The 41681-nt window shown below is 61.8% G+C and carries 35 protein-coding genes, 1 tRNA gene and 1 pseudogene; 23 read left to right on the top strand and 14 right to left on the bottom strand.

Annotation, left to right across the window (positions count from 1 at the left end; translation table 11 throughout):
- The 3 genes and pseudogenes from ABJF10_RS04035 to ABJF10_RS04025 all read right to left on the bottom strand — a co-directional run.
- Nucleotides 1-500, bottom strand: a pseudogene (locus tag ABJF10_RS04035) (Fe-S cluster assembly protein SufB); the annotation flags it as partial.
- Nucleotides 501-512: 12 nt separating this feature from the next.
- Nucleotides 513-1277 (bottom strand): Fe-S cluster assembly ATPase SufC, encoded by a 765-nt coding sequence (sufC, locus tag ABJF10_RS04030; protein WP_348543234.1) that lies wholly within the window; start codon nucleotides 1275-1277, stop codon nucleotides 513-515.
- Between the two features lie 18 nt (nucleotides 1278-1295).
- Complete coding sequence (locus ABJF10_RS04025; RefSeq protein WP_348543233.1) at nucleotides 1296-1775, bottom strand: transcriptional repressor; 480 nt, start codon at nucleotides 1773-1775, stop codon at nucleotides 1296-1298.
- Between the two features lie 64 nt (nucleotides 1776-1839).
- Here ABJF10_RS04025 and ABJF10_RS04020 point away from each other — a divergent pair, with 64 nt between their 5' ends.
- Both ABJF10_RS04020 and ABJF10_RS04015 read left to right on the top strand, forming a co-directional pair.
- Nucleotides 1840-2304, top strand: a complete 465-nt coding sequence (locus ABJF10_RS04020; protein WP_348543232.1) for a hypothetical protein — start codon at nucleotides 1840-1842, stop codon at nucleotides 2302-2304.
- Nucleotides 2305-2538: 234 nt separating this feature from the next.
- Nucleotides 2539-3063, top strand: a complete 525-nt coding sequence (locus ABJF10_RS04015; protein ID WP_348543231.1) for a hypothetical protein — start codon at nucleotides 2539-2541, stop codon at nucleotides 3061-3063.
- Between the two features lie 347 nt (nucleotides 3064-3410).
- Here the strand turns inward: ABJF10_RS04015 and ABJF10_RS04010 are convergent, their stop codons facing one another.
- The 3 genes from ABJF10_RS04010 to ABJF10_RS04000 are packed head-to-tail and all read right to left on the bottom strand — an operon-like array spanning nucleotide 3411 to nucleotide 6188.
- Complete coding sequence (locus tag ABJF10_RS04010) at nucleotides 3411-3785, bottom strand: hypothetical protein (RefSeq protein ID WP_348543230.1); 375 nt, start codon at nucleotides 3783-3785, stop codon at nucleotides 3411-3413.
- Between the two features lie 9 nt (nucleotides 3786-3794).
- A complete protein-coding gene (locus ABJF10_RS04005; RefSeq protein ID WP_348543229.1) occupies nucleotides 3795-4982 on the bottom strand; it encodes a DUF3592 domain-containing protein in 1188 nt (395 codons plus the stop codon).
- A gap of 54 nt (nucleotides 4983-5036) precedes the next feature.
- Entirely contained in the window at nucleotides 5037-6188 is a 1152-nt protein-coding gene (locus ABJF10_RS04000; RefSeq protein WP_348543228.1) for a DUF3592 domain-containing protein, read from the bottom strand.
- Between the two features lie 131 nt (nucleotides 6189-6319).
- Here ABJF10_RS04000 and ABJF10_RS03995 point away from each other — a divergent pair, with 131 nt between their 5' ends.
- Genes ABJF10_RS03995 through ABJF10_RS03985 form a run of 3 tightly spaced genes read left to right on the top strand, consistent with a single transcriptional unit; the run spans nucleotide 6320 to nucleotide 11664 of the window.
- A complete protein-coding gene (locus ABJF10_RS03995) occupies nucleotides 6320-9733 on the top strand; it encodes a PDZ domain-containing protein (RefSeq protein ID WP_348543227.1) in 3414 nt (1137 codons plus the stop codon).
- A gap of 42 nt (nucleotides 9734-9775) precedes the next feature.
- A complete protein-coding gene (locus ABJF10_RS03990; protein WP_348543226.1) occupies nucleotides 9776-10234 on the top strand; it encodes a GAF domain-containing protein in 459 nt (152 codons plus the stop codon).
- 47 nt (nucleotides 10235-10281) lie between these two features.
- Nucleotides 10282-11664, top strand: coding sequence for a hypothetical protein (locus tag ABJF10_RS03985; RefSeq protein ID WP_348543225.1), 1383 nt, complete (start codon nucleotides 10282-10284; stop codon nucleotides 11662-11664).
- Nucleotides 11665-11673: 9 nt separating this feature from the next.
- Here ABJF10_RS03985 and rfbA read toward each other — a convergent pair whose 3' ends face one another.
- Genes rfbA through ABJF10_RS03970 form a run of 3 tightly spaced genes read right to left on the bottom strand, consistent with a single transcriptional unit; the run spans nucleotide 11674 to nucleotide 14488 of the window.
- On the bottom strand, nucleotides 11674-12546 hold the full coding sequence (gene rfbA / locus ABJF10_RS03980; protein ID WP_348543224.1) for a glucose-1-phosphate thymidylyltransferase RfbA: 873 nt from the start codon (nucleotides 12544-12546) through the stop codon (nucleotides 11674-11676).
- Complete coding sequence (rfbB, locus tag ABJF10_RS03975) at nucleotides 12543-13607, bottom strand: dTDP-glucose 4,6-dehydratase (protein ID WP_348543223.1); 1065 nt, start codon at nucleotides 13605-13607, stop codon at nucleotides 12543-12545. The genes rfbA and rfbB overlap by 4 nt, the downstream gene beginning before the upstream one ends.
- Nucleotides 13608-13609: 2 nt before the next feature.
- Nucleotides 13610-14488, bottom strand: a complete 879-nt coding sequence (locus ABJF10_RS03970; protein WP_348543222.1) for a sugar nucleotide-binding protein — start codon at nucleotides 14486-14488, stop codon at nucleotides 13610-13612.
- A 489-nt stretch (nucleotides 14489-14977) separates the two neighbouring features.
- Between ABJF10_RS03970 and ABJF10_RS03965 the strand changes: the two genes are divergently transcribed.
- The 15 genes from ABJF10_RS03965 (at nucleotide 14978) to ABJF10_RS03895 (ending at nucleotide 32981) form a co-directional block, all read left to right on the top strand.
- Nucleotides 14978-15601: a polysaccharide biosynthesis/export family protein gene (locus ABJF10_RS03965; RefSeq protein WP_348543221.1), complete on the top strand. Its 624-nt coding sequence runs from the start codon at nucleotides 14978-14980 to the stop codon at nucleotides 15599-15601.
- A gap of 12 nt (nucleotides 15602-15613) precedes the next feature.
- Entirely contained in the window at nucleotides 15614-17737 is a 2124-nt protein-coding gene (locus tag ABJF10_RS03960; protein ID WP_348543220.1) for a polysaccharide biosynthesis tyrosine autokinase, read from the top strand.
- 91 nt (nucleotides 17738-17828) lie between these two features.
- A complete protein-coding gene (locus ABJF10_RS03955) occupies nucleotides 17829-19265 on the top strand; it encodes an oligosaccharide flippase family protein (RefSeq protein ID WP_348543219.1) in 1437 nt (478 codons plus the stop codon).
- 164 nt (nucleotides 19266-19429) lie between these two features.
- Nucleotides 19430-20455 carry a glycosyltransferase gene (locus ABJF10_RS03950; protein WP_348543218.1) on the top strand — a complete coding sequence of 342 codons (1026 nt, stop codon included), beginning with the start codon at nucleotides 19430-19432 and terminating at the stop codon, nucleotides 20453-20455.
- A 337-nt stretch (nucleotides 20456-20792) separates the two neighbouring features.
- Entirely contained in the window at nucleotides 20793-21725 is a 933-nt protein-coding gene (locus tag ABJF10_RS03945) for a glycosyltransferase family 4 protein (protein WP_348543235.1), read from the top strand.
- Nucleotides 21709-23055 (top strand): hypothetical protein, encoded by a 1347-nt coding sequence (locus ABJF10_RS03940; protein WP_348543217.1) that lies wholly within the window; start codon nucleotides 21709-21711, stop codon nucleotides 23053-23055. Before ABJF10_RS03945 ends, ABJF10_RS03940 begins: the two co-directional genes overlap by 17 nt.
- Nucleotides 23052-23597: an acyltransferase gene (locus tag ABJF10_RS03935; RefSeq protein WP_348543216.1), complete on the top strand. Its 546-nt coding sequence runs from the start codon at nucleotides 23052-23054 to the stop codon at nucleotides 23595-23597. The genes ABJF10_RS03940 and ABJF10_RS03935 overlap by 4 nt, the downstream gene beginning before the upstream one ends.
- Complete coding sequence (locus ABJF10_RS03930) at nucleotides 23594-24709, top strand: acyltransferase (protein ID WP_348543215.1); 1116 nt, start codon at nucleotides 23594-23596, stop codon at nucleotides 24707-24709. The genes ABJF10_RS03935 and ABJF10_RS03930 overlap by 4 nt, the downstream gene beginning before the upstream one ends.
- Nucleotides 24706-26205: a lipopolysaccharide biosynthesis protein gene (locus tag ABJF10_RS03925; RefSeq protein WP_348543214.1), complete on the top strand. Its 1500-nt coding sequence runs from the start codon at nucleotides 24706-24708 to the stop codon at nucleotides 26203-26205. The genes ABJF10_RS03930 and ABJF10_RS03925 overlap by 4 nt, the downstream gene beginning before the upstream one ends.
- Nucleotides 26202-27365 (top strand): glycosyltransferase, encoded by a 1164-nt coding sequence (locus ABJF10_RS03920; protein ID WP_348543213.1) that lies wholly within the window; start codon nucleotides 26202-26204, stop codon nucleotides 27363-27365. Before ABJF10_RS03925 ends, ABJF10_RS03920 begins: the two co-directional genes overlap by 4 nt.
- A 5-nt stretch (nucleotides 27366-27370) precedes the next feature.
- On the top strand, nucleotides 27371-28363 hold the full coding sequence (locus ABJF10_RS03915; RefSeq protein WP_348543212.1) for a glycosyltransferase family 2 protein: 993 nt from the start codon (nucleotides 27371-27373) through the stop codon (nucleotides 28361-28363).
- A complete protein-coding gene (locus tag ABJF10_RS03910) occupies nucleotides 28360-29589 on the top strand; it encodes a glycosyltransferase family 4 protein (protein ID WP_348543211.1) in 1230 nt (409 codons plus the stop codon). Before ABJF10_RS03915 ends, ABJF10_RS03910 begins: the two co-directional genes overlap by 4 nt.
- Nucleotides 29586-30929: a hypothetical protein gene (locus tag ABJF10_RS03905; RefSeq protein WP_348543210.1), complete on the top strand. Its 1344-nt coding sequence runs from the start codon at nucleotides 29586-29588 to the stop codon at nucleotides 30927-30929. The genes ABJF10_RS03910 and ABJF10_RS03905 overlap by 4 nt, the downstream gene beginning before the upstream one ends.
- Nucleotides 30926-32047: a glycosyltransferase gene (locus tag ABJF10_RS03900; RefSeq protein ID WP_348543209.1), complete on the top strand. Its 1122-nt coding sequence runs from the start codon at nucleotides 30926-30928 to the stop codon at nucleotides 32045-32047. The genes ABJF10_RS03905 and ABJF10_RS03900 overlap by 4 nt, the downstream gene beginning before the upstream one ends.
- Nucleotides 32048-32051: 4 nt before the next feature.
- Nucleotides 32052-32981: a glycosyltransferase family 2 protein gene (locus ABJF10_RS03895; RefSeq protein WP_348543208.1), complete on the top strand. Its 930-nt coding sequence runs from the start codon at nucleotides 32052-32054 to the stop codon at nucleotides 32979-32981.
- 98 nt (nucleotides 32982-33079) lie between these two features.
- Here ABJF10_RS03895 and ABJF10_RS03890 read toward each other — a convergent pair whose 3' ends face one another.
- From ABJF10_RS03890 to ABJF10_RS03880, 3 genes are all read right to left on the bottom strand, one after another.
- On the bottom strand, nucleotides 33080-35992 hold the full coding sequence (locus tag ABJF10_RS03890) for a protein kinase (RefSeq protein WP_348543207.1): 2913 nt from the start codon (nucleotides 35990-35992) through the stop codon (nucleotides 33080-33082).
- Between the two features lie 676 nt (nucleotides 35993-36668).
- On the bottom strand, nucleotides 36669-38135 hold the full coding sequence (locus ABJF10_RS03885; RefSeq protein ID WP_348543206.1) for an exopolysaccharide biosynthesis polyprenyl glycosylphosphotransferase: 1467 nt from the start codon (nucleotides 38133-38135) through the stop codon (nucleotides 36669-36671).
- A gap of 185 nt (nucleotides 38136-38320) precedes the next feature.
- Nucleotides 38321-39193 (bottom strand): phytanoyl-CoA dioxygenase family protein, encoded by an 873-nt coding sequence (locus ABJF10_RS03880; RefSeq protein WP_348543205.1) that lies wholly within the window; start codon nucleotides 39191-39193, stop codon nucleotides 38321-38323.
- A gap of 118 nt (nucleotides 39194-39311) precedes the next feature.
- On the opposite strand from ABJF10_RS03880, the gene ABJF10_RS03875 reads away from it, so the two are divergent.
- Nucleotides 39312-39387: transfer RNA gene (locus ABJF10_RS03875), tRNA-Gly, on the top strand.
- Nucleotides 39388-39450: 63 nt separating this feature from the next.
- On the opposite strand, the gene ABJF10_RS03870 is transcribed toward ABJF10_RS03875, so the two are convergent.
- Nucleotides 39451-39705 (bottom strand): hypothetical protein, encoded by a 255-nt coding sequence (locus tag ABJF10_RS03870; protein WP_348543204.1) that lies wholly within the window; start codon nucleotides 39703-39705, stop codon nucleotides 39451-39453.
- Between the two features lie 178 nt (nucleotides 39706-39883).
- Between ABJF10_RS03870 and ABJF10_RS03865 the strand changes: the two genes are divergently transcribed.
- Nucleotides 39884-40156: a hypothetical protein gene (locus tag ABJF10_RS03865; protein WP_348543203.1), complete on the top strand. Its 273-nt coding sequence runs from the start codon at nucleotides 39884-39886 to the stop codon at nucleotides 40154-40156.
- A 2-nt stretch (nucleotides 40157-40158) separates the two neighbouring features.
- Nucleotides 40159-40464: a hypothetical protein gene (locus ABJF10_RS03860; protein ID WP_348543202.1), complete on the top strand. Its 306-nt coding sequence runs from the start codon at nucleotides 40159-40161 to the stop codon at nucleotides 40462-40464.
- A gap of 389 nt (nucleotides 40465-40853) precedes the next feature.
- On the opposite strand, the gene ABJF10_RS03855 is transcribed toward ABJF10_RS03860, so the two are convergent.
- Nucleotides 40854-41615, bottom strand: a complete 762-nt coding sequence (locus ABJF10_RS03855) for a glucose 1-dehydrogenase (RefSeq protein WP_348543201.1) — start codon at nucleotides 41613-41615, stop codon at nucleotides 40854-40856.
- Nucleotides 41616-41681 lie beyond the last annotated feature (66 nt).

The following is a 41681-nucleotide window of genomic DNA, read 5'->3' as shown; positions in this document are numbered from 1 at the left end:
CCGAACCACTTGCGGAAAATCTCCGGGTGTTCCTTCAGCCCATCGGTCGAGCCCATGAAGATCACGCCCTGCTCGCCCACGGCCTTCTTGATATTGGAATAGACCGCCTCGGAGTCGAACTGCGCCTCGACGCCGGCGAGGAACTTGCGCTCCTGCTCCGGGATGCCGAGCCGCTCGAATGTGCGCTTCATGTCTTCCGGCACATCTTCCCACGAGCGCGAGGCCTTCTGGCCGCCCGACAGGTAGTAGCGGATGTCCTTGAAAACGATGTTCTCCAGGTCTTTCGAAGCCCAATGCGTTGGCATCGGCTTGGAGAGAAAGACGTCGAGGGCCTTGTGGCGCCATTCCCGGATCCAGTCCGGCTCGTTCTTGACGTTGGCGATGTAGTCGACCGTGTCGTGGGACAGGCCGGTGCCGGCGTCGAACGCGTGTTTGACGTCGTATCGGAAATCGCCGCGCGTGCGGTCGATGTCGAGATCAGTAATTTCTTCCGTAGGCATATGGTTCCTCGGTTAAGCGGACACGGGCTCCGCGATTTCGTCCCGGATAAAGTCGTAGCCCTTTTCCTCGAGCTCGTAGGCGAGTTCTTTTGGGCCGGTGCGCACGATGCGGCCTTCGACCATCACGTGCACCACGTCCGGCACGATGTAATCGAGCAGGCGCTGGTAATGGGTGATGACGAGGAAGCCGGTCTCCGGTCCGCGCTGGGCATTCACGCCCGCGCTGACGATGCGCAGCGCATCGATGTCGAGGCCGGAATCCGTCTCGTCGAGCACCGCATACTTCGGCCGGAGCATCGCCATTTGCAGGATCTCGTTCCGCTTCTTCTCGCCGCCGGACAAGCCTTCGTTCACCGCGCGCGCCGTGAATTCACGGCGCATCTCCAGCTTGTCCATCTCCTCGTACATGTGCTCGTAAAATTCGGTCGCCTCGATCTCCTCGCCTTCCGGTTGGCGCGCATTGAGCGCCGCGCGCAGGAAGTTGGCGTTCGACACCCCGGGAATTTCCATCGGGTATTGGAACGCGAGGAACAACCCTGTGCGGGCCCGTTCGTCGGGCGCCAGCCCCAGGATGCTTTTTCCATCCAGCAGCACGTCACCGCTCGTCACCGTGTAATCCGGATGGCCGCCGATGGCCTTGCTGAGGGTGCTCTTGCCGGAGCCATTCGGCCCCATCACCGCGTGGACTTCGCCCTTCGGGATCTCGAGGGTCAGGCCGCGGATGATTTCCTTGTCGCCGATGCGAACGTGCAGGTCTTGGATTTTCAGTGAACTCATGGTGATTAAAAAGGCCGATTATTTGCTTCGGTTCTGGGGGGCCTTTTGCGGGTCCGCAGTCGCGCATTTCGGGCACAGCCCGCGGAACGAAACTTCGTGCTGCAAAATGGAAACATTTTCCGGCAATTCCCAGATGTCCTGGGGGCGCCGGCGCGAGCGCAGCGGGATATCCATCACCCCGCCGCAACCGTCACAAAAAAGGTGGGCATGCTCCGCCAGGTTCGGGCAGTAGCGCGACGGCTCGCGGTCGTGGTTCACCGCCTTCACCAGCCCGCAGTCCGTGAGCGTTTCGAGGCAGTTGTAGACCGTGGCCAGCGAGACCTTGGGCATCTTCGCCTTCACCCGTATGAAGACCTCCACCGCCGTCGGATGATCGCGTTCCCCCATCAGCGCGTCATAAACCGCCCGCCGCTGGTCGGTCATGCGCAGACCACGCCCATGGATATGGTCATCGGGTGTCGGCGAACCGTCACCGCTGTGTGCATCACGCAGTTTCATGGGCACATTCTGCATCGCACCGCCGGCTAACCTTATCAAGAATTATTCTAAATAAACTAAAAGCGTGAGTTTCAAACCCTTGATCTTGTGTGGCCTGCCCAGGCGGGCGATTTTGCAGCCAATGAGACCGTGGATCAAGTTGGTCGTCTGCCTGCCTGTCGCCGTGGGCTTGATCGCCTTGCCGTGGATTGCCGCCCACGTTGAAGCCCGCCATGGCGAAGAATACTTCCGCAAATTGTATACGGGCGGTCCGCCTGAATTCTTTCCTGTCTTATCGGATTACGAGTGGGCGGTTATTTTCGGCGGACATGCTGGTTTACGCCGGCTCAAGGCACTTTCTGAGGATCAATCTCTGAAGCCTATGGCGCGTTGGACGGCAGGCCAGGCCTTTGCCTATATTGGAACCGGCCGGTTCCAAAAAGAGATGGCGACGACGGAGGAGGTGGTCCCATTCTTCCAAAGTCCGCTTTTTCGAATGGAACTTTTCGGTCTTCGTTTCCGGGAAGCGCTTCTCAGTCTCACGGAGTGATGCCGTCTTGAAACTCACCATACTCCGAGCAGACAGACTGCGAATTGAGGCCACTGAATGAGAAGCTGGGGCCAGCGAATCACACAGATCACACGAATGAAAACCTCCTCATTCGTGTGATCTGTGTGATTCGCTGGCGCACCTCTTCTTTCCACGACTGAGTTTCACAGTCTCTAAAGCAGGGCAGCTTGCACGACTTTTGCTATTTTTAGTCCGCAAACCCTTTTCCCTCTTATGAAGATCCGCCAGTTCCTTCTCTTCATCGCCGCTTTCTTGCTGATTTCCGGGTCAGTGCAGGCGGCCCAAGCCCCGAAACTCGACACCCTGCTGGGCGAATACAAGAAGGCCCGCGCCGATGTCCTCGGCAAGCTGAACGAATCGTATGCTGCTCAGGCGGATGCCCTTACGCAGAAATATCAGGCGATTTCCAACCTGGACGGGGCAGATCGCTCCCGCACTTTTGCCAAGCGCCTGCGCGACCCTGCGGAGGTGAACGAAATCCAGGTGACCGGCGACAACCCGAACGATCCTCTCGCCATGCTTCAGGCCCGCTATGCCAGTTCCCGGGCGGAGAATTTAAACAATGTTTATGGCTTCTACTCGTCGACCGCGCAAAACCTGCGCGCCGAGCTGTTGAAGAGCAACGATCAGGCGGGAGCCGATGTCCTCACCACCTTTCTGGAGAAGATCAAGCCGGCCAAGGTCACTGCGGCTGCCCCGGCGACTCCCGCCAAGAAGCGCAAGGTGCCGGCCAAGTAAGGTGATTTGGTGCCGCCCAAATCTTGTCCAAAGGTCATTTTTATATTGACTTTTTGGTCACGCTGTGCTAGCCTGCGCGCTGGAAATGGGATTTGAGGTTCTTTGATACGTGGATCGGGAAGGTCTCTGATGCAAATGAGATGCAATAAGGCGGCTGGATACGCTCGGGGATTGGCTGGCAGGCAGCCTTGATTGGCTTATAGCCGGATCAGAGTAGGCCATAGTCCGGTCAAGCCGGGTCAAGGCCAGTCAAGGCTGGTAAAGGCGGTTTTTTCTCCGAGCCGAAATCCAGGCGCACGCGTCGGAAGGGATGGTTAATGCCATTCAATGGCATTAAAGTTTGCCCGCTATTTGGGCGTCACCCTCGGGAGTGAGACGGCCTTCCCGCCGGGTGCGATCACGATGTCGACGCCGGCGGTGTGGTTCCCGGGATCGACGGCCACCTCCAGCGTCCAGGTGAGTGTGATGAGCGCGCCGGAAAAGCTGTAGGGCCCGTCCGGCAGCGTCAGCGAGAAGGGTCGTGTCTCGACGGCCTGTGGATTGGGAAAGGGGATGGCTTCGACAAGGCCGTCGTCTTCGATGCCGCGTCCTTCGGTGCGCCAGAGAAGTCGCAATTCCGCGTTCTTGGGCGCGGCGCCCAATTGCCATGAGACCTGGCCGGTCACACGATCACCGGGGGAGAATGCCGATTGACGGTCTTGGATCTGGATGACGACGGACATGGCGATAGGTCAGGTAGTTTTCCCGCGCGGCAGAACATTGATCGGGTAATCCTCCTCGACCTTGGGGAAGCGCGGGACGTCGCCGCTCACCCGGATGCGCCACACGATCTTGTTGTGCGGGCCGTTGAAGCTGTGCATGAGGCCGGCGGGAATCGAGACGCGGCCCTGGCCCTGGTTGAGTGCTTCGTCCGCCATCGCTTGGAAGATCGGGATCTCCGCAAAGGTCTGGGTGTGCGTCTGCAAACTGTCGCCACTGCGGGAGACGGTCTGTTCCCGCCCTTCCAGCAAGATGCGGATATTGTGCAGCCGCCCCGCGCGGCCGGTGACGTTCCACTGGAACTGGAATTCGCCCCCGAGGGGGACGGCATTCGTGCGGGCGCTGAGTCGCACGCGGGGATTGAAGAGCGCCGTGAAAGCGCCGATCGCTCCCAACGCGATGACCAGGCCGATGAGGCAAAAAAAGCCGACGAAGATCTTCGCGAAGATGGGCACGCTGTGGCTGTGGCTGGGCGAAAAGGTCAGATAGACGAAGATACTCATGAAGCCGTTCCAGAAGAGGGCGAAGAAGAGGACCAGGAAAAACTTCCCGAGCGGGGTCGTCTCCGGCTTGAGCGGCACTGGTTCTGCGGTCGCCGGCGCAAAGGTCGGCACCGCCTTCTTTTGCAACCGCTTCTTGCGGCCGGCCGGGCGCAGCGAGAAGTACAGGCCGACCCCGCCGACGAGGGCAAACGGCAGGGCGATGAAGCCGAAGAGCATCTCCACATTGAGGCCGCGGTGGATGACCGCCTCGGCGGGGTTGGACGGATTGACGTAACACACCGTCTGCCGGCCTGGTGGATATTGGTCCACCACGCGCTGCTTGCGATCCTTCCCGCTGGTCGAGCCGGTGGCAAATTGGTAGCGCTTCGAGGTAAAGGTGCCCGCCTCGCAGCGATAGTGATAGACGACCTCGATGTTGTAGGTGGGGCTGCCTCGGCTGGAGGTGCTGTGGTGCACGACCACGCGGCTCGAATCCACGGTGCAGGGCGTCTCCTGCCAGCGCAGGCCGGCGACCACCTGGAGCGCGGGGTAAATCGTTCCCAGGGAAAAGGCCCCGATCCCGATGAGAAGGAAGGCCCCGCAGAAAAGGCGCACGCATCCGGTGCTGGCGGCGCTTGGTTTGCGCACGGTGACGGACTTGCTGAAGAGCGAGCTCACGATGGGGGTTTCCTTTGGCGGAAGCGGGCGGTTTTGGCAATGCGCATCGCCGGATTAGCGGGCGACGATGTTGATCGGATATTCGTCGTCGATATCGGGGAGGCCGCGGGTCTTGCCGCGGACGCGCAGGCTCCAGAACTGCTCGTCGGCGACGCTGGGCCTGGACTCGAGCGGGACGACCACGTGCGCCGCGCCTTGGGCGGGGAACTCGCGATTGGAGGCGTCGAAAACATTGATCTTCGCGAAGACCTGCTTTTTCGTGCGCACCTTGCGGCCACCGCGAGTTTCCTCGGCGTTGCGGCCTTCGAGCGTGAGATGCACCTTTTGCAGACGAGAGACTTTTCCGGTGACCGTCCACGAGAGGCGCAATTCACCGCCGACGGGAATGGAGGTATTCTGCACGGTGACCATGACGCGCGGACGAAAGAGAGAGCAGAACTGCTCGACCACGTTGCAGAGGAAGAGGAAGCCGGCGAAGAGGAAGAGGCAGAGGATGATGCGCGGGCCGAGCTCGACGTCCCGCCGGTCCTCCACGAAGAAGAGCAAATAGGCGATGAAGCCGATGACGCTGTTGAACGCCAGGGTGGCAATGAGCCTGGTGAGGAACTTGCCGGTCGGCGGACGCTGCGGCGTGAGGAGGATCGGGCCGCCCGTGCCGGTTGCGACGGTTCGCGCCGCCTCCGTCTCGGACTTCCAACGCGCAAGGGCGGGGGAGAAAATCAGGCCGAGCCCGCCGGCCAGCGCGAGAAAGAATGCGAAAATGCCGCGTCCCATTTCGGGCTGCCAGCCGCGATTGAGGACCGCTTGGTCCGGGGAGCGGGGATTGACGAAGCAAGTGGTTTCGAGCCCCGCGGGATGACGATTCACGATCGCCTGCTTGGTCCGCAATCCGTTGGGAAAGCCAGCCCCGAAACAGTAGCGCCCGGAGGTATGGGACTGCCCGCCGAAGGTGTAGTGGTAGTGGATGTCGACGCGATAGCTCGTGCTGTCGTCACCCTGTTCACAGAAGACCTGGCTGGAGTCCACGGTGCACGGGGTGGCCGGCCATGGCCGGGCGTTCAGGATCTGGAATCCGGGCCACGCGGTGAGCGCCAGGAAAAAGCCCGCGCCGATCAAGAAAAGAACCGTCAAGCCGACGCGGAAGAATGCGGTCTGGCTGGCGTTCGACTCACGCGCGGCGGCGGGTTGTTGAAAGAGCGAACTCAAGGCGTTGGCTTCGTTTGCCGGATGCGCGCCGCTTTGGCAATGTCCAACGCCGAATGACACCCTCGAAACCCGCCCTTTCCTGACTCGCCAAAACACCCCCGTCCCCGCATCCTCCCGCTTCTTTCCGCCCCATGAAACTCCCCCTTTGTCTTGGTTTCGCCGTCCTTGCCGTCTCGATTCTGCATGCCGATGACGAACCGCTGCCCGCGCAAATCGATGCCCGCATGCTCCAGATGCCGGCGGTTTCGAAATCCCAGATCGCCTTCGTTTATGCGGGCAATATCTGGATTGCGCCCAAGTCGGGCGGCACGGCGTTGCGGCTGAGTTCGCCGCGCGGTTTGCAGCAGTTCCCGCGTTTCTCGCCCGATGGCACAAAGCTGGCCTTCAGCGGCAACTACGATGGCAACGTCGACATTTACGTGATGCCGGTCGGGGGCGGGGAGCCCCGGCGCATCACGCACCACGGCGACAGCGAACGGCTGCTCGGCTGGTATCCGGATGGTCAGTCCCTGCTCTTTTCCTCGCACATGACGAGTTTCACCGAGCGCGTCGGCCAGCTCTTCAAGGTCTCCGCCCAAGGTGGATTGCCGGAAAAGCTACCGGTCGCCTACGGCGAATTCGGCGCGATTTCACCGGATGGTCGCACGCTGGCCTTCACGCCGATCTCCACGGACTTCGCCACTTGGAAACGGTACCGCGGTGGGATGGCGCCGGACATCTGGCTCTTCGATCTCGAACAGAAAACCGCCGAGAACGTGACGCACAACGACGCGAACGACTCGCAGCCCATGTGGCACGGCGAGACGATGTATTTCCTCTCCGACCGCGACGGGCACGAGCGCGACAACATCTGGGCCTACAACACGCGCACCAAGGAGACACGCGAGGTTACGCACTTCACGGATTCCGACGTGCACTTCCCGAGTGTCGGGCCGAGTGATCTCGTTTTTGAAAACGATGGCCGGCTCTACCTGCTGGACCTCGCCACGGAACAGGCGCACGAGGTGAACCTCAAGGTGGCCACGGACCGCGCCACGCTCCGCCCGCGGTCGCAGAATGTCGCGTCGTACGTGCGCAGCGCGACCGTTTCGCCGACGGGCAAGCGCGCCCTTTTCGAGGCGCGCGGCGAGATCTTCAGCGTGCCCGCGGAGCACGGCATCGTGCGCAATTTGACCGAGACGAGCGGCATTGCGGAGCGCTTTCCCGCGTGGTCGCCGGATGGCAAATGGATCGCCTATTTCAGCGACCGCACCGGCGAGTACGAGCTGACCATCCGCCCGGCCGACAAGCCGTTCGGTGAGCAGACGCTCACGCATTTCGGTCCAGGTTTTCGTTATCAACCGCAGTGGTCGCCGGACGCGAAGAAGATCGTCTTCATCGACCAGGCGATGCGCATTCACCTTTTCGACCTGGAGACAAAACAGACGAGCGAGGTGGGCCGCCAATTGTGGGCTTACGAAGGCGACCTCGCACGCTTTGCCGTGAGTTGGTCGTCGGACAGCCGCTGGTTTGCCTACGCCGCCGACCGGCCCAACCGGCAATCCGCCATCGTCGTTTTCGATGCGCGCGAGAAGCGCGAGCTGGCGGCCACGAGCGGCTTTTACGACGACGACATGCCGACCTTCGATCCGGACGGGCGCTATCTCTACTACCGCTCGAAACGCGTCTTCGAGCCGATCTACAGCGAGTCGGACAACACGTGGATCTACACCAATGGAGAGAGCCTCGTGGCGCTGCCCTTGCGCAAGGATGTGCCTTCGCCACTGGGACCGCGCGACGATGAAGAGCCGGTGCGCAAGGACCCGCCCGTGCCGGAAAAGCCCGACGAGAAAAAGGAGGAGCCCGCGAAGGACAAGAAGGACGAGGAGCCCAAGCAGAGCGAGCCGAAGAAGGACAAACCGCAGGGCGATGCGGCGCTGAACGAGCAGAAGTCGCCCATCGAAAATCCGCCTCCCGGCGAGGCGCGTCCCGGCATGCGACTGGCCCGGCAATATCCGCTCAAGCCCAAGCCGTTGACGATCGATTTCGACAACATCGAAGCGCGCGGCGTGGTGCTCCCCGTCGGTGGTGGACACTTCGACAATCTCCTTGCTGTGCCGGGCAAGGTGATCTTCCGCTGGCCGCCCCGGGTCGGAGCGCGCAAAGGCACCGCGCCACTGTCTTTCTGGGATCTTGAGAAGCGCGAGGAGAAGATGATCCTCGACGATTGCGGCAGCGTGGACCTGTCCGCCGACGGCCATAAGCTGCTCGTCAGGCGCGCCGAGCAGTGGGGCATCGTCAACGTGCTGGAGGGGCAGAAAATCGACAAGCCGCTGGCGTTGGGCAGTCTCGAAACGCAGGTCGATCCGGCCGCGGAATGGCGGCAGATCTTCAATGACGCCTGGCGCATCGAGCGCGACTTTTTCTACGATCCCGGCATGCACGGCGTGGATTGGCAGAAGATGCGCGTGCGCTATGGCAAGCTGCTGGTGGATGCGGTCACGCGCAGCGACGTGAACCATCTTCTCGGCGAATTGCTCGGCGAATTGAGCTGCTCGCACACCTACCGGAGCGGAGGCGACCTGGAGGAAGCGCCGACGCGTGGCGTGGGCTATCTCGGTTGCGATTTTGCGCTCGAGCAAGGGGCGTATCGTATCGCGCACATCGTTACTGCGGCGCCGTGGGACAATGTGCGCTCGCCCTTGCAGCAGCCGGGGGTGGATGTCCACGAGGGTGAATGGCTCCTGGCCGTCAATGGCCGCCCGATCGACACCCGGCAGGATCCGTGGGCGGCCTTTCAGGGGCTCGCGGACAAGGCGGTGATGTTGACGGTGACCGACAGCATGAACCCCGTGCACCAGCGCAATGTGCTCGTGCAAACCATCGGCAGTGAAGCGGCCCTGCGACACAAGGCGTGGGTGGAGGCGAACCGCCGCCGGGTCGACGCCGCGAGCGGCGGCAAGATCGGCTATATTTACGTGAAGAACACCGGTGTGGATGGACAGAGCGAACTCTATCAGCAATTCCGCGGACAGGTCGCCAAACAGGGGCTGGTCATCGATGAGCGCTGGAATTCCGGCGGGCAGATTCCCGACCGTTTCATCGAGCTGCTCGGCCGGCGCGTGACGAACTACTGGGGCGTGCGCGACGGGCGCGACTGGCAGACCCCCTACATCGCGCAGGTCGGGCCGAAAGTGATGCTCACCAACGGCTGGAGCGGTTCGGGCGGCGATTGTTTCCCGTGGCTCTTCCGCGAGAACAAGCTCGGGCCGATCATCGGCACGCGGACGTGGGGCGGCTTGATCGGCATGACCGGCGCTCCCAGCCTCATCGACGGCGGACGCGTGACCGTGCCGACGTTCAGCATCTACGATACTGCCGGGAAATGGATCATCGAGGGCCATGGCGTCGATCCCGATATCGCGGTGCTGGACGATCCCGCCGCGCTCGCGCAAGGCCGCGACCCGCAGCTCGAGCGGGCGATCGAGGAAGTGCAAAAGGAAATGCAGACCAGCCCGCCCGGCGCACCGCACAAGCCGCCGTATCCCAATCGCGCGCCGAAGTAATTGAATGTTGGATGTTGGACGTTCGGTGTTGGATGTTCCGCCATGACCTCGCCCCTTCCTTCTGATCTCGAATCCGCCGTCGCCACCAGCGACATCGCCACCGTGCTCGGTGCCACGCTCACGCACTTTGGCTGCCAGGCTGGGACCGTGCATCTGCTTCGCGAGGGTGTGTTGAAGCTCGCCGCCCACAAAAATATCCCGCCTCCCGTGGTGCAAATTGTGGAGACCGTGCCGATCGGAAAAGGCATCGCGGGCCTGGCGGCGCAGCGGCTCGAGCCCATCACGATTTGTAATTTGCAGACCGATACTTCCGGCCAGGCCAAGCCCGGCGCAAAGGCCACGGGCATGGAAGGTTCCGTGGCCGTGCCCATGCTGGTCGATGGAAAATTACGCGGCGTTTTAGGCATCGCCAAAGCCGACGCGTACGATTGGCCGGCGGCCGAAACCGACCTGCTCACGCGCGTCGCCGGCGCGCTCGCCGCGCGTTTGCCGCAGGAATAAATAGGATTGACGTCATGACGGGCGGCGACTAACAGCATCGCCCCTGAATGAGGGTAACTCGAATCCTAGGGACTGCGATTCAGGGGGTGATGACGCTGGGGCTAACGCTCGGCGTGCTCTCGCGACCCTTGCTGGCGCAGGATGCAGAACCAGCCGCCGCGGCGGATCCACCAGCGCTCGAACCTGCATCACCAGCGCCCGGGCAAGTGCTACCGCCGGCCGCGGAGCCGGTCATGGACCTTCCCACGACACCGGCGCCATCGATCGAATCGATCACGCTCTTCCCGCATCAAGGCGAGCTCACCTCGGGTAACAGCTTCAACGATCAGCGCTTCGGTTACGTGCTGCACGGCCAGGTGCGCGCTTCGTACGACAGCAACATCTTCATTAAGGAACACGGTGCGGAACACGACTTCATCTTCACGATCCAGCCGGGCCTCGCGGTGGGCTGGGGCGAGTTCAAAAGCGAACTCTACGGGCCGGACAGCTTTCGCCATCGCTTCGAGCGGTACGTGGAGAAGAACTATATCTTTGCGGACTATTCGCCGAGTTACACCTGGTTCGCCAGCCATGGGAGCGAGGACACCTTCGATCACGACGCCAAGCTCGAAGGGGAATGGACGATCCGGCGGCTGACGTTCGGGGTGCGAGCCCGCTACGTGACGGAGAACGTGGCGGAGGCGGATATCGGCGAGCGCATCGAGGAGCGGCATCCCAGTGCGGCGCTCACCTCGCGCTACCAATACAGCGGCAAGACTTCCTTCGAGGTAAACGGATTTTACCAAGGCACCGATTACGCGGGCAACAACGTCGACACGAAAGAATGGCGCAACGAGGATTGGCTCAATTACCAAATTTCGCCCAAGATCAAGCTCGGGCTCGGCGGCGCGTTCGCCTATATCGATCGCAGCAGCGAGCCTTCGCAAACGTACCAGCAAGGGCTGGCGCGCGTGAAGTACGAGGCCACGGCAAAGTTCACCGTGAGCCTGACCGCAGGCGGCGATTGGCGGCAGACAGAGAACGCGGGCAGTCGCACCGACGGTGTCTTTCAGCTCGATCTCGCCTGGACGCCTTTCGCGGGTTCTTACCTCTACTTGCAAGGCTACCGGCGGGCCTACAATTCCGGCATTGAGGGCAGCGAATACTTCCAGGCGACGGGAATATCGCTCGAATATCGCCAGCGGCTTTTCCAGCGCTTCTACTTCGATCTCACCGGGGGCTACCAGAATGCGGACTACAAGGATGAACTCGGCTCTCCGAATTTTGGCCGCAATGACGATCTCTATTTCATCCGGCCCAGTATCGGGTTCGACCTTGCGCAGTGGCTGAACTGCGAGATTTCCGGCGAGTACCAGAAGAACGATTCCAACAGCGTGGGCCACAGCTTCGACACGACGATCGTCATGTTAAAGTTCAACTTGCTGTTCTGAACGGCAGAGTCAGCTGACGAGCAGTGCGCGGAGATAATCAGCGTAGGAGGTCTTGCCGAGGTCGTCGATGAGGGTGCGCAGTTGGTCGGGAGTGATCCAACCCTTGACCAGCGCAATCTCCTCGATACACGCGATTTTCAAGCCCTGGCGGTTCTGGATGGCGCGGACGAAATCGGCGGCTTCGAGCAGCGAATCGTGCGTGCCGGTATCGAGCCAGGCGAGGCCGCGGCCCAATGTCTCGACATGGAGCTGGCCGCGCTCGAGGTAGACACGGTTGAGATCGGTGATCTCAAGCTCACCGCGCGGCGAGGGCTTGAGGCTGCGGGCGAGATCCACGACTTGCGAATCGTAGAAATAGAGCCCCGGCACAGCGTATTTCGACTTCGGCACCTTCGGCTTTTCCTCGAGCGAGATGGCTTTCCCGGCGGCGTCAAATTCCACCACGCCATAAGCCTCGGGATTGGACACGTAATAGCCGAAGATCGTCGCGCCAGCGGTGCGATTCGACGCGGTGCGGACGGTCTTTTGAAAATCGTGGCCGTAGAAAAGATTGTCGCCGAGGACCAGGCACGCCGGGCTGCCGGCCAGAAACTCCGCGCCGATGAGGAAGGCCTGCGCCAGGCCGTCGGGCTTGGGCTGTTCGGCGTAGGAAATCTCGAGGCCAAATTGTTTTCCGTCGCCGAAGAGCCGCTGGAATTGCGGCAGATCGTGCGGCGTGGAGATGATGAGGATCTCGCGGATGTCGGCCATCATGAGCACCGACAGCGGATAGTAGATCATCGGCTTGTCGTAGACCGGCATGAGCTGTTTGCTCACCGCGCGGGTGACGGGATAAAGCCGCGTGCCGGAGCCGCCAGCGAGGATGATGCCTTTGCGTTTCATGAGAGGACTCCGAGACGTTCCTGACGGTAATTGCCGCTGGAGATGTTGGCGCACCAGGGCTGATTGCCCAGATACCATTCGACCGTCTTGCGCAGCCCGGTGGCGAAGGATTCCGCCGGCTGCCAGCCGAGTTCGCGCGTGATCTTCGCGCAGTCGATGGCGTAGCGGCGATCGTGACCCGGCCGGTCTTTGACGAAGGTCTTGAGCGTGGTGTACGACTTCCCATCAGCGCGGGCGCGCAACTCATCGAGCAGTGCGCAGAGCGTGTCCACCACGGCGAGATTCGGCTGCTCGTTGAGGCCGCCGACGTTGTAGGTCTCGCCGAGTTGGCCGCGGTCGAGCACGAGGCGGATGGCGGTGCAATGGTCGCGCACGTAGAGCCAGTCGCGCACATTCAGGCCATCGCCGTAGATCGGCAGCGCGCCGCCCTCGAGCGCCTTCTGGATCATGAGGGGGATCAGCTTCTCGGGAAACTGCAGCGGGCCATAATTGTTCGAGCAATTCGTGGTCAGCACCGGCAGGCCGTAGGTGTGATGGAAGGCGCGCACGAGATGGTCGCTGCCCGCCTTGCTCGCGGCGTAAGGGCTGTTCGGGGCGAACGGCGTTTCCTCGGTAAAGGCCGGGTCCTGCGGACGCAGCGAGCCGTACACTTCATCGGTCGAGACGTGCAGGAAGCGGAACGCGCTCTTCTTTTCCGGTGGGAGTTGGCCCCAATAGGCGCGCGCGGCCTGGAGCAGGCGCAAGGTGCCCACGACGTTGGTCTGGACGAAGGCTTCGGGGCCGTCGATCGAGCGATCCACGTGCGACTCCGCGGCGAAGTTCACCACCGCATCGATGGCGTGCTCGGCGAACAACTTCGCGATCAGATCGCCATCGCCGATGTCGCCCTTCACGAAAACGTGGCGGTTGTCTTTTTCCACCGGCGCGAGATTGGCCAGGTTGCCCGCGTAGGTGAGCTTGTCGAGGTTCACAAGCCGCTCGACATCCTGGCGCTCCCCGAGTTGCTGCAGGACGAAATTGGAACCGATGAAGCCGGCGCCGCCGGTGACGAGCAAACGCATGATCAGGCGGCTTTCCAGTTCTTGAGCGCCTTGGCGATGGCGTCGTGCACTTCGCTCATCACGATGCCCGAGGCGAGGAGCTTCGAGCTATCGAGCACGCAATTCGAGCGCGGTGTCTTGGCTGCTTTCTGCATGAAGTCTGCCTCGTCGCTGAAGAACGCGAAGTGCTTCTTCGAGACGCCGCTCTGCTGGATGAGGACGACCACCTCGCGCGTCGTCACCGCGCCGGGGTTGGTGACATTGTAAGTGCCGAAGGGGACGTGCTTTTCCCAGCATTCCCACGTGGCGCGGACGAACTCGTCGAGCTGCGAGAGCGAATTCTCCGCCTCGAGCAGGCGGTCGTAGCGCATGAGCTTGGTGAGATAGTTGCGCGGCGAATCGACTTCGTTGAAGGGGATGCGCAGCCGCCAGATGAAGCAATTGTCGGCTCCGGCGAGCACTTCCTCGCCGAGCGCCTTGGTGCCGCTGTAGAAGGAGCAGTTGTTCGTACGGAAGGAGAAATTGGGAGCGTCGGTTTCGCGCAGACCGCCACCATCCCGGCGCCGACCGGTGAAAATGCAACCCGAGGAGACGTGTCCCCAGGGTGTGCCGGTCGCTTCGCAGGCCTGGCGCAGCACGCCGGGCAGGATGGCATTGCCGAGCAAACACTCGGTCTTGTGCAGTTCACACGCGTCCACGTTGGGCTTGCCGGTGTATCCCGCGCAGTTGACGAGAAAGGCGGGCTTCGCCTCCTTCAGCGCGGCCGTGAGTGTGGACACGTTGTAGTAATCGAGCGCGGTGCGCGGCAGCACACGAAATGGGATGCCACGCGACTCCAGGAGGCGCTGGTATGCGCCGCCGACGTAGCCGCTGGCACCGAGGATCCAAATGGGTTGAGACATAAATCGAATTGAAGGCTGGGCCGGGCTCGAAGCTCCGCGGAGCGTCGAAAAGGAAGGTAGCCGCAGGGCGCCAAGATTGATGATGAAGCCGGAAAAGTCCACCCCGCCATGGTGTGAATATTGATGGGCGATGTAACACATGGCGCGGGATGTGACGGTTGTGGATTTTCCAGTCGCGCGCCGTTTTTTGGCCACGTTGCAGCGATTTGCCCACATTGTTGTGGCGGTCCTCAGTGTTTCTCCTCTTTAGGGGGTGAGTGGTCCTAATCCTGCTTTCGTGCGCTGCGTGAAAACCCGAACCCTGTCCGCCCTCCGGCTCCCCCCCAAGATTGGGGCAGGTCGCGACCCCGGCGAGACATGTCGAATCTGAGCGTCTCTTCATTCCACGGCTCGACGCAATCGCCGCGGATCTCTCCGCTCCATCAAGCGTCCCTGAGGGCGGACGCAGCGCAGCATCGTCGCTTCACCAACCATTTGAAACTCAAAGCTATGGAACTAATGACCCTGCAATTTCCGTCTTGTTACCGGCTGAGCCGGCGACTCATTTGCGTGCTGGCGCTAGGGATCGGTCTGCTCTCGTGCCTGCCGCGAGCGGGCGCCGTGGAGGATGCAGATACCTACGTGCTCGCGCCCAATGATGTCCTCGACATCAAAGTCTTCCAGGAGGACGACTTGCATTCAAACCCGCGTGTTTCCACCAAGGGCACGATCACGTTTCCGCTCATCGGTGTGGTGACGGTTGCCGGGCGGACGCCGCAGGAAGCGGCCACCGCTATCCGTGCGGCGCTCGCCAGGGAGTATCTCGTCAATCCACAAGTGACGGTCGTGGTGCAGGAGTACGGCAAGCGGCGCGTGACGGTCCTGGGCGAAGTGCAGAAGCCCGGTGCGTATGACATGCCGGATCGGGACAGGGTCACGCTGCTGGATGCGATCGCCATGGCGGGAGGATACACGCGCATCGCCGATCCCGCGAAGATCGCCCTCAAGCGCAAGATTGATGGCAAGGAAACCGTCATGAAATTTAACGCCAAGGACATGGCGAAGAATGTGCGCACCGCCACCTTTGAAGTGATGCCCAACGACATCGTCACCGTCGGCGAGAGCCTCTTTTGATCACACGAAACTATGGATTCCACCCAACACGATAACGTACCGGCGGGCGACACCCTTGATTTGCTCGGGTTCATTAATACTTTGCGCGAGCGCCTGTGGATCATTGCGGCGTGCGTCGCCGTGACTTGTAGCATCGGGCTGATCTATATCATTCGCACGCCCAAGACGTACGAAGCGGAAAGCGTGATCCAGGTCGATGCCGGGGTGCGCAAGGTCATGGACACGGTCGCGGAAGTGACCAACGAAGATCTCAAGGACACCGAGCAACTGAAGACGATCGAGCAGAACCTCGCCGGTCCCACGGTGCTCGGAGCGGTGATCGAGGAGTTGAAAATTCAACCGGCGCAACTCCGCCTCCCGGCGCGGAAGGATCCCTACGTCGCCTACGAACTCGTGCATGCGTTGCAGGATTCCACCACCGCCAAACTCAAACGCGGGACACGGCTGATCAGCGTGACCGTGGAGAACACCGATCCCGTGCTGGCGCAGAAGCTCTCCGCGGAAGTGGTGCGGCAGTTTACCAAGGCCTACATCGAGCAACGGGTGGGCATCTCCGATGAGGCCTACACTTTCCTGCGACGGGAAAAGGACCGGATCGAGCACCTGGTGGCCGATGCGCAACAAGCGGTGCAGGAATTCAAGGACGCCCACCCCGGCCTGCCTCTCGACGACAGCCCGACCTTGGCGGACAGCCGGATGCTGGCGTTGGCGAACAGCGCCAATGAAGCGCGCAGCGCTCGGGTCAAGCTCGAGTCCGATTATGCCCAGATCCAGCTCATGGGTGTTTCGAAGCCGGAGGATTTGCTGCGCATTACGAGTATCGCCAGCGCCCCGGCCGTTTTGAGCATGGAGAACGACGTGAGCGTGGCGGAATCCGATTTTGCGGGACTCAAGGAACGTTATCTTCCGAAGCATCCGAAGTATATCCAGGCCCAACGGCAACTCGATCAAGTGCATGAAGCGTTGCGCCGCACGATTCTCAAGGCGTCCGAAGCCGTGGGTATTTCCTTGCGATCGGCCAAGCAAACCGAGGAGAACGCCGCGGCTCTGCTGAAAAAAGAAGAGAAGGCCAAACTGGAACTCAGCAAGGTGAGTCTGCCTTACGACAGCCTCACCAAGGAACTGACGGCGAACCAGGATCTCTACAACGACGTCAAGCGGCGCCTGCGGGAAACCTCGATGATGAAAGGCATGGAGCAGGGGAATGTCGAAGTGGTGCAACCGGCGATCGTTCCACCGAGGCCCAGCAAACCGAAGAAATTGCTCGTGCTCATCGCCGCTGGGATGGGCGGCCTGATCATTGGCTGCCTGGTTGCCTACGCGCTGACCAGCGTGGACCAAACCTTCAAGACCGTGGACCAGACCGAGGAGGAACTGGGTCTCGCCGTGGTCGGCTCAGTACCCCTGGCCAGCAAGGCGAGTCACAATGCGGGCGCGCTGCTCACGGTGCAGGAGCCGGATAGCGTGGTGGCCGAATCGTTTCGCTCCCTGCGCGCCGCGCTTTCCCTCGCGACGGAAAATCCGGAACAACGCTCGATCCTCTTTACCAGCGCCATTCCGGGCGAAGGCAAGACGTTCTGCTCCGTCAATTACGCCGTGTCTTTGGCGCGCCTCGGCGAGCGGACGCTCGTCATCGATGGCGACTTGCGGTTGCCGACGCTGCACAAATATTTCTTCGACGAACTGCCGGAGGATGGCGTCGGCGCGGTGCTGATGGGAGAGTGCGGTTTAAAGAGCGCCATTCGCCCGACGAAGATCGAGAATCTATTCGTCCTCTCGGCTGGCCGACGTATTCAACAGCCGGCGGAACTTCTGGCCAACGGTGGCTTCCAGAAATTGATGAAAGAGGCCGCTGGGCAATTCGATCGCATCGTCGTGGACAGCGCACCCATTCACGCGGTGAGCGATGCGTTGCTGATGTTGAACGATGTCGAAGCCGTGTGCCTGGTCATCCGTTCCGGGAAAACGCCGCGCCGCGCCGTGAAACGCGCCGTGCATATGATCGCCGAGGCGGAAGGTGCGATCTCCGGCGTCATCCTCAATCGCTTGCGCGCTTCCGGAGCGGGCTACTACTACCACTACGGCGTGGGCGAATACGGCAAAGGAGTTTACGGCGCAGCCAAGAATGCCGCCTGATCCTGCGCCGCCTCGCATGAACAGCCCGGTGAATCCATCGGACGGAGATACTCTTCCTGCACGGCGGGGGCGACCGGCCGCACTGTGGGCTTTGTCCGACTCCTTTCTGCAGACGGGCTTTTCCTTCGTCACTTTGCTCGTTCTCGCGCGGCTGGTCGGGCCGGAAGAGTTCGGGGTGGCGGCGGTCGCTTTGAGCATCGTGCAGGTGCTGGCCTTGTTTAGCGAAGTCCTGTTGCAGGACGCCATCGTGCAGCGCCTGGAGATGGATTCCGCCACGGCCAATGCGGCGTTTTGGGTGTCTACGCTCAGCGGGCTGGCGCTCAGTGCCGGCACGGCGGTGGCGGGGGGGTGTCTCTACCTGAAAGGGCATGGAGGCCATCTGGGGGCCGTACTCGCCGTCATGGGGGTCTCGTTGATTTTCGGTGGGATCGGGGCGGTGCCGGTGGCTCTGCATCGCCGGGAACTCAACTTTCGCGCGCTCACGCGCCGCACCTTTGTCGCCCGTTGTGTTAGCGGGATGATCGGCGTGCTCATGGCCTTGATGGGAACTGGTGTTTGGGCTTTGTGCGCGCAACAAGTATGCACCGCGCTCTTCTCGTCTGCCGCCGTTTGGCAGGAATTGTCGTTTCGCCCCGCGTGGCCGGTGCAGTGGCGCCTGGCGCGCGGATTGTGTTCCTATGGGGGACGCGCCATGGCTGCGCAATTTCTCATGCACGCGGGAACGCGGCTTTGGGTGGTCATTGTGGCCGGTGTGCTCGGGCCGGTCGCGGCCGGCTATTTCAACCTGGCCCAGCGCGTGGTGGAAACGCCGCGGGATGCGATCGGCACAGCCATCAACTCGGTGGCGCTGTCCCTCTTTTCGCGCCGGCAGACAGAACCCGCGAAATTCTGGGAATTGTACAATGAAGCAGCGGGTTTGGTCGTTTGCTTTGTTGCAGCGCCATTCGCCATTTTCTGTGTCCTGGCGCCCCAAATCATCGGGACCGTCCTCGGGCAGGCATGGCTTCCGGCCGCGCCGGCGGCGGGAATCTTCGCCTTTGCTGCTGTTCCGCATATGCTCCGGATTTTGCACCCGCCGGTGATCAACGCTCTGGGGCGGCCCGGTCTGTTGTTTTGGGTCAATGCCGCGGCGATTTTAGTCAGTTTGGGTGCGTTCTTGTTGCCCATCCTGATCAACGGCGCCTGCACGTTGAGCCTGGCGGCGATGAGTCTCGCCTTGCGCGTGGTCGTGACTCTGGCGATGGGCGCAGTCCTGTTGCGGGCGTGTTTCGGAATCTCCTTTCGCCGCCAGTTTGCGCCGTACGCTCTTCCGCTCGTCTTGATTCTCATGGCGACGGGTGTCGCGTGGCTGGTGGCTTGGAAGGTCGCGCCGGCCGGACTCGCTCTGTCGGGATTGGCCGGCGGGATGGGTGGCGTCGCCGTCTATGGTGCGCTGCTCGCCTGGCTGGGACCGGAATGCGTCAAAACGGTCTGGCGGACCTATGTGCCGCGTTGGCGCCCGGTCGCGCAACCCGAGGTTTCCGTATGAACGAGGCGCCCACGCTTACGATCGAAAGCACCGCCCGCCAGCAGGCCCCCAGCCGTCGTCCGCGTGTCCTCATCTTGCGGGCCTATCCGGCCCGGATTTCCCCACGCTTTTATAACGTGCAGGAGATGGGGCTCGCCGCGGACTTGCACCTTCGCGGTATCGACGTGGAAATCGCGGCCGCGCTAGAGGACGATTCCAGTGAGGGTTCAGAGCCGTACCGCCTCCGGCCCATGCGTTACGGAGGATTTGTGAACACGATGTCGTGGTTCGACGACCTGTCCCAAATCGATTGGACGAAGTACGACGTCGTCCAAATCTCGGATTTGTGTCTGCCGGGCAATCTGCAAGCGCTCCTGCGCATCCCCGCCAGCATGCCTATTCTGCTCTACCAAGGGCATTACTGGGAGCCTTCTGGATTCAATCGCTGGCTGCGCCTGGCCTGGACGAGATTGGCTGCCGCAGCGTTGAGCCGTCGCCGTCGCTATTCTGTCCTGGTCAAGAATGAGGGTGCCGGGGAGATGCTCGCTGCGTATGGATTGCGGAATCCGCGCGTGGTCGGAGTGGGCTTGCAAGCGGCGCGCCTTTTGACGCCGGAGCCATTGCCTCCCGCGATGGAGGACTTTCTCGCCACCCATTCGTGTCCGCTCCTTTACGTGGGAGCGGTGGACAGCCGGCGCCCCGTCAGATGGGTCTTGCGTCACTTGCGTGACGAAGCCCTCGCGAGTGCGGGTGCCATTGTGGTCGGCAAGGGGACAGATGAAGCCGGCTTGCAAGCGGAATTTGCCGATCTGGTCCAGGCGGGCCGCCTGCTTTTTGTTCAGAGTCTGACTCAAGGGCAGCTCGGAAACCTCTATCGCCGCATCGGCTTACTGGTGCTACCGACCAATTTCGAAATCTACGGAATGGTTTGCCTGGAGGGCGTCCTGTTTGATTTGCCCGTTCTGGCGAGCGACGTTCCGGGACCGAGAACCATTGCGCGTCGGTTTCCAGGGTCGGTTACCTTGATTCCCACGGGCGAAAGTCCCGAGGCGTGGCGGAGCGCGCTCATTAAAGCGATGAGCGCTGTTCATGGAAGGCCGGACAGGCCGGCACCCACGCCGGCGAACATTGATAAGTTGTCCTGGCGGGCACAGGGAGAGGTCTTTGCCGCCGCCATCAAGGATCTAACCGGAGGGCCCGCCGATGAGTGAGCCCCGTTTCACCGTGGAGACGGAACTTCCGGCAGCCGCCTCACGAGTGGGCCTGCTTATTCAAGGTGACGATAACTATGGCGTGGGCCAGGTCGCGCGGCTGATCGCGCGTCTCATTCCCGGGATAGAATGTATCGCTTTCAATCCGGGCTCTGAGAGTGATGAAATCGCTGCCTTGGGTGTCCCCGTGCATGTCCTGGAAAGCGGAAGTCCATTTCAGACCTTCTCACCGAGTCGCGGCTTTTTCGCGGCTATCCGGCAAGTGCTGCAAAAGCGACCGTTGTGGGAAAAGTGCGCGGATGAAATCCACGGCATTTGTCAGCGGCGGGGTTTGCGCGTGCTGCACGGGAACGTCTTCGCGCATTACTTTTCCCTTGGCGCGCTCCGTCGGAAATATCCGGGCTGCTACCGAACCATCTGGCACATTCACAACAACCTGAATGTCGTCCGGCACTTCGGCATCCCGGCCCGCTTCAATTGGCGGCAAGCTCGTCGAGGCGCGGATTGGCTGCTCTGCGTGAGCCGCGCATCAGCCGCGGGGTGGGCGCCATCGGGGGTAGCTACCGAGGTCGTGCACAACTGTGTATCGCCGCAAGCTCGTGTCTCACGCCCGGCGTCGGTCGCCTCCGGTCCGCTTCGCGTGGTGGCGAGCGGTCGCATGGAATGGAATAAGGGTCTGCATGTCGCCTTGGAAGCACTGGCCAGGGTGCTCGCCGCCGGCGTGGATATGACGTTGGACGTCTTTGGAGGCCCGCTCGAAGGCAACGAATATTTTGCCCAATTGCAGGCGATGACTGTGGAACTGGGAATCACGAAAGCCGTGCAATTTCACGGCTTCCAAAGCGATTTTATAAAACGTCTGCCATCCTATGACATCGCGTTGCAGTGCCGCATCGATCCCGAACCATTCGGTTTATATGTCCTCGAATGCATGAATATCGGCGTGCCGGTGATCGCGAGTGCCAATGGTGGCATTCTTGAACTCCTGCGTGCCGATGTGGACGGACTGCTTTATCCTCCGGGCGACGCGGCTGCTTTGGCGAATGGCCTCATCGAGCTGGCGAGGAACCCGGCCCGGCGTCAGCAGCTTGCCGAGAATGCGCGGGTGCGAGCCCATGAGGAATTTTCGCAGTCCATCTTTGCCCGGCGGCTCACCCAGTTCTACAGCCGGGTGGGCGCGACACTGCCGGCGGAAGACGCCTTGAAATGCCTTGCTTCCGCGTCTGGAAGCGCACCCCAAAAATCAATATGCTATGAGAGCGCAATCTGAGCTGAACACCCCGATTAGAGCCAGTGCGCGCGATGGCGTATCGATTTCGAAGAGCACGCTCGTCAGGCGCATTTGCCTGGCGATTCTGCTCGTGTCGATGCTGCTTTCGCGCGTGGCCATTCCGCTCGGTGACAAGCAAATACCGATCTCCTTCTTTTTCGGTCTCTGCGGCTTGGGGCTCATCGCCTTCATCAATCGCGCCAGCCTTTCCGCCACCCGCTTGCTCGCCGTCGGCTTGGTTAGCGCGGTCATCATTGCCGAGACCGTATTCGTCCACCGAACCTCCTCGATACTCTCTGTCGCGTATGTGATCGCGCTCTACGCGCCCCTATCTCTTTCTACTGGACTCGATTTACGCCGCGATCTCCCTCTGCTTTGGAAGAGTTTGGTCTCGGTCATGTGTCTGGTCAGCCTGCTGGCTTTGACGCAGTTGGTCGGTCAGTTGGCCTTGGGTGGGATGTATCTCGACCCGATCGACTGGGTTCCGGAAGCCTGGCAGATGGCCGGGTTCAATACCGCTGCTCCCATTTTCGCCGGGTCGATTGATACCTTGAAAGCCAACGGCATGGTGTTTCTTGAACCATCGGTTCTATCTCAATTCTCCGCGCTGGCGATCCTTGGGGAATTGGTGTTTTTCCGCCGGCCGAGCCGCTTGCTATTGCTGGGCGTGGGCTTGATCTGCTCGTTCTCGGGCACAGGCATTTTGATGCTGCTGGGAGGGCTCGCCTTTGTCTCAAATATTCGAATGATGGCTGTCGTTGCTGTCGGCCTCGCCATGGCCGGTATTTTGGTGGCGGTCAGTGGATACGGTGATGCCTATCTTTCTCGTCTGGATGAAGTGCGTCGTCCCGGAACCAGCGGCCACCAGCGGTTCGTTGCTCCTTTCATTGCCATGGCCAAGCCATGGTCAGTATCGAATCAACTGGGCCTCTTCGGCATGGGTGCAGGCACCGCTGAAGCTAGTGTGGAGGAGTTAAACCTCGAGACCAATGCGAACTACTCGCCGGTTCCCAAGGCGACCGTGGAGTATGGCGTCGTCGGATTGATCGCGTTTCTCATTTTGTGGTTTTCCATGTTCTCGCGGGCGGCGCTGCCGCGGACATTGTCGGTGGCGCTCCTGTTCTTCTACTTCATCACCTCTGGCGCGATGCTTCAGCCGTTCACCGTCCTGCCGATCTGGTGTCTGACCTTGGGGTTTGCCCGCCGCCCATCGGTGCGCCCGGCGATCAGCGACAGTGTGCAGCGCTTGAAACTGCGTCGCCAGGCGCGCTCCAATATCCTGACGATGCCCCTCGGGGAACAGGAAAGCGGCAGCCCAGTCCTATCGTGAGTAAGATCGCCGAAGAGATCGATGTCCTTTTAACTGCGCTGTTATTGCGTTTGTTGGACTGCCTCGGCCCGGGTCGCATTGGCGACCGTTGTCGTGGTGCCGTTCTGCGCTTTTGCGGCTACGGGTTCGGCGAGCGGGTGACGGTCTCCCCGGGGCTGACCCTCAAGTCACGCTGCGATCCGGTCGTGATCGGCGCGAACTGTTACCTCAACCGCGAAGTCTATTTCGATGCGGGTAACTCCATCACGATCGGCCAAAGCTGTGACATAGGATTCCGGACTATTTTCACGACCTCCGGCCATCGGCTGGTGTCCGACCGCCGTGGCCGCCGGCCGGTTATGAGTCGTGGGCCGATCGTCGTGGACGATTTTGTTTGGATCGGAGCCAACGTGACGATTCTCGGAGGTGTCACCATCGGAGAGGGTTCGGTCGTTGGCGCGGGCAGTGTCGTGACCAAGGATGTGCCGGCCAATTCCCTCGCGGTCGGCGCCCCTGCGCGTGTCGTGCGCGACCTCGGAGCAATCGAGGAACTCGTTTCATGAACGCCACCGTTCCGGCAACCACTTCGTTTCATGAGGCGATTCCGCGCGCGGCCGCGATCCCCAAGGCGCGTCGCGATTCCAGCCTGGATTTTCTCCGTTTCCTCGGTGTCGCCGGCATCGTCATTGCCCATAACTCGCCACCTGCCTGGTTGTTCCAATTGCGTCAGTTCGATGTCCCGCTGGTGATCCTGATCTCCGCCATCCTCATCGAACGGCAGTACCGCCACCGGCCTTTCACTGCGGGTGAATATTTGCGCAAGCGGGCCGGGCGAATTCTGGCGCCGACCTGGTTCTTTTTCGTTCTCTATTTTTTGATCGTGGCCCTTTGGTCCAGGGTGACTGGCACTCCCTTTCCCTACGCGGCCAAAGCCGTCGTTGGGACCTTTCTGCTCGGGTCTGGTATCGGTGCGGTCTGGATTTTTCGGATCAACCTTGCGGTCGCCGTGCTCTCGCCCCCTCTGCTCCGCGCCAACGCCTGGCTGGGTGCGCGCGTCTGGTTGGCGATTCCAGCGATCATGGGCTTGTTGGAACTCATCAATGCCTTTATGCGGCCGACCGGGTCGTCGTCGGTGGACAGTCTGATCAAGTATCTCGTCGTCGAGCCATTGCCTTATTATGCAGTGGCGTTGATCGGCTTCAATCTGGGGCGGCTTTCGACGCGTCGGATTCTGGCGCTCGCCGCCGTGATGCTGTCGGTGTTTCTGGTGGAATTGGGCTGGCTGCGATGGGCAGGGCTCCCGCTGGATACGCAGTCATACAAATACCCGGCGCAGATCTACTACCTGTCTTACGCGTTGTTTTGCTCGCTCGTCCTCTACGTCGGTTTCACGCGCCCGGCGGTCGCAGCGAGATTGCCTGAATGGTTATGCAATCTCGGCGCCTATTCCATGTGGATTTACCTGTGGCATATTTTCTGGCTCTTCGTTGTCGCCCAGACTTTGCAACGATACCCGGAAGGGGCGTTCCATTCATTCACCATCCGTTACGTCTTCGTCCTCGTAGCTTCGATCATTACGACGCTCCTGATGCGGGCGGTCGCCAGCCGATTTGTTGATCAGCGGTCTCCGGAGTCACCCGTTGCCCAATGGACGTCGATCCTGTTCTTGAAATGAAAGCGCCTGAATCAACAGATGATTTGCGGGTCCCAGAGATCCGCACGCAAACCATTCGGGGCGCGGGTTGGTCCACCATCGAGGGTGCGGCCAGCCAGGGCCTGGCGTTTGTCGTCTTTCTCTTCATGGCGCGCCTGCTTTCGCCCACCGACTTCGGTCTCGTGGCGCTGGCGAACCTGTATGTCATGCTCGCGCAATTCCTGATCTTCTGTGGGCTCGGGCCGGCGGTGGTGCAGAGCAAGGAATACGACGAGGAGAATTTCGATACGGCCTTCTGGCTGCAAATGGCTGTGGGGTTGGGTTTCTTTGGCCTGACGATTGGACTGCCCGCGGTCGTCGCGGATTTTTTTGGCACGAGGAGCCTTACGCCGATTGTCGCGGCCCTCTCCCCCATCTTCATTTTCTCCGCTCTTTGCTCGATGCAAAATGCGGTCCTGTCGCGCCAGTTGGATTTCCGCTCTCTCGCCTTGCGCACCCTACTCGTGAGTATCATCGGAGGAGCTTTCGGCATTGCGCTCGCCTTATTGGGCTATGGCGTCTGGAGCTTGGTCGGCCAGCAACTCTTGTCCGGTCTCGCCGAGGTCGTCCTCTTGTGGCGGATCAGTCCCTGGCGGCCTCGCTTTCGATTCTCGCGCGAGAAAGCGCGGCGTTTGGTCCGCTTCGGATTCCATGCCATGGCAGCGGATCTGGCCAACCTCGTCAGCCGGCGCAGCGGGCAGTATTTTGTCGGGAAATTCCTGGGTCCGCTCCAGAGCGGATTTTTCGCCATCGCGGCACGGGTGAGCACTCTGGTCTCGGAGATCATGATTCGCTCCTTGGGGCGCGTCACGCTGTCCTCGTTTTCGCGGCTGCAGGGGCAACCGGATCGCTTTGCCGCGGCCTTTTATCGCGTGGTCGGGATGCAGAGCGTGCTCGTTCTGCCAGTATCAATCGGCCTGGCGTTGCTGGTGCCGGAAGTCATTACCGTTCTCTTCGGGGCGAAATGGCTGCCCGCGGCGCCGACCATGCAGGTCCTCCTGTTAGGCAGTGGCTTCGAGGCGCTGACGTCGGTGCATAACTCCACTTTGACAGGCGCCGGTCGCCCCGACTGGTGCAATTGGCTGACCTGCGCGCACCTCACGCTGAATCTGGTGGGCTTCGCGATCGCGGTGCGCTGGGGGATGGAAGCGGTCGCGCTCGCGAGCCTCGTTCGCGCGGCGGTGCTCTATCCGGTGGAATTGGTGGTCCTCAAGCATTGCCTGGGCCTGTCGCCGTGGGAATCCATCCGGCGTGTGTTGCCTCTGTTGGTCGTCACCGCGGCAATGGCCGCGGCGGTGGTTGCGGTAAAACAGGTCAACGCGGGCGCGGCGCTGACGCTCGGCCTCGCCACGCTGGCGGGAACCGCCTGTTTTGTGGGCGCGCTCTACCTTCTCCAGCGCGCTGTCTTCACCGAAATGGTCGCTTGCCTGCGCATCTTTCGCCGGGGCCCTCTTACCGAAATGGCGGTGCCCGAATGAAACTGGTCATCCTCGCGCCCCATTGCGAACTTCCCGCACGCGACGGCGCGGCGATCCGCTCGTACGAGATTGCGCGGGGCCTTGCCGCCGGGATGGAGGAAACCCACTTCCTGGCCAAACGAACGACGATGAATCTGCCGGCCGGCGATGTGCAACCGTTCCCGGGCGGCGAGCGTTCGAGCGTGCTGGCTGCGTTGGGGTCGGCGGTGACCGCGACGCATTATCTGGTCCTGAAACACATGCCGGGCGCCTGGCAGCAAGCGGTCGCGCAACGGGTCGGTGCCTTGCAGCCCGACCTGATCGTGGTGAATTTTCTGTGGGCGTGGCCCTTGGTCGCGGAGATCGCCGGCGACGCCCGGGTCTTTATCGATACGCACAATTTCGATCCCGAGTGGTGGAACAACCTTGCGCGCCATTCGCGCAATCCGCTCAAAAAACTGGTCTGCCGACACTCGCTGCAAGCGATTCTGCGCACCCTGCGCGAACTCCCTGCCGGCACCGGCTTGATTCACGTCAGCGAGCGCGACGCCGCGGCCTATCGGGAACTGCGTCCCGATCTCGAGCATCTCGTGCTGCCCAATGGATGCACGCTGCGTCCGCGCCAAAAGCGGCCCGATTACCGTGCGCAGAAAAAGCGCCTGTATTTTCTCGGCCTGCTTTCGGTGCAGATCAGTTTCGATGCGTTGGAATTCTTTGCCCGCGAATTCTGGCCGCAATTGCAGGAGGCCGCGGAATTCTTCGTGCTGGGCGCGCATCCCAGTGCGGGAGTGCGGCAGCTCTGCGCGCAGCATGGCTGGCAGTTGCGGGAAAATCTCGCGGAGGAGGAACTCGCGGGTCTCATCGAAGAAATGCATTTCGCCGTGCTGCCCTTTGCCTACGGCGCGGGCTCGAAGCTCAAGCTCGTCGACGCCTGCGGCCGCGGCGTGCCCGTGCTGGCCACGGAATCCGGCGTCAAAGGATTTACCGGATTGCCCGGCACAGTGCTCGTTTCCGGGAGCCCGGAGGAATGGCGGCAGCGGCTGGAGGAGTTCTCCACTTTCGACGACGGCGCCGTGGAGGAGACGCTCGATTTCGCCGCGCGCTATAGCTGGGAAAAACTGACCGCCGATTTCCTCGCGCAGCATCCATTTGGTGAACTCAACCTTGCCCGCGTCACCTGATTACCGTGTCTGCTTCACCGTTCATTTCCATCGTCCTGCCGGTGTTCAACGAGGAACGCTATATCGAGCGCTGCCTCGCCTCGGTCCTCTCCTCCGGCTATCCGGATGAACGGTTCGAAATCCTCGTCGCCGATGGATGCAGCACCGATCGCACGGCGGAGATCGTGCGCGCCATGGCGGTGGACCATCCGCAAATCCGGCTGATTGAAAATCCGCGCCGCCTGCAATCGGCCGGCACAAATACCGCGGCCCGGGCGGCCACCGCCCAGGCGGAATTTCTCGTTCGCCTCGATGCGCACTCGCGCTACCCAGAGGGTTTCATCCCGCGCTGCATCCAGACCGCGATCGAGACGCGTGCGGAACTGGTCGTCTTCGTCAATGAACCGCACGGAATGACGCCCTTCCAGGAAGCGGTCGCCTTCGCCTTTGCGCATCCGCTCGGCGTGGGCGATTCGCTCTACCGGTTGGGAAAATTCTCCGGCTATGTCGACCACGGCCAGCACGGTTGCTTCCGCCGGGAATTTTATGACCGCGTCGGCGGTTACGACGAAGGAATGTCGCACAATGAAGACAGCGAACTGTCGTATCGCATCCTCAGCGCCGGGGGCCGCATCTATCTCGATCGCGAACTGCGCATGCATTATTTCCCGCGCGCGGGATTCCGGCCACTGGCCCAGCAGTACTTCAAATACGGCAAGGGACGTGCGGCCAATTTCTACAAGCACCGCGGGAGCCTGCGTCCGCGCCAACTGGCCCCTCCGGCTCTCGTCGCCCTGGAAGTGGTGGCGTTGACCCTTTCGCCCTGGGCGCCCGTGCTCTTGCTCCTCCCGCTGTGCTATTTCGGATTGCTCGTCGCGGCTGCGTTCGCCGCCTTGCTGATGAAACGCCGGCCCGCCTTGCTGCTGATCGCGCCGGTTTTTTGGCTCATGCATCACGCCTGGGGCGTCGGGTTTATCTGGGGATTGATGCAGAAACTTCTCCGGGGAGGGCGGGCATGAAAGTGCTGATCGTGAGCAATCTCTTCCCACCGCGCGTCATCGGTGGTGCCGAAGTAGCCGCCTGCGCGTGGGCTTGCTGGCTCGCCGGTCGCGGACATGAAGTGCGCGTCCTGACCACGGCGTCGGCGGAGCATCCGGAAGGCGTGCGGGAAACGGAGGATGGAATCATCGTCGAACGCCGGGATTTCGGCTACGTCTACCCGCTGGGTCAATTGACGCGGCCGCCGGCGTTGCGCCGGGCGGTGTGGCATTGGCAGGACCATTTCGGAGGGGAAGCAGGACGATACTGTGCGGCCGCGATTGCGGAGTTTCAGCCAGACGTGATCAACTGCCACGACTTGCAGGGCCTGGGCTATGCCGTCTTGCGCGATATCGCGGCGAGCGGGGTGCCCTGTCTCCAGACACTGCACGACTTTGGCTTTCTGTGCGTGAACATGGCCATGTTTCGCCATGGCGCGGAGTGCATTCAGCAGCATCTCGTCTGCCGGATTTCCACGGCGGTGAAACGCTCGGCTTGGGCGGGCATTCGACGATTGTCCTTCTGGTCGCCTTCGCGTGCTCTGCTGGAACGCTATCGCCCTCACTTGCCGCCGCATCTTGAGGCGGCCGCCCTCCCGTTGCCGCTGTCCTTTGCCGCGCCGACGGGCTTGCGACGCCCGGCGACCGGCATCGTCAGATTGCTCTATGTGGGACAGGTGACCGAAATCAAGGGCGTGGAGTTCATCCTCCGCGTCCTGACTGAACTGGCGCGCACGCACGCGTTTCATTTTCAAGTAGTCGGCGGCGGCGCGGAACTGGAGCGGTTGCGCGGACTTTATGAGCAAGCGTCGTGGGTGAGTTTTTCGGGTCGTGTCCCGCCCGCGAAGGTGGGCGATTTCATGGAGGAGAGCGATCTGTTGCTCACGCCGTCGTTGTGGTTCGAAAACTCGCCGCTGGTCATTTATCAGGCCATTCATCTGGGGTTGCCGGTGCTGGCGAGCCGCACGGGTGGCTTGCCGGAACTGGTCGCCGATGAAGTCAGCGGTGCGCTGGAGGCGCCCGGTGATGTGGCGGCCTGGACCGCACGGCTGCGGGCGATTCTGTCTGATTCCTCCATTCTGGCTCGCTGGCGGGCCGGCGCCAAGGAGCGGCGCGCAGCCTTTGCGATCGATGCCTGTGGCGAGCGAGTGCTTTCCTTGCTGGAACGCACGGCGGACGCCGCGCCACTCCCCATGCCTGTCGGATGAACGCCGTCTTTGCCCCACGCAGTCGTCCGATGTTTGCCCCGCGTGATGAACGTTACGCGCAAATTCTCGTCTTTTCCGGATGGGCCATCGCGCTGCTCTATTTTCCGAGCGGCCTCTTGCACTATTATCTGGGGGGCAAGGTCTACGCCCGCGACGCGCTGATGGGGCTGCATTTTATGGCCTGTGTGTGGTTCTTCTATCGCACCGGTTTGTTCGGTCGCTGGATGCGGCAGTGCTGGTGGCTGGCTTGGGGACCGCTGTTAGTCCTGCCGTCGGTGATCGATATGGCCAATGCCGTCGAGGCCTTCACCGTCTGGAAGTGGACGGTGCTGTGGAGCGACTGGATCATGCTCGGCACGCTCGCCGTGTTGACCTGGCTCGAGCCGCGCGGAGTGGTCATCCTGGGATCTCTGACTCTCCTGCTTTTGACGGTTGACGGCATCGCCGGATTTCACGAATACCAAACGAACCGCTACGTTTTCAGCATCAAGAGCGGTGAGAAGTCGGCGCTGGGTGTGACACTGGGATTCGAGCAGACCCTCGGAGGAAAACAGCTTCGCTTGAAGGGCCTGCAGCGCGACGTGTTTTCCTTCGCCAACCTGATGGGCTCCTCCGCCGTGGCAGGGCTCGCGCTGGCCAGCATCACCCGCAAAATCGGGTGGCGGTGCATCGGCTGGGTCGGGGCGGCCCTCTTCGGGATGATGCTGTATTTGTCCGGCGGTCGCTCCGCCTTTTTTGGCGTGGCCGGGGCGGCCATGGTGGCCTTCGCTCTCCAGGCCTTCCCGGAACAGGCGCGGCGCTGGATGAAATGGGCGCTCCTCGCCTGGCTCACCTTCGCCATCTTCATCAGCCTCTTTGGGGTGAACGAACTCTCGGAGTACTTGAGTGCGATCTTTTTCAAGCACCAGCGGGCCGGCAGTACCGCGAGCGCCTTCATGCGCGATCGCGCCTGGCAGGGAGTGATCGCCGCCATCATCGACCAGCCGATGATTCTGCTCAGCGGCTCCTCTGTGGCCGCGCTGTTGGATAACCACGTCGCGCCATTCTATCATTGGGCGGACAACGAATACCTCTGGCTCATTTACCACGAGGGCTTGCCTGGCGCGCTTGCGCTCGTTCTTTTCTTCATCGGCGCGGCGCGGCGGGCCAGCGGGCGCGAAGCGGCGGACATCGTGTTCCTCCTCTATCTCTTTTTCGTCATGGGCGAAGGCATTGCCCGTGAATCGATGACGTTTCTCGGTTGTCTGCCGCTATTTGTGGCCATCGGCTTTCGCTACGCGCCACGGATGAACGTGCGCGAAGTGGTCCGGGGAAAACGACGGGAGGAGGTGCTGGTGTGAGAGTGCTTTTCCGCATCCGTTCCGACATCGAGCGCTTTCCCGGCGGCGATGAAGTGCAACTCCGCCGCACGCGCGAGGCACTCGAGGCGCTGGGGGTGGAGACGGCGGTGCTGCCCGGCGTGGCGGAGATGCCCGCGGGATTCGATCTCGTGCATCTTTTCAATACGACGCGCATTCACGAGACGCTGGCGCAATTTCTCCAGGCGCGCGCGCGTCATGTCCCCGTCGTGGTGAGCACGATCTGGCACTCCACGGAGGAAATGCGAAAGTTCTACGGCCACGTGCGGCGCTGGCCGTGGTTCCCGCTCACGGCTTATCAATCCGCCAAGGAAGCGTGGTACGCGCGGCGGTCCGGGCTGCCCATCTCCTGGTCATCAGTCCTCGGCTTTCGTGCGATGCAACGGTCCGTGGTGCGGGAAGCGGATGCGGTGCTGCCGAATTCGAATGCCGAGCTGGCTTTGCTGCGCTCGGAATTGGGCGCGTCACCGCGGGCGGCGTTTGTCGTGCCCAACGGCTTCACCTTCGCCGGGCGTCCCGCACCGGGCAACATCGCGCGGCAGGATATTCTTTGCGTGGGCCGGATCGAGCCGCGCAAAAACCAGCTCGGCGTCATCCGCGCTTTCAAGCGCCTCCCGCGTGGTGCGCACCGTTTGCGCTTGTTCGGTGCGATGACCGAGGCGCATGACGGCTATGCCGCGCAAGTGCGCGCGGAACTCGTCCCCGGATGGGTGGAGTACGCGGGAGTCGTGAGCCAGACGGAACTGGCGGTGGAAATGGCCCGCGCCGCGGTGGTGGTCCTGGCGAGCTTCTTTGAAACCTGTGGCCTGGTCGTGCTGGAGGCGCTGGCCTGCGGCGCGCGGGCGTGTGTCACGCAATCTCCCTGCCTCCAGGACTACTACGGAAAGCGCGTTGACTATTGCGATCCTTACGATGAGGCCTCGATCGCCGCGGGCCTGACTGCGGCCCTCGATCGGGCACCCGAAGATCATACCGAATTTCTCCGCGGATTTTCCTGGGAACGCGCGGCGGAGAAAACGCTGCGCGCCTATGAGCAGGTGCTGGCGGCCCGCCGGGAACGCCCGGCGGAGAAAACATCACTCTTGATGGAGGCATACTGAGCGCATGTCCGAGACGATTCCTTTCATTTCTGCCGATTGCGCGCCGAATGCGCCCATCCTCTCGGTCATCATCGTCACGTATCGCTCCGCGAAAGACATTGGCGCGTGCCTCGATTCGCTGCCCCGGCGTTTGCTGGGCCGGGAGGTCGAAGCCATCGTGGTGGATAACGCCTCGCCGGATGAAACCGAGCGCCTCGTGCGCGACGGTTTCCCGTGGGCCCGGCTGATCGCCGCCGGCGGCAATCTCGGCTTCAGCCGCGCGAACAACCGCGGCACCCTCCAGGCGGGTGGCGAGCATATCCTCTTCCTCAATCCCGACACGGTCGTGAACGAGGAGGCGCTGGTCGCGGGCCTCGAGCGGCTGCGCGTGGAGCCGGAGATCGGCATCTATTCGCCGCGGCTCGTGCTGGCCGATGGGTCGATGGACCTCGCCTGCCGTCGTTCCATCCCCACGGTGTGGGATGGGTTTACGCGGGCGACCGGCCTGGCGAAATGCTTCCCGCAGGTGCGCCTGCTCGCCGGTTACAACCTGACCTATCTGCCGGAAAATGGGACCTACGACGTGGGCGCGGTGAACGGCGCATTCATGCTGGTGTCGCGCCAAAATCTCGCGCGCATCGGGCTCTTCGACGAGCGCTTCTTCATGTATGGCGATGATCTCGATCTCTGCCTGCGCTGCACGCGCGCGGGCCTGCGCGTCGTCTACGATGGACGCCACACGATCACGCATCTCAAGGGGCAAAGTTCCGCCAAGGAGTACCGGGTGATGTCGCGCGAGGTCTTTCGCGGGACCAAGCAATTCTACCAGAAACATTTCAACCCCGATTGCTCCCGCTGGCGGAAGTGGCAGTTCGACGCGCTCTTCGGCTGCTGGGAAATGACGACGCGCCTGCTCGGTCAATTGCGCGGCCACAAACTGGCCCGCCCCCTTTAGCGCGGTTGAAGGACAATCAGATGGGGAGACAATGGGACAATCGGAAGGCGCTGTCTCCCAGTCTCATTGTCTGATTGTCTTTCCTCGAGTGGGAACTTTCAACGCGCCCTCGGCACGCGGCGGATTTGCCACAGGTCCCAGCCGCCCTGACCTCCGGGCATGTCGGAAGCGAAGTAGAGGGTGAGACCATCCGTGGAGAGCGTGGGAGCCTGCACCCGGCTGTTCACCGCGAGGACGAGTGGCTGCGCGTTGAAGCTGCCCTTGTCGTCGGCCAGCGCGACGAAGAGACGCTGCCCCGTGCCGTGTCGCTCGCGATAGAAAAGAAGGGCCCGGTTGTCCGCCGTGATCCGCGGTGAAAACTCTTCGGCATCGGTATTGACGCCGCTCCCAAGATTGACGGGTGCTTCAAAAGGAGCCCCGGGCGAGGGGCGGCGTGCGCGCCAGAGGTCGAATCCACCACGTCCACCGGAACGATTGGAATTGAACCAGAGCGTCAATCCATCGGCGGAAAGACAAGGGCCGGCGTTGTAACTCGCGGGTCCGAACAAGCGGCCCGATCTTTCCCAACCGTCGGCGCGGCTGGCGCGATGGGCTTCGTAAATATCGGAGGTGGCCAGCGCGTTGGGCTGCAACGCATAGAGCAGCGTCAACCCATCACCGCTCAGAAACGGGCCGCTCTCCAGTCCCGGCTTCAGTTCATCAATCAATTCCGCTTTGCCGAATGGTTCGTCCAACCGCTCCCGCCGGCACTCAAACAAATGTTCACCCCCTTCGCGCGTGGACGACAGGACGAGGACGAGTCCGTCGTCCGATATGCCCATCGCATACTCGTCCTTGGCGCTATTCACCCCCGGCCCGAGGTTTTCCGGTTTCGACCATTCGTAGTCGGACGAGATGAGAATTTCGGAAGCGGATCGGGGAGCGGGAGGCGAAGAGGGTTCCGCTGCTTTGATGGGTAGTGAGTCCGCCGCGAGGACGCATCGGAAGCCGGTCGAGTCGTCGTGCATCGTCGGGATGAGGTGAAAACGGGCCGACGAGAGGAGGACGCTGCGGGTGGCGAGGCTGTAGGAAGCTCCCCGAACCGTTTTCTGTGGGTCGCCGGGTTTGAAGGCATCCTCGCACCACTCCCACGCATTGCCGCCGAGATCGAACAGGCCGAGGGGATTGGCCGGAAAGGAGCCACAAGGTGCCGTGGCGGCAAAGCCGTCGCGATAGCCGGTCAATACCTTTTGCCCCTCCCATCCCTTGTGCTGCGCCGCTTCTTCGCCGCTGTAGTTGCCCGCGCCCGGCGGTGGCGGCCAGGTACTGCCCCACGGAAAGACGTCCGGGAATTGCTTGTCCTTGTCTGCGGGTGCCCCGCCCGCCGTCTCGCGATCGCCGATGCCCACCGCGCAGCTCCATTCGTGATCGCTGGGCAGCCGATAGCTTTGCGTCGCGGCCAGTTTTCCCGCGTTGTGCTCACGGTCCGTGAGCCACGCACAAAAAGCCCGGGCATCCTCCCAGCTCACATTCACCGCCGGATGGGAAAGATCCTGGACAAAGGACTGGACCGGCCAACTGCGCTTCGTCTCCGTGACGAAAGCCTTGTAATCTTGCACCCGTGTTTCCCAGATGCTGAAGAGCACTGGCTGCCCGGCGGTCGGGCCACCGGTGATCGTCACGGGAACGAACTTCATCCCGAGGGTATTCATAAAAGGGGACTCGGTCGTGGCCCGCGCCAACGGGGTTTCCGTTTCGCTATTCGGCGCGGGTTGGATCGGACCGCTGTTGACCGCGGGAGGAAGAGTCGGCGGAGTCGAAGCCGCTGGCGTGACTGAGACCGGCTGCGGCGAAGGGCCGACCGACGATCCAGGCCGGTTGAGAAACAGGACTCCCATCACGGCGAAAGCTCCCGCTCCAATGACTCCGATGACCCAGGGCGCGACGCGAGTCTTGTGCGGTGCGCTACGGGCCAGCACGGGAATAGCGCCCGTTCCAACGGTCGGCTCGCTCAACGGTTGCGTCGGCATGGCCACCGATGGCGCCGCTGGAGGTGCCGCCGGCGCAGGGGGCGTCGGCATGGCAGGAATCGGATCGGTGCGGATGCGTTCGAGATCGCTGCGGATGTCGATGGCGCTCGAATAGCGCCGCTCGGGATCGGTCTGGAGCGCATGGTCGACGATGGCATCGAAGCGCACGTCGAGACCGGCCACGCGCCGCGAGGGCGGATCGAACCGCCCGCGCGGAAGCTGCCCCGTCAGCATCTGGTAGAGCATCACCCCGACGGCGTAGAGATCGGCGCGATGATCGACTGTCCCCGATCCCCAGGCCGACTCGGGCGCCATGAAGTCGGGAGTGCCCATCCGCACGTGGGTGCCGGTGAGGAAGGCGGCGGAGTCATCGCTCGCGAGCTTGGCCAGTCCGAAATCGGCCACCTTCACCTGCCCCTCGCCATCGACCATGATGTTCGAGGGTTTGATATCGCGATGAATCACCCCGCGCCGGTGGGCGTAGGCGAGCGCCTCGCAGACATGCGTGGCGATCGCCAGGGCATTTTCCGGCGGCAGCCGGCCATGGGAGGAGACCAGCTTTTGGACGTCGGTCCCCTCGACGTATTCCATGACGAAGTAAAGCAATCCCTCCGGGGTCTCTCCGGCGTCGTAGACCGAGACAATGCCCGGATGAGTGAAGCGCGCCATGGCCTGGGCTTCGCGTTGGAATCGCTCGGCGAATTTGACATCGGCGTCTTCCAGTTGGGCCGGAAGAATCTTGATCGCGACGAAGCGGCGCAGACTTTTCTGCCAACCCTTGTAGACCGCACCCATCCCGCCGCTGCCGATGATGGCGCGGATTTCGTACTGGGGAAAACCCGGCTGCAACTGTTCCGGCGTGGGAGGCTGCCAGGCACCCCGGCGCGGAGTGGGCGGCGGGGTCGAACCACTGGGCGGCGGAGTCGCGGGGATGGTCGGCGACTCCCCACGCTGATCCCAAGGGCGGGTGGGAAGAAAATCGGGATCGTCGGACTCAGCCATACGCAACAGGATCGCGTCCGTCAGTTGTCTCGCAAAGCGCGGGGGGAATCAAGGTTGGTGAACGAATGGACCGGAGAACGCGCGCCGGGTGGAATTTTCCGCAATGGAGCCAATGAAACCAATGGAGCGATGCACTTTTTCCGGCGGGTCATGGCATACTTCCCCGCATGAACTCCGACGATTCTCCACTGCTCCCGCCACGGCAGGACCGCCCGCATTCCGCCGACCATGTACAAGGACTCAGCCCAGGCTCCCCGCCGACGGAAAGCAGCCGTTTTAAGGTGCCTTAAGCCCAGTTAAGCCGATTTAAGGTGCGAGATTTTTTTCGCGGGGCATGTGGCGTCGAAGGTATTGTCATCCTGAGCGAAGTCGAAAGCCGAGCGCAGCGAGACGCCTGCGGAAACATGGGGCAAACCTCCAATATCCTTCTTCCTCACCAATGGGGCGGAAGATCGTGCTGAGTTTCTCGTGAACGCCACGCATCAGATGCCAGAGGTGATATTGGAGGTCCTTCGGCAAGCTCAGGACGACAGGTTTTTTTTTGGCGACGCGCTAAACGCGTCGCACCCGAGCGCACCTCAATCGACCTGGGGGCAGACAAGGCTGGTCAAGGCCGGTCAAGGCCCAAAATTCTCGCGGCCGCCATGGGTACGCGCTGGATCACCGCCAGCTCAGCCTAGCAGGCGTGCTCGCGCTTGAAGAAGGTCAGAAGCATGATCTGAATGTCGAGCACCGGGCTCCAGTTTTCCAAGTACCACAGGTCGCACTTGATGCGTTCGGTGAGATCGGTGTCGCCGCGCAGGCCGTTGACCTGGGCCCAGCCGGTGATGCCGGGCTTGGCCGCGTGCCGGGCATTGTAGTGCGGGATCTCGTGCTTGAAGTTGCGGATCAGTTCCGGGCGCTCCGGGCGCGGGCCGACGAGGCTCATTTCGCCTTTCAGCACGTTCCAGAATTGCGGCACTTCGTCGATGTTCCACTTGCGCATCATCGCTCCGATCCGCAGCCGGCGCGGGTCGTTTTTCGTCGTCCAGCCGACTTTGCCCGGGGTCTCCGCGTCCAGGCGCATGCTGCGGATCTTGAGGATATCGAACTCCATGCCGTTCTGCCCGAGCCGGCGCTGGCGATAGAGAATGGGCCCCGGCGATTCCCAATACACGATCGCCCCGAAGATCGCGAGGATCGGAGCCGAGAGCATCAGTCCGACGAGGGCGCCGGCCACATCCACCGCGCGCTTGAGGAGCAGATTGGTGAATTTGTCCAGCGGCAGCCGCGACACGCCGAGAATAGGCACACCCGCGACCGTCTCGAGATGCAGACCCGACACCAGAATCTGGAAGTAGGATGGGATGACCTTGAACTGCACCATCTCGCGTTCGCAGGTGTTGGCGAGGGCGATGATGTCCCCGCGCACGCCGTGGACGTCCGCCAGGATGACCATGTCGATGGCCTGCTGGTGGATGACTTTGAGGAGGTCCTTGAATTCGCCCAGGAGCTGTCCCTCGGGCCGTCGTTGAAAGCCCGCGCGCATCGAGCCGAGGCAGCCCACGAATTCATAGGCGCTGACCGGGTCTTCGGTGAATGTCCGCGCCATCTCCTCCGCTTCCTGGTTCCAGCCTACGACCATGACGCGCTGGCGGAGATGGATCGCTACCCCGGAGCGGGCGAGGTAGCGGTGAAAGAGCCAGCGCCACGCTAGCAGGGTCGCCGGCGTGAGCAGGCTGGCGATCACCACATACAAGCGCGAGATCGGCGGTTCGAAATGGAAGACGAGCGCAATGCAAAGGTAGCCGGCGGCCCAGATGATGGAGGCCTTGAGGATCTGCAGCGAGACGGAGCGGAAGCGCAATAGGGAGTTGCGCTCGTAGATCTCGAAACTGGTGAGGATGAGGAGCAGGGCCAGGGCGCCGAAGGTGATGTGCCCTGAATACTCGCCGAGGTTGCGCGGCTCGCGCACGCCCACTTCCACGAGGGATGTCTGGAAGCGAAACCAAAAACTGAAGACCAGCGCGTAGACGATGACGAGTGCATCGCAGATGAGGCTGGCGATGACGAGCCGGTCGGGCAGCGTCTTGTCACGCAACCGCAACGGGTCTGTCGGGGAGAGCCGTTCGTACTGACGACCGAATGGATCGTCAAATATCACTGCCCCGCCGGTTACCCGGGATAATCCCTTAATACAGCTCTCTTTTTTCGGACTGAACATATGGCCCTGCAAATCCCTTGCGCCGCAGTAAAACTGCAACGCGTGTGGCGTTCAAAATCTAGCGGATACCGTATAAAAACGATCCGCCGAGTCAACGTGTTTCTACCCTGACGCGAGCCTAGTGGTTACCCTCCGTCCCCGAGGCGTTTCCAGCGCGCGCGCAGCTTGCGACCGATCTCCGTCAAGACACCGCCGCGCATCCGCCACGCTTTTTTGCGCTGTTGATTCGCGGTTTGCTTTTCCACGTTCCAGGGAAATTCCGGCGAGAGCCGCGGGTTGCCTTCCGTGGGCAGCGCGAAGCCCTGGATGTAGGCCCGGCGCGGGATCGTGGAACGATTCGGCCCCGCGTGGTGCAAGGTGCGGCAATGGTGAATGGTACAACCGCCCGGCGGCAGCGGACTCGCCACCGCATCCGCCGGATCGAAGTCGCCCACGCATTCGAGCGCGTGCACGCGGGGATCGCCTCCCGGCGAGGCGTGGCGCAGCACCGGGCCGCGGTTCGTGCCGGGGATGAATTCGAGGCAGCCATTCTCCTCCGTCGCGATCTGGAGCGGCATCCAGATGCTGATCTCCTGGTAGCCCGGCGGGTGGTTGCGGCGAAAGGCCTCATCCTGATGCCAGGGCGTCGGTGCGCCGATGCCGGCGGGTTTGAGGATCGCGTGTTCGAAGCTCCAGAACGCCTCCGGCCCGAGCAATTGCCGCGCAACGGCCAGCGCATTGCTCCGAAAGCTCGTCTCCTTCAATTCCGGCGCGAAAAAGACGGGGTTGATGATCTGCGGTGAAGCCTGCGGTTGGCCGTCCTCATCCAGGCCCACCATGTCAAACTGCGCCCCCTGTCCGCGGCCCGCCTGCTCGGCGAAAAGGCGATCATACACTTCACGGAGAAAGGCCACCTCCTCTGGAGGACAGATCCGCTCCATGCGGAGAAAGCCGTGCTCACGGAAGAAAGCGATTTGCTCCGTGGTCAGCGTCACGTCGGCTGAAGTGGTAGTGGCCACGGGTGGTTACTCGACTTGAAAAAGGGGGCGCCGTCAATCACCCGCTGCGGTCGGGAGGCGATGAATGAGAAAATCCTTGCATCCCCACGTTCCTCTCCTATTTTCGCCTTCCTCCGCTGCGGGTGTAGCTCAGTTGGTAGAGCACTTCCTTGCCAAGGAAGATGTCGACGGTTCGAATCCGTTCACCCGCTCCATTCCTCTTTTTCTGAGGAATTCCGCCAGGCTTGGCCTTGGCGTGCCGGTCGATTTCGGCCGGCCTACCACTTCGGAATGAAGAAACGCACGGTCTTCGTGTCCCTTTTCGGATAGCTGGCAAAATCCGCCAGGGAGTTTCGTCCCAGTTCCGGCGAGGCGCACTGTGCACCCACGGTGAGCTTGCGTCGTGGGGCCTTGGGAAAAAGAGCGTCGAAGTAAAAACCGCAACCCCCGTCAAAGACGTCCGTGCACGTCACATGATGGGTCTGCCCCTTGATCACCAAATCCAGTGCATGGTTGATGATCGGAAGTTTCATGTCTGACCATAGCCTATCGTGACTCAATAGCGAATGTGAGGTACGGAGATCCCCCGCGCGAGAGCGAATCCCTTTCGGGTCCGGTCTCATATCTGGCCTGCTGGAGACTTGTTTCCCGTTCAGGAACCCATTCCAAAACATCAGTCGACACGGAGGCATTTATACCGGAAGCTGTCGCATGGACCTTACGAAAAATGATAACATACGGGAAGCGTTGAGCCGTGATTTGCGGCCGCCCGGCGCCAAACAGCGGATTAAAGTCATCGACGATGCCGTCCGCAAGGTCTTCACGGTCAACAAGGATGGCGCGGTCCTGGTCTTCGGGCACAATCAGCCGGACGCCGCGTATTGGACTGGCGTCAAGCACTATGGCAGCGGTCCCAGCAGCCGTATCCGCTTCCGCCGCGCGAAAATCGACGCGAAAATCGACGCGAAAGTCGAGGCCGAGTAAGTTTGCCTATCTCCAGTTTGGGAGCGATAGTGGGCGCTATGGATAAGCAAATTGCGGAGAACCCCGACATTTCAAGTTTTGAACGTCTCGTCGACGAAAACTGGAATGAACGAAAGCATCTCGCCGAGGCGGAGTTTGACGTACGGAGTGAAATTCAGGGCCTCTTGCAGCGTGGTGAGGCGGGCGAAGCGCTGAAGGAAGCGCGGATGCGTGAGCGCGCCTGCCGGGACTCACTCGCCCGGAACAATAGCGAATACGACGCCGTGGTGGAAAGCTGGGCGGCCGCCGTTTCAAAAACCGCCGGTTAATCGACGATTAACCCGTCGGTGCTTTACACGCTCGTAAAGTATTGTCGGATCAACAGAAACGCGGCCACCACCGCTACGCCAAAAACTCCGACGATGAGCGAAGTGCGCCAGACCAGCTCGATCAGGTCTCTCCGCGATCTTTGATTTACGGACTGGAAAACATGGTAAGGAGGAAAGCGCACATAATCGGCGTCCGTTCTCCGCGGTGACTTGGACATTATAGTCGATGCTATCACGCATTGCCCGAATACGAAGAGGTTCCGGGAACAATCGTCGGCGAAGGAAGTATTTCGCCGGGCAGGCTGGTCGCTGGCGGGTGTGCGGCCGGAGCGCGCCATGCCGTGGGGGTCGGACCCACAGCCGCGCTGCCGATTCCGACGGGGCGGCGTTTAGCGAATGCCACCGCTGACCGTCAGGAATTCCCCGGTGATCCACGACGAATCCTCGCTGGCCAGGAATACCGCGGCGCTGGCGATGTCGGCCGGCTGCCCGATGCGCCCCAGCGGCGATTGCGTTTCGAGCTGCGTGCGAAAGTCGCTCGCGATGAACCCTGCGCTGTGCGTGCCTTCCGTCTCGACCATGCCGGGGTTGATGGTATTCACGCGAATTTTCTTCGGGCCGAGTTCCTTCGAGAGGACCCGGGAGAGCACGTCGACGGCGGCCTTCGTTCCGGAATAAACCGCCGACCCCGGCGGCGTAAACGTGGTCACCGCCGAGCTGATATTGATCACGCTTCCGCCCTCCGGCCCGAAGAACTTCACCCCTTCCTGGATGGTGAGCAGCAGTCCGAGCACATTCACGTCGTAATGCTTCCGGAAGTGTTCCTCGGTGATCGCTTCCAAAGGCGCGAATTCATAGACGCCGGCATTATTGACCAGCACGTCGAGACGCCCGAAGGCCTTTTTGGTTTCGGCCAAAAGGCGGTCGATGTCCGCCCGTTTCGCCACGTTGCCCTGCACGGCGATCGCTTGGCCGCCTTGCTGGGTGATTTCCGCGACGACTTTGTCCGCGCCCTCTTTGCTGGAGGAGTAATTGACGACCACCGCCGCGCCTTCGGCGGCCAATCGGGTGGCGATGCCGGCTCCGATGCCCTTGGAGGCTCCGGTGACGATGGCGACTTTGCCGGTGAGTTTTTGGGTGGTGGTGGACATGTCTGTTTTTGCTTTCTGTGTTGCTGACTTTGAAATCATTTCGCCGCTACTTCCGGCAGCGGCGGG

The sequence above is a fragment of the Chthoniobacter sp. genome, from assembly GCF_040003245.1.
Classification (GTDB): Bacteria; Verrucomicrobiota; Verrucomicrobiia; order Chthoniobacterales; family Chthoniobacteraceae; genus Chthoniobacter.
This window is presented reverse-complemented; position numbering and strand designations above follow the sequence as displayed.

Bases quoted from the DNA above. Each gene is read 5' to 3' on its own strand.
- sufC (WP_348543234.1), bottom strand. From the start codon at position 1,277: ATGAGTTCACTGAAAATCCAAGACCTGCACGTTCGCATCGGCGACAAG.
- ABJF10_RS04025 (WP_348543233.1), bottom strand. From the start codon at position 1,775: ATGAAACTGCGTGATGCACACAGCGGTGACGGTTCGCCGACACCCGAT.
- ABJF10_RS04015 (WP_348543231.1), top strand. From the start codon at position 2,539: ATGAAGATCCGCCAGTTCCTTCTCTTCATCGCCGCTTTCTTGCTGATT.
- ABJF10_RS04010 (WP_348543230.1), bottom strand. From the start codon at position 3,785: ATGTCCGTCGTCATCCAGATCCAAGACCGTCAATCGGCATTCTCCCCC.
- ABJF10_RS03995 (WP_348543227.1), top strand. From the start codon at position 6,320: ATGAAACTCCCCCTTTGTCTTGGTTTCGCCGTCCTTGCCGTCTCGATT.
- ABJF10_RS03990 (WP_348543226.1), top strand. From the start codon at position 9,776: ATGACCTCGCCCCTTCCTTCTGATCTCGAATCCGCCGTCGCCACCAGC.
- ABJF10_RS03985 (WP_348543225.1), top strand. From the start codon at position 10,282: ATGAGGGTAACTCGAATCCTAGGGACTGCGATTCAGGGGGTGATGACG.
- rfbA (WP_348543224.1), bottom strand. From the start codon at position 12,546: ATGAAACGCAAAGGCATCATCCTCGCTGGCGGCTCCGGCACGCGGCTT.
- rfbB (WP_348543223.1), bottom strand. From the start codon at position 13,607: ATGCGTTTGCTCGTCACCGGCGGCGCCGGCTTCATCGGTTCCAATTTC.
- ABJF10_RS03970 (WP_348543222.1), bottom strand. From the start codon at position 14,488: ATGTCTCAACCCATTTGGATCCTCGGTGCCAGCGGCTACGTCGGCGGC.
- ABJF10_RS03965 (WP_348543221.1), top strand. From the start codon at position 14,978: ATGGAACTAATGACCCTGCAATTTCCGTCTTGTTACCGGCTGAGCCGG.
- ABJF10_RS03960 (WP_348543220.1), top strand. From the start codon at position 15,614: ATGGATTCCACCCAACACGATAACGTACCGGCGGGCGACACCCTTGAT.
- ABJF10_RS03940 (WP_348543217.1), top strand. From the start codon at position 21,709: ATGAGAGCGCAATCTGAGCTGAACACCCCGATTAGAGCCAGTGCGCGC.
- ABJF10_RS03930 (WP_348543215.1), top strand. From the start codon at position 23,594: ATGAACGCCACCGTTCCGGCAACCACTTCGTTTCATGAGGCGATTCCG.
- ABJF10_RS03925 (WP_348543214.1), top strand. From the start codon at position 24,706: ATGAAAGCGCCTGAATCAACAGATGATTTGCGGGTCCCAGAGATCCGC.
- ABJF10_RS03920 (WP_348543213.1), top strand. From the start codon at position 26,202: ATGAAACTGGTCATCCTCGCGCCCCATTGCGAACTTCCCGCACGCGAC.
- ABJF10_RS03910 (WP_348543211.1), top strand. From the start codon at position 28,360: ATGAAAGTGCTGATCGTGAGCAATCTCTTCCCACCGCGCGTCATCGGT.
- ABJF10_RS03905 (WP_348543210.1), top strand. From the start codon at position 29,586: ATGAACGCCGTCTTTGCCCCACGCAGTCGTCCGATGTTTGCCCCGCGT.
- ABJF10_RS03895 (WP_348543208.1), top strand. From the start codon at position 32,052: ATGTCCGAGACGATTCCTTTCATTTCTGCCGATTGCGCGCCGAATGCG.
- ABJF10_RS03890 (WP_348543207.1), bottom strand. From the start codon at position 35,992: ATGGCTGAGTCCGACGATCCCGATTTTCTTCCCACCCGCCCTTGGGAT.
- ABJF10_RS03870 (WP_348543204.1), bottom strand. From the start codon at position 39,705: ATGAAACTTCCGATCATCAACCATGCACTGGATTTGGTGATCAAGGGG.
- ABJF10_RS03865 (WP_348543203.1), top strand. From the start codon at position 39,884: ATGGACCTTACGAAAAATGATAACATACGGGAAGCGTTGAGCCGTGAT.
- ABJF10_RS03855 (WP_348543201.1), bottom strand. From the start codon at position 41,615: ATGTCCACCACCACCCAAAAACTCACCGGCAAAGTCGCCATCGTCACC.